At 34.2% G+C, this 57,671-nt stretch carries 59 protein-coding genes and 1 tRNA gene (1 of these 60 running past the window's edge); 46 read left to right on the top strand and 14 right to left on the bottom strand.

Translation table 11 applies throughout. The annotated features are described in order from the left end of the window. The 7 genes from J8281_RS14695 to J8281_RS14665 form a co-directional block, all read left to right on the top strand. Positions 1-323, top strand: the 3' end of a protein-coding gene (locus tag J8281_RS14695; RefSeq protein WP_210198401.1) for an NAD(P)/FAD-dependent oxidoreductase. The gene continues 973 nt to the left of window position 1, outside the view; the window shows 323 of its 1,296 coding nt (coding positions 974-1,296); the start codon falls outside the window, past its left edge; the stop codon is at positions 321-323. Positions 324-1,049: 726 nt separating this feature from the next. Continuing rightward, positions 1,050-3,173, top strand: coding sequence for a TonB-dependent receptor domain-containing protein (locus J8281_RS14690; protein ID WP_371812622.1), 2,124 nt, complete (start codon positions 1,050-1,052; stop codon positions 3,171-3,173). A 166-nt stretch (positions 3,174-3,339) separates the two neighbouring features. Further along, positions 3,340-3,963 (top strand): M48 family metallopeptidase, encoded by a 624-nt coding sequence (locus tag J8281_RS14685; RefSeq protein WP_210198399.1) that lies wholly within the window; start codon positions 3,340-3,342, stop codon positions 3,961-3,963. A gap of 14 nt (positions 3,964-3,977) precedes the next feature. After that, the gene (locus J8281_RS14680; protein WP_210198398.1) at positions 3,978-5,354 is read left to right on the top strand and encodes a 2TM domain-containing protein; all 1,377 of its coding nucleotides are present in this window, start codon (positions 3,978-3,980) and stop codon (positions 5,352-5,354) included. Between the two features lie 18 nt (positions 5,355-5,372). Beyond that, entirely contained in the window at positions 5,373-5,681 is a 309-nt protein-coding gene (locus tag J8281_RS14675; RefSeq protein ID WP_210198397.1) for a 2TM domain-containing protein, read from the top strand. 88 nt (positions 5,682-5,769) lie between these two features. Further along, the gene (locus tag J8281_RS14670) at positions 5,770-6,129 is read left to right on the top strand and encodes a four helix bundle protein (protein WP_210198396.1); all 360 of its coding nucleotides are present in this window, start codon (positions 5,770-5,772) and stop codon (positions 6,127-6,129) included. Between the two features lie 137 nt (positions 6,130-6,266). After that, positions 6,267-7,022: a LytTR family DNA-binding domain-containing protein gene (locus J8281_RS14665; RefSeq protein ID WP_210198395.1), complete on the top strand. Its 756-nt coding sequence runs from the start codon at positions 6,267-6,269 to the stop codon at positions 7,020-7,022. A 28-nt stretch (positions 7,023-7,050) separates the two neighbouring features. Here the strand turns inward: J8281_RS14665 and J8281_RS14660 are convergent, their stop codons facing one another. Then, positions 7,051-7,854: a 1-acyl-sn-glycerol-3-phosphate acyltransferase gene (locus J8281_RS14660; protein WP_210198394.1), complete on the bottom strand. Its 804-nt coding sequence runs from the start codon at positions 7,852-7,854 to the stop codon at positions 7,051-7,053. A 42-nt stretch (positions 7,855-7,896) separates the two neighbouring features. Further along, positions 7,897-8,541 (bottom strand): CoA pyrophosphatase, encoded by a 645-nt coding sequence (locus J8281_RS14655; RefSeq protein ID WP_210198393.1) that lies wholly within the window; start codon positions 8,539-8,541, stop codon positions 7,897-7,899. Between J8281_RS14655 and J8281_RS14650 the strand changes: the two genes are divergently transcribed. Then, positions 8,535-9,293: a peptidylprolyl isomerase gene (locus J8281_RS14650; RefSeq protein ID WP_210198392.1), complete on the top strand. Its 759-nt coding sequence runs from the start codon at positions 8,535-8,537 to the stop codon at positions 9,291-9,293. The two genes, J8281_RS14655 and J8281_RS14650, sit on opposite strands and share 7 nt — an antisense overlap. Before the next feature lie 513 nt (positions 9,294-9,806). Here J8281_RS14650 and J8281_RS14645 read toward each other — a convergent pair. After that, a complete protein-coding gene (locus tag J8281_RS14645) occupies positions 9,807-10,523 on the bottom strand; it encodes an RDD family protein (RefSeq protein ID WP_210198391.1) in 717 nt (238 codons plus the stop codon). Positions 10,524-10,559: 36 nt separating this feature from the next. Between J8281_RS14645 and J8281_RS14640 the strand changes: the two genes are divergently transcribed. From J8281_RS14640 to J8281_RS14600, 9 genes are all read left to right on the top strand, one after another. After that, a complete protein-coding gene (locus J8281_RS14640; protein WP_210198390.1) occupies positions 10,560-11,519 on the top strand; it encodes a stage II sporulation protein M in 960 nt (319 codons plus the stop codon). Next, complete coding sequence (locus J8281_RS14635; RefSeq protein WP_210198389.1) at positions 11,516-12,394, top strand: hypothetical protein; 879 nt, start codon at positions 11,516-11,518, stop codon at positions 12,392-12,394. The genes J8281_RS14640 and J8281_RS14635 overlap by 4 nt, the downstream gene beginning before the upstream one ends. A 33-nt stretch (positions 12,395-12,427) precedes the next feature. Further along, complete coding sequence (locus J8281_RS14630; protein ID WP_210198388.1) at positions 12,428-13,171, top strand: DUF4129 domain-containing protein; 744 nt, start codon at positions 12,428-12,430, stop codon at positions 13,169-13,171. 4 nt (positions 13,172-13,175) lie between these two features. Next, positions 13,176-14,387 carry a DUF4350 domain-containing protein gene (locus J8281_RS14625; RefSeq protein WP_210198387.1) on the top strand — a complete coding sequence of 404 codons (1,212 nt, stop codon included), beginning with the start codon at positions 13,176-13,178 and terminating at the stop codon, positions 14,385-14,387. Between the two features lie 50 nt (positions 14,388-14,437). Next, positions 14,438-15,451, top strand: coding sequence for a MoxR family ATPase (locus tag J8281_RS14620; protein WP_210198449.1), 1,014 nt, complete (start codon positions 14,438-14,440; stop codon positions 15,449-15,451). A 6-nt stretch (positions 15,452-15,457) separates the two neighbouring features. Continuing rightward, positions 15,458-16,789 carry a DUF58 domain-containing protein gene (locus J8281_RS14615; protein ID WP_210198448.1) on the top strand — a complete coding sequence of 444 codons (1,332 nt, stop codon included), beginning with the start codon at positions 15,458-15,460 and terminating at the stop codon, positions 16,787-16,789. Positions 16,790-17,655: 866 nt separating this feature from the next. After that, entirely contained in the window at positions 17,656-18,549 is an 894-nt protein-coding gene (locus J8281_RS14610; protein WP_210198386.1) for an outer membrane beta-barrel protein, read from the top strand. 199 nt (positions 18,550-18,748) lie between these two features. Then, positions 18,749-19,171 (top strand): DUF2141 domain-containing protein, encoded by a 423-nt coding sequence (locus J8281_RS14605; RefSeq protein WP_210198385.1) that lies wholly within the window; start codon positions 18,749-18,751, stop codon positions 19,169-19,171. A gap of 240 nt (positions 19,172-19,411) precedes the next feature. Next, positions 19,412-20,362 (top strand): LysR substrate-binding domain-containing protein, encoded by a 951-nt coding sequence (locus tag J8281_RS14600; RefSeq protein ID WP_210198384.1) that lies wholly within the window; start codon positions 19,412-19,414, stop codon positions 20,360-20,362. A 17-nt stretch (positions 20,363-20,379) separates the two neighbouring features. Here the strand turns inward: J8281_RS14600 and J8281_RS14595 are convergent, their stop codons facing one another. From J8281_RS14595 to J8281_RS14585, 3 genes are all read right to left on the bottom strand, one after another. Continuing rightward, a complete protein-coding gene (locus tag J8281_RS14595) occupies positions 20,380-20,577 on the bottom strand; it encodes a hypothetical protein (protein ID WP_210198383.1) in 198 nt (65 codons plus the stop codon). A 133-nt stretch (positions 20,578-20,710) separates the two neighbouring features. Beyond that, the gene (locus J8281_RS14590; protein ID WP_210198382.1) at positions 20,711-21,511 is read right to left on the bottom strand and encodes a TIGR00266 family protein; all 801 of its coding nucleotides are present in this window, start codon (positions 21,509-21,511) and stop codon (positions 20,711-20,713) included. Between the two features lie 91 nt (positions 21,512-21,602). Further along, the gene (locus tag J8281_RS14585; RefSeq protein WP_210198381.1) at positions 21,603-22,055 is read right to left on the bottom strand and encodes a DUF4442 domain-containing protein; all 453 of its coding nucleotides are present in this window, start codon (positions 22,053-22,055) and stop codon (positions 21,603-21,605) included. 156 nt (positions 22,056-22,211) lie between these two features. Between J8281_RS14585 and J8281_RS14580 the strand changes: the two genes are divergently transcribed. The 5 genes from J8281_RS14580 to J8281_RS14560 all read left to right on the top strand — a co-directional run bounded on the left by J8281_RS14580 (position 22,212) and on the right by J8281_RS14560 (position 26,764). After that, positions 22,212-22,664, top strand: coding sequence for a DUF4870 domain-containing protein (locus tag J8281_RS14580; RefSeq protein WP_210198380.1), 453 nt, complete (start codon positions 22,212-22,214; stop codon positions 22,662-22,664). 103 nt (positions 22,665-22,767) lie between these two features. Then, on the top strand, positions 22,768-23,103 hold the full coding sequence (locus J8281_RS14575) for a PadR family transcriptional regulator (RefSeq protein WP_210198379.1): 336 nt from the start codon (positions 22,768-22,770) through the stop codon (positions 23,101-23,103). 1 nt (position 23,104) lies between these two features. Then, positions 23,105-24,865: a PspC domain-containing protein gene (locus tag J8281_RS14570; protein WP_210198378.1), complete on the top strand. Its 1,761-nt coding sequence runs from the start codon at positions 23,105-23,107 to the stop codon at positions 24,863-24,865. 47 nt (positions 24,866-24,912) lie between these two features. After that, positions 24,913-25,632, top strand: a complete 720-nt coding sequence (locus J8281_RS14565; protein ID WP_210198377.1) for a head GIN domain-containing protein — start codon at positions 24,913-24,915, stop codon at positions 25,630-25,632. A 271-nt stretch (positions 25,633-25,903) separates the two neighbouring features. After that, positions 25,904-26,764, top strand: a complete 861-nt coding sequence (locus J8281_RS14560; protein WP_210198376.1) for a GIN domain-containing protein — start codon at positions 25,904-25,906, stop codon at positions 26,762-26,764. 106 nt (positions 26,765-26,870) lie between these two features. On the opposite strand, the gene trxB is transcribed toward J8281_RS14560, so the two are convergent. Then, positions 26,871-27,839 (bottom strand): thioredoxin-disulfide reductase, encoded by a 969-nt coding sequence (gene trxB, locus J8281_RS14555; protein ID WP_210198375.1) that lies wholly within the window; start codon positions 27,837-27,839, stop codon positions 26,871-26,873. Between the two features lie 152 nt (positions 27,840-27,991). Here trxB and J8281_RS14550 point away from each other — a divergent pair, with 152 nt between their 5' ends. Beyond that, complete coding sequence (locus J8281_RS14550) at positions 27,992-28,603, top strand: trimeric intracellular cation channel family protein (RefSeq protein ID WP_210198374.1); 612 nt, start codon at positions 27,992-27,994, stop codon at positions 28,601-28,603. Between the two features lie 159 nt (positions 28,604-28,762). On the opposite strand, the gene J8281_RS14545 is transcribed toward J8281_RS14550, so the two are convergent. Next, complete coding sequence (locus J8281_RS14545) at positions 28,763-29,284, bottom strand: fasciclin domain-containing protein (protein ID WP_210198373.1); 522 nt, start codon at positions 29,282-29,284, stop codon at positions 28,763-28,765. 121 nt (positions 29,285-29,405) lie between these two features. Between J8281_RS14545 and J8281_RS14540 the strand changes: the two genes are divergently transcribed. From J8281_RS14540 to J8281_RS14500, 9 genes are all read left to right on the top strand, one after another. Next, the gene (locus J8281_RS14540; RefSeq protein WP_210198372.1) at positions 29,406-29,960 is read left to right on the top strand and encodes an RNA polymerase sigma factor; all 555 of its coding nucleotides are present in this window, start codon (positions 29,406-29,408) and stop codon (positions 29,958-29,960) included. Beyond that, positions 29,933-30,745 carry an anti-sigma factor gene (locus J8281_RS14535; protein ID WP_210198371.1) on the top strand — a complete coding sequence of 271 codons (813 nt, stop codon included), beginning with the start codon at positions 29,933-29,935 and terminating at the stop codon, positions 30,743-30,745. The genes J8281_RS14540 and J8281_RS14535 overlap by 28 nt, the downstream gene beginning before the upstream one ends. Before the next feature lie 7 nt (positions 30,746-30,752). Next, complete coding sequence (locus J8281_RS14530; RefSeq protein WP_210198370.1) at positions 30,753-31,205, top strand: GNAT family N-acetyltransferase; 453 nt, start codon at positions 30,753-30,755, stop codon at positions 31,203-31,205. Positions 31,206-31,318: 113 nt separating this feature from the next. Then, the gene (locus J8281_RS14525) at positions 31,319-31,696 is read left to right on the top strand and encodes a hypothetical protein (protein WP_210198369.1); all 378 of its coding nucleotides are present in this window, start codon (positions 31,319-31,321) and stop codon (positions 31,694-31,696) included. Between the two features lie 842 nt (positions 31,697-32,538). Continuing rightward, positions 32,539-34,689, top strand: coding sequence for a TonB-dependent receptor domain-containing protein (locus J8281_RS14520; RefSeq protein WP_210198368.1), 2,151 nt, complete (start codon positions 32,539-32,541; stop codon positions 34,687-34,689). Between the two features lie 161 nt (positions 34,690-34,850). Continuing rightward, positions 34,851-36,113: a PepSY domain-containing protein gene (locus J8281_RS14515; protein WP_210198367.1), complete on the top strand. Its 1,263-nt coding sequence runs from the start codon at positions 34,851-34,853 to the stop codon at positions 36,111-36,113. Positions 36,114-36,233: 120 nt separating this feature from the next. Further along, entirely contained in the window at positions 36,234-38,612 is a 2,379-nt protein-coding gene (locus J8281_RS14510; RefSeq protein ID WP_210198366.1) for a TonB-dependent receptor, read from the top strand. 177 nt (positions 38,613-38,789) lie between these two features. Further along, entirely contained in the window at positions 38,790-39,212 is a 423-nt protein-coding gene (locus tag J8281_RS14505) for a hypothetical protein (protein WP_210198365.1), read from the top strand. A gap of 65 nt (positions 39,213-39,277) precedes the next feature. Further along, the gene (locus J8281_RS14500) at positions 39,278-40,102 is read left to right on the top strand and encodes an OmpA family protein (RefSeq protein WP_210198364.1); all 825 of its coding nucleotides are present in this window, start codon (positions 39,278-39,280) and stop codon (positions 40,100-40,102) included. A 173-nt stretch (positions 40,103-40,275) separates the two neighbouring features. On the opposite strand, the gene J8281_RS14495 is transcribed toward J8281_RS14500, so the two are convergent. Further along, on the bottom strand, positions 40,276-41,616 hold the full coding sequence (locus tag J8281_RS14495; protein ID WP_210198363.1) for a GntP family permease: 1,341 nt from the start codon (positions 41,614-41,616) through the stop codon (positions 40,276-40,278). 646 nt (positions 41,617-42,262) lie between these two features. Here J8281_RS14495 and J8281_RS14490 point away from each other — a divergent pair. From J8281_RS14490 to J8281_RS14480, 3 genes are all read left to right on the top strand, one after another. Further along, positions 42,263-43,717, top strand: a complete 1,455-nt coding sequence (locus J8281_RS14490; RefSeq protein ID WP_210198362.1) for a DASS family sodium-coupled anion symporter — start codon at positions 42,263-42,265, stop codon at positions 43,715-43,717. Between the two features lie 8 nt (positions 43,718-43,725). Further along, positions 43,726-44,850 carry a glycerate kinase gene (locus J8281_RS14485; RefSeq protein WP_210198361.1) on the top strand — a complete coding sequence of 375 codons (1,125 nt, stop codon included), beginning with the start codon at positions 43,726-43,728 and terminating at the stop codon, positions 44,848-44,850. A 222-nt stretch (positions 44,851-45,072) separates the two neighbouring features. Continuing rightward, the gene (locus J8281_RS14480; protein WP_210198360.1) at positions 45,073-45,381 is read left to right on the top strand and encodes a hypothetical protein; all 309 of its coding nucleotides are present in this window, start codon (positions 45,073-45,075) and stop codon (positions 45,379-45,381) included. A 693-nt stretch (positions 45,382-46,074) separates the two neighbouring features. On the opposite strand, the gene J8281_RS14475 is transcribed toward J8281_RS14480, so the two are convergent. From J8281_RS14475 to J8281_RS14455, 5 genes are all read right to left on the bottom strand, one after another. Further along, entirely contained in the window at positions 46,075-46,416 is a 342-nt protein-coding gene (locus tag J8281_RS14475; RefSeq protein WP_210198359.1) for a hypothetical protein, read from the bottom strand. Positions 46,417-46,573: 157 nt separating this feature from the next. Then, complete coding sequence (locus J8281_RS14470) at positions 46,574-48,223, bottom strand: RagB/SusD family nutrient uptake outer membrane protein (RefSeq protein ID WP_210198358.1); 1,650 nt, start codon at positions 48,221-48,223, stop codon at positions 46,574-46,576. A gap of 21 nt (positions 48,224-48,244) precedes the next feature. Next, positions 48,245-51,400, bottom strand: a complete 3,156-nt coding sequence (locus J8281_RS14465) for a TonB-dependent receptor (RefSeq protein ID WP_210198357.1) — start codon at positions 51,398-51,400, stop codon at positions 48,245-48,247. Positions 51,401-51,773: 373 nt separating this feature from the next. Further along, a tRNA-Pro gene (locus J8281_RS14460) sits at positions 51,774-51,848 on the bottom strand. 293 nt (positions 51,849-52,141) lie between these two features. Beyond that, positions 52,142-52,306: a class I lanthipeptide gene (locus tag J8281_RS14455; RefSeq protein ID WP_210198356.1), complete on the bottom strand. Its 165-nt coding sequence runs from the start codon at positions 52,304-52,306 to the stop codon at positions 52,142-52,144. 219 nt (positions 52,307-52,525) lie between these two features. Here J8281_RS14455 and J8281_RS14450 point away from each other — a divergent pair, with 219 nt between their 5' ends. From J8281_RS14450 to J8281_RS19980, 11 genes are all read left to right on the top strand, one after another. Continuing rightward, a complete protein-coding gene (locus J8281_RS14450; RefSeq protein WP_210198355.1) occupies positions 52,526-54,283 on the top strand; it encodes an AraC family transcriptional regulator in 1,758 nt (585 codons plus the stop codon). Between the two features lie 1,102 nt (positions 54,284-55,385). Beyond that, positions 55,386-55,553, top strand: a complete 168-nt coding sequence (locus J8281_RS14445) for a class I lanthipeptide (RefSeq protein WP_210198354.1) — start codon at positions 55,386-55,388, stop codon at positions 55,551-55,553. A gap of 95 nt (positions 55,554-55,648) precedes the next feature. Then, positions 55,649-55,828 (top strand): class I lanthipeptide, encoded by a 180-nt coding sequence (locus J8281_RS14440; protein ID WP_210198353.1) that lies wholly within the window; start codon positions 55,649-55,651, stop codon positions 55,826-55,828. Positions 55,829-55,911: 83 nt separating this feature from the next. After that, on the top strand, positions 55,912-56,082 hold the full coding sequence (locus J8281_RS14435) for a class I lanthipeptide (protein WP_210198352.1): 171 nt from the start codon (positions 55,912-55,914) through the stop codon (positions 56,080-56,082). Positions 56,083-56,144: 62 nt separating this feature from the next. After that, on the top strand, positions 56,145-56,306 hold the full coding sequence (locus J8281_RS14430; RefSeq protein WP_210198351.1) for a hypothetical protein: 162 nt from the start codon (positions 56,145-56,147) through the stop codon (positions 56,304-56,306). A gap of 133 nt (positions 56,307-56,439) precedes the next feature. Next, complete coding sequence (locus J8281_RS14425) at positions 56,440-56,613, top strand: class I lanthipeptide (RefSeq protein WP_210198350.1); 174 nt, start codon at positions 56,440-56,442, stop codon at positions 56,611-56,613. A 194-nt stretch (positions 56,614-56,807) separates the two neighbouring features. Beyond that, positions 56,808-56,972, top strand: a complete 165-nt coding sequence (locus tag J8281_RS14420) for a class I lanthipeptide (RefSeq protein WP_210198349.1) — start codon at positions 56,808-56,810, stop codon at positions 56,970-56,972. Between the two features lie 63 nt (positions 56,973-57,035). After that, complete coding sequence (locus J8281_RS14415) at positions 57,036-57,191, top strand: class IIb bacteriocin, lactobin A/cerein 7B family (protein ID WP_210198348.1); 156 nt, start codon at positions 57,036-57,038, stop codon at positions 57,189-57,191. Positions 57,192-57,218: 27 nt separating this feature from the next. Further along, positions 57,219-57,374 (top strand): class IIb bacteriocin, lactobin A/cerein 7B family, encoded by a 156-nt coding sequence (locus tag J8281_RS14410; protein WP_210198347.1) that lies wholly within the window; start codon positions 57,219-57,221, stop codon positions 57,372-57,374. Positions 57,375-57,402: 28 nt separating this feature from the next. Next, a complete protein-coding gene (locus tag J8281_RS14405; protein WP_246849128.1) occupies positions 57,403-57,567 on the top strand; it encodes a class IIb bacteriocin, lactobin A/cerein 7B family in 165 nt (54 codons plus the stop codon). After that, positions 57,507-57,671: class I lanthipeptide (locus tag J8281_RS19980; RefSeq protein ID WP_210198447.1), on the top strand; the 165-nt coding region annotated here is incomplete at its 3' end. The genes J8281_RS14405 and J8281_RS19980, both read left to right, overlap by 61 nt.

Below are 57,671 nucleotides of genomic sequence, written 5' to 3'. Positions count from 1 at the left end.
CAATACAGCAGGGACAGCATCTCGCAAAAAATTTAAAGCGACATTTAAACGGTAAAGCAATGATTCCGTTTTCATATTTTGATAAAGGTGCTATGGCTACTATTGGTCGAAATAAGGCTGTAGTTGACCTTGGGAAATTTAAATTTGGTGGTTTTTTCGCCTGGTTCATCTGGATGTCGATCCACCTTTGGTTTTTAGTAGGGTTTAGAAATCGTTTTGTCACCTTTTTTAACTGGGTATATAACTACATTAATTATGATAAAGCTGCACGTTTAATAGTTCGCCCATTTAAAAATGACAGTAGTGCCATAGAGAAAGTTTAACCTTAACTACGCCAATCTACAGAAAAAAAATACAGCATTTTAATGGTCTTCAAAAATTAATTTTTGAAGATGATACCATTAATTCTTCTCTCGAAATCTTTGCTGCCATTGGTAGGAAGTTGAATATCTGCTATATGAACTTTTTGACTTACGTGACGCTGCTATACAAGTAAAAATTACTTCGCCTAAGTATAAAACCTTTCGCAGTCGCACCATCAGGCACCTGTATTAAAGCGGGAAGTCCCAATATCTTTTCGAACTCTAATTGCTAGTTATCGTATTGATAAATTACGCTTTTATAGTAGAGTACTTTTTTAGAATCGCTTTACTACATAGATAACGATTAATTTTAATTGCGAAACACCATAATTTTCTAAGTTAAACCCGTTTTATGCATTAAAAAATCTATTACGGCTTTAAACTACTGCAAAACCAAGCACTACGTTGTATTTTAAGTTTCACCGTAGCGATGCTATGCTGAAACTTAGAAAACACTCTTCCAAAGCTACATCTCGCCCAAAGCAATGCTTTGTCGTGCATTTTCAAACCTCATAACGAAATTCTAATGCATAAACCGGGTTAAAATTAGCTGCAATGTTTACAACTGATCCATCAATTTTGACAGTTGAGTCATATTGAATTTAATTTCCCTTCTCAATCCTTCATTTTTGAACCATTAATTTAATTTTTATCACTATGAGATCTATATGTACTCTTCTTTTCATAATGCTTCAATCATCAATAATTGCTCAAACAGAAATTTCAGGTACCATTACGGATACTAAAGGTATTCCTATCATAGGTGCTAATATTTATTTGGATGGCACTTACGATGGAGGCACCTCTAATGATAATGGTAGCTTTACATTCTCAACTTCAGAAATAGGCGTGCAAACCTTGGTAATTTCATTTTTATCCTTCGAAACCTTGTATCTTTCAAAAGAAGTAGAGGCTATGACTCATCTAAAGATAGTTTTAAAAGAAGATGTAAATTCTTTGGATAGTGTTATTCTAAATGCAGGCACCTTTGCTGCCGGGGATAATAGCAAAGCGTCGGTACTCACACCTCTTGATATTGTGACTACGGCAGGATCTGCAGGTGACTATATTGCAGCTTTACAAACACTCCCCGGTACGTCTAACGTTTCTGAAGATGGTCGCCTTTTTGTACGCGGTGGCGATGCAAGTGAAACCAATGTGTATATCGATGGTCTACAGGTGTTTCAACCTTTTACAGCAAGAACGGATAACATTCCTACTCGCGGACGCTTTTCTTCGTTTCTCTTTGAAGGCACCAATTTTTCTACGGGTGGATACTCTGCAGAGTATGGCGATGCATTATCTAGTGTCTTACTTTTGAATACTATCGATGAACCCGACCAGGAAACAACAGACTTACAATTTATTAATGTAGGCTTAGGTGGCGGTCATACAAAGAAATGGGAAAATAATTCGTTAAGTGTTAATGCTTTTTACGTTAATGTAAAACCTTATCAAAACATTATTGAGCAACGTGTGGATTGGATCAAACCCTACGAATCTTTGGCTGGCGAAGCCGTATTTCGACAACAATTTGATAGTGGCCTATTAAAAGTTTACGGAGGACTAAACTATGCTGATTTTGAATTGGTTCAAGAAGATATCAATGTGCCAGATGGAATCAATTTTGGCCTCGCAAATCGAAATTTATACCTCAATGCATCCTATAAAGGTAGTTTAGGAAAAGATTGGGATATCACTACGGGTGCAAGTTTTGCTAATGATCATAACAAAATTAACATTGCAACTACTGATGTTGATAACGATGAGAACAGCGCTCACATAAAACTAAAACTTAGAAAACGATTTAGCAATAGATTTAAATTAAGTATCGGAGCGGAACAGTTTTTGGTCAATTTTAATGAAACAGCAGAAAGCCCCGATTTTGATACATTTAGATCCTCTTTCGATAACAATAGCACTGCAATATTTACAGAAGCCAATATCTTTTTTAGTAAAAAACTGGCATTACAGCTAGGTGTGAGAGGTGTTCAAAATACGTTGATAGAAGATACAAAGATATCCCCAAGAGCATCTCTGGCATACAAAACATCGTCAAAATCTCAAATTTCTATGGCGTATGGAGATTTTTATCAAGCTCCGCAACAAGAAGTTTTAAAGTATACTTCTATCCTAGAACCAGAAAAATCATCACATTACATTTTTAACTATCTCTATCAAAACAATGGTAGAACACTTAGAGCAGAAGGGTATTATAAAAAATATCATGACCTAATCAAGTTTGATACCGAAATGCCTCAATTTAACAGCGACTTTACTAATAACGGAAGTGGTTATGCTGCTGGTGTTGACCTATTCTGGAGAGATTCTAAATCTATCAAAAACCTAGATTACTGGGTAAGCTATTCGTATTTGGATACCGAAAGAGATTACAGAAATTTTCCAGATAGTGCGACACCCAATTTTGCCGCAACGCATACACTTTCTTTAGTAACCAAATATTGGGTCGAAGATTGGAAATCTTTACTTAGCGCTACCTATAATTTTGGTTCTGGCAGACCTTATAATGACCCTAATGAAAGTGTGTTTCAAAATCAAAAAACACGAACATTCAACTCTTTGAACTTGAGTTGGGCTTATCTTATCAGCCCTCAAAAGATACTATACTTTTCAGTAACCAATGTATTAGACTTTAATAATGTTTTTAATTATCAATATTCAAATACCCCAAATATGAATGGAGAATTTGCAAGACAAGCTATTCGACCCAATGTTGACCAATCTGTTATTTTAGGGTTCTTTTGGACCATTAGTGACAACAAAACAGACAATCAATTAAATGATTTATAGCCTATCATCTCAATAAAAACTAGATATGTCAAATTACTTACAACATACACTTACCGTTAGGTTTGTCAACTCATCCTTAAAATCATACAATTCAGTCAGAATGAATTGAACTAAAACTACTAGTGAACGATCTTTACAATATCAAATAATCACAAAATTTATTACAATGAAAACACTACTAATAATCGCAACATTTCTTGCAGGATTAATCGCAAGTTCACAATCAAACTATGAAAAGGGAATGACCAAAGCTTTTGAATTATGGGAAAATAAAAACCCTGATCAAGCCATCAATCTTTTTGAGCGTATCGCCCGAGCTGAAAAAGAAAACTGGATTCCATTTTATTATGCAGCCAGAGTACATATCAATACCGCATTTGACTCGAAAGATGCAGATGAAATTGAATCTCGATTAAAGAAAGCGCAAGAATATCTTAACGAAGCCAAAACATTTTCAAAAAATAATGCCGAAATTTCTATTATGGAAGCTATGCTGAATATGGCATACGTAGCTTATAATCCATCGGTATACGGTATGACTCATTCTGCTAAAGTTGAGGAGTTATACCTTCAAGCCAAAACTCTAGAGCCAGAAAACCCTAGAGCGACACTTTATCATGCCGAATGGAAGATGGGCGGAGCCAAATATTGGGGTAAAGATCCAAAAGCCTTTTGTCCTGAAATAGAAAAAGCTATCTTGTACTTTGAGAAACAGTCGAATCACGAAACTCCATTTTATCCAACATGGGGAAAAGATCAAATCGCTAGAGTACAACAAAATTGTAAATAGAAAATATAATCGTAATGGAGAATCAAAATTTTGCAAAAGGTAATCTTTTAAAAGTCATACGAATTAGTTTCATTATTGCCATAATTGTTGAATTATCTTTTCTGCTCTTCAAAATAGGTAGACCGATCTCCTGGGAAAAAGAATTCGAAAATTTATTAATTCACTTTATGTTTGCTTTTCCACTAACTATAGTAAACGGGTACTTTTTTGATATCATAGGAGAATACTACACCTGGGAAAAACATCCTCGAAAAAGATTATGGTTTGGTGCTATTGGTTCTGTATTGCTAACGATGATAACTTTGGCTGCGATTCGAACTGTTATGATGGTGGGGATATACGGAAAATCATTTTCAGAATTTCTTCGTGATGAAAAATTGAGCTTTTACATCACCGGATTCGTCATTACGATGTTTGCCTCTTTGTTTTTTCACGCTTTCTATTTCTATAAAGAACTTCAGAAACAAAAAATTACTGAGCAAAAAATTATCGCAGATACGGCCTCGGCCAAATTTACGGCGCTTAAAAATCAATTAGATCCGCATTTTCTTTTTAATAGTCTTAATGTACTAACTTCATTAATAGAAGAAAATCCGAAAATGGCTCAAAAATTTACCACTTCCCTTTCCAAAGTATATCGATATGTTTTGGAACAAAAGGATAAAGAATTGGTTACTGTAGATGAAGAATTGAAATTCGCAAAAACGTATATGACACTTATTCAGCTGCGTTTTGAGGATAGTATTGTCTATGAAATACCAGAAAAATCAATTGACCCCGAAGCCAAAGTAGTACCACTGTCATTACAGATTTTATTAGAAAATACAGTAAAGCACAACATCGTGATGCCAGAGAAACCCCTGCATGTCAAAATTTATGAAAAAGACGGATTTTTAATAGTAGAAAACAACCTTCAACCCAAAGAAGTAGTAAAACAAAGTAGTGGGGTTGGATTAGGTAATGTACAACAACGGTATGCGTTACTTACCAAAAGAAAGTTTTCTGTCTACAAAACAGCAGAGGCTTTTATAGCAGAGCTACCCATATTAACAAAAAAAGTACAACCTAACGCTACAGAGATGTCACAAGGTAATGAGGTATCAGCCTTGGCAACTGATTCTAGATACGAGAAAGCCAAAGAACAGGTTCAAAAGATTAAGGAGTTTTATGCCAATCTAATATCGTATTGTATTGTTATTCCTTTTCTTATTTTTTTGAATTATACGACGACTGGCTTTATGATTCCGTGGGTAATTATTCCAATTATTGGTTGGGGAATCGGGATTATATTTCACTACATGGAAACATTTAATTACCATCCCATATTCGGCAAAAATTGGGAAGAGAAAAAAATAAAAAAGTACGTAGAAGAATCTAAAAGAAAATATTAACATTAAAAACTTACAATTATGAAAACTTTTGAAGAACAAAAACGATACGAACGCGCAAGAGAACGAGTAGAAGAATTAAAGAAATTTTATAATAATGTAATATCCTATGTATTGGTTATTGGATTTTTAGCTGGATTAAATTATTATCAAAATGAGTGGTATTATCCATGGTTTTTATGGGCTGCTTTGGGTTGGGGTATTGGTTTGACGTTTCATGCCATCAAAGCGTATAGAATTAACCCTGTATTTAATAAAGACTGGGAAGAGCAAAAAATAAAAAAATACATGGCAGAAGACCAAAATAAAAACAAACAGTTGTGGGAGTGAATTTATTAATGAATTATTGATCTAATAGGTTAATGATCTAATAAGGTAATGAAATTTTATACGAAAATGATTGTAAGATGCATAATGTATGGAAAAAAGTGAATTCATAAAACAGTTTAAAAAAAGAACGAAAAAACTATCATTAGATATTATTTTGTTAATTAATACTCGAAAAAAAACTGAAGCTACAAAAATAATCAGTCATCAAATAATTAAAAGTGCCACGTCGACAGCTGCAAATTACAGAGCTGCATGCATAGCAAGATCGAAAAAGGAATTCTATTCAAAAATATCTATAACGATAGAAGAGGCAGATGAAACTGTTTTCTGGTTAGAATTATTACAGGAGTCTAATCTTGCATCGAATCAAAATATCGTTCCTTTATTAGAAGAAGCCAATACAATTGTCAAAGTTTTGTCCAAAGCAAGAAAAAACACTTCATTTTAAGTAGTTTTCGAAAAAATTAAAATATGTTTAACTGCATAGAAAAGTTTACTCAATTATGTACTCCACTGAATCATTGTATCATTAAATCATTGAATCAATAAAACATTATACCATTATACCATTAAAAACTATAACCTATGAACGTAATTATTATCGAAGATGAAAAACCAGCTGCTCGACGGTTAAGCAGGATGCTTGGTGATTTACAAATTGAAGTACACACGATGCTTCATTCTGTGCAAGAATCTATAGAATGGTTTAGCAACCACCAACATCCTGATCTTATCTTTTTGGATATTCAATTGAGTGATGGCTTATCTTTCGAGATTTTTGATAACCTCACCATAAAAAGTGCGATTATATTTACAACCGCCTACGATGAATATGCTCTCAAAGCTTTTAAACTCAATAGCATCGACTATCTTCTTAAACCGATAGATGATGAAGAATTAGAAAGAGCGGTTCAAAAATATAAAGAGCAATTACCCGAAAAACAACAGTTACAGGTCGATTTTGAAGACATTAAGAAATTGCTAGTAAACCCTATGGACCGAGTATACAAAGAAAGGTTTACTGCAAAGGTGGGACAACATCTCAAGCTATTTTCTGTAGATGATATAGAGTGTTTTTATTCTGAAAACAAAGGAACTTATCTTTATACAAATGAGAAGAGAAATTATTTAATTGACAATACTCTTGAAGCCCTAGAAGAAGAGCTGAATCCTAAACAATTCTTTAGGGTAAATCGCAAGTTTTTTATACACATAAATGCTATAAAAGATATTATATCGTATACAAATTCGAGGCTACAGGTAAAATTAAATCACTTTAATGAACATGAAATTATTGTAGCTCGCGAACGTGTCAAAGATTTTAAATTATGGTTAGAATGATCTACAGGACTCTATTAGAAAAATGCGATCAATACTCCCACTGCCGCTTCTTGTTCAGTTCTTCTGCTGCCTCTAATTCTTCTTGTGGGATTACCTTTAAAAAAGAAGGATGCTGTTCAATGGCATATTCTAGCTTTTCTACAATATCATCTATAGAATCATTATCATAATCGATATCAAGAGCAGGTTTAATGACCATGGATTGTAAGATCCCTTTTTTCTTGATAACAACTCCTTTTTTATCAAAAGACCTTCTAAATCCGTCAATAACAATCGGGATTACAATAGGTTTATATTGTCTTATAATATGAGCAGTACCTTTACGAATAGGTTTGAACGGTTTTGTAGTGCCCTGCGGAAACGTTATCACCCACCCATCTTCTAGCGCTCTTTTTATATTGGTAATATCACTCATTTTTACTTGTCTGTTGATATCCTGACCTTTTTCTCTCCAGGTGCGCTCTACGGTTATGGCACCGGCATAAGCCAATATTCTTGCAAGTAATCCCGCTTTCATAGTTTCTTTGGCAGCAACATAATACAAATTCAATTTTGGTTTCCAGAGATACCCTATATTTTTGATAGAATCAGTTCTTCCACTCAAACTTGCATTAAATACATGAAACATAGCCACCACATCAGCAAAATAGGTTTGATGGTTCGAAACGAAAAGTACACCTTGGTCGGGCAAATCTTTAAAAATTTCGCTTCCTTCTATTTGTAATTCATTAAAACCTCGGTAACGTCTATGTGTAATGGCTCCCATGATACGGATAAGCCAGGTTTTCAAAAATAATATATGACCAAATGGATTTCTTTTAAATAATCCCATACTCAAAAAACCGGTTGTATTTAGAAGGGCAAAGATACAAAATCATTGTTCTAGTAATGTCTTTATAAAAATTTTAAGCTCGCTTAACATCATCGCGGTAGCCCCCCAAACAATATAATCATTTAGTTTAAAGGAAGGTACCTTTACATTTTGAGCATAAGATGTAGATAAAATTTGTGTACTAACCGTATGATCACTTAATAATTCTAACAGTGGGACTTCGATAACCTTGGCTACTTCTTCTTTTTGTAATACGAAATCAGGTCTGCTTTTTGTCCAACCCAAAAACGGATGCACCCAAAAATTAGATGGAGGTATGTATACTTTTGTCAACGATTTTAGTACATCGACCGTAGTTGTCATAACACCTATCTCTTCTTGAGTCTCCCTAAGGGCAGTTGCTGTAAAACTTGAATCGTAGGTTTCGGCTTTTCCTCCCGGGAGCGCAATTTGTCCTGAATGTACTCCTTCATACTCTGGTCTCAAAATCAAGGCAATATGGGTTTGTTCATCTTTAGGGTATAAAAGCATCATTACGGCGGCGTGTCGTGGATTTCTTTCTTCAATTTTAATGGTATTGAGCTCCTGAGTCCTCATTTCAGGCACCATTATAAAGTGTGAAGACGCTCCAGGTACCGACATTTTCTTTATTTTTGGAATTAAATCTTTAAAAGTTTCAAATGTCATCTATTCGATTTGTTTTTTTCTTTTTCGCAATACTAATGCTATTCTGCAATTGTGAAGATACACATTCTAAAAAAAATAAGAAGAGCGCCACACCAGAAACAACTAATTTTTCTAAAGGTGACACCAGCATTACAAAAAACATCTTGAAACCCGATGCTGTAAAAAATTTAAATACTGAAACAAATACATCTACCAAAGCACCATTTAAGCTTACCAATGACAATTTGAGAGCGTTTATGCAGGAGTACGGCGAGAAAAATCCTGAAACTCTGGTGCGTATTACTACAAAATTTGGGAATATTGATATTCAGCTCTACAAAGAAACACCAATCCATAGAGCTAATTTCATATACTTAGTGAAGCAACGTTATTTTGACGAAACCTTTTTCTATCGCGTAGCCAAAGGATTTGTAATTCAAGGGGGAAATAGTGATCGGCAGCAAATGGCCAATAAGCGCTTCGAGTTAGGAGACTATACCATTCCGCAAGAACCTGTAAAAAACTTACAACACGTTCGTGGTGCTGTAGCACTTTCGAAGCAGTGGGTTGACAATCCGGCCAATCGTTCTACTCCTTATGAATTTTTTATAGTAGTTGCCAAAAACGGAGCCAAACATCTGGATGGTGAACATACTATTTTCGGTAAAGTGGTCAAAGGCATGCCAGTTGTAGATCAAATTTCGAATGTTCCTGTCGATGGTAGTGAATGGCCGTTAGAAAATATCTTTATCAAAGCAGACGTGGTACAATAGGTTTTAGGTGTTAGGTTGTAGGTTTTAGGTTTTAGGTTTTAGGTTTAAAATTTTACATTTTATATTTCTTTAGGTCTCGGGTTTCTGGTCTCAGAAATTAGGATTTGGTTTTTATATATTTTAAACTTCTAACTTTTACTTTAAACTTTTACATTTTACATTCATCATTAAAGATTGACCTAGATATGACCCAAAATGTATTCGAGCTTCACCCCGATAGATATATAAACACCTCTTCTGCGTGAACAAATAACCCCTCTAAATCCATAAAAAACTTCTCTTGGCTGGCTATGCAAATTGTTAAATTCAGGTAATAAAAACTTAGAAACAGAGCAACTAAGATTCTTTGAAACTCAAAAACTAACAGACTCAAAAACTCAGATTCTTTGAAACTCTGAAACTCAAAAACTCAAAAACTCAGATTCTTTGAAACTCTAAAACTATAAAACTCTGAAACTCTGAAACTCAAAAACTCAAAGACCAACAGACAAACAAACTCAACACCAAAAACCACTACAAACGTTGCGTATAATAATTATAATCTGCAATAACCCTGTCGATGAAGTACAATGGTTTTTCTTGCGGTGCTACTTTCATGATAGTACTTATTTTTTTTGAAAGTTCGAGGATCACATGATGAGCCCCATCTCTTTTCGCTTCGGTATATAGCGTTTTTATAGTTCGAATTTCAGCATCACTAAAAACGGTAACCTGAGGATACACTGGGGTATAATCTTCAGGAATATCTACCAGGATAGTTTGGTTAAATCGAACCTTTTGTCGCTCACTTATAACAGTAGTACCCGCAGCCATATCGCCTAGACGTTGCCCCTTGCCTGTGAGTAAAATAGTAACAATGGCGACACCACCTGATGCCAATGTGATGTCAAGTAACCTAAGCAACCATCGAATCAGATAATTAGAGAATGTAGGTCGTGAGCCATCTAATCGAACTACTTTAATTTTTAAAGCAGCTTTACCCGGTGTTCTACCGTTCCAGAACGTTTCCCATAACAAAAAATATAAAAAGATAGGAATCCCCAGAATCAACCATAGCACCCAGGAATCTTGAAGACCTGAAGTAATGACTCCCGTTATAAAAGCAGCAATCAAGAAATAGCTAACCAAAATTAATAAGTCGATGATATAAGCTAAGATACGCTCTCCTATCCCCGCAGCATTTTGCTGTATACTCACATTTTGAGCAGTTTCTATTTGAAAATTATCCATTAATTATGTTTCTTTGAGCTTCTTAATTTATACTACATGCGCGAGGCAGCTTTTGTGAAGCAAAATAAAGCTAAATGGTTAAAATTTGAAAGTGTTCTGGTGAATAATGCGATGATGGAACCAGATGATCTTGCTGACTTATACATAGAAATTACCGACCACCTTAGTTATGCGCAGACCTTTTATCCCAATAGCCAGACATTATTTTATTTAAATGGTCTCGCCTCGAGCGCGCATCAAAAAATTTACAAAACTAAAAAGGAAAAGAAGAACAGGCTATATTCTTTCTGGGTCAAAGAGTTTCCGCTAGAGTTTTATCAACATCAAAAATTACTGCTTATCACCTTTTTGGTCGCAATACTGTTTACAGCTATCGGGAGCTACTCTTCGGCTACAGATGGAGCTTTTGTAAGATCAATTTTAGGAGATCGCTATGTAAATATGACTCTAGATAATATTGAAAAAGGTGATCCTATGGCTGTTTATAAACAAATGGGAGAAACCGATATGTTTTTAGGTATTACTATCAATAATATACGTGTGGCCTTAAATTGTTTTATACTCGGTATATTGTTTGGGATAGGTACAGTTTATATGCTAATGCAAAACTTTATCATGTTAGGGTCTTTTCAATATTTCTTTTATGACAAAGGCTTACTATGGGAAAGTGTGCGTACCATCTGGATTCATGGTACTATAGAGATTTCTGTAATTATTATTGCAGGTTGTGCAGGTCTTGTAGTGGGTAATTCTATTTTATTTCCAAAAACATATACCCGACTCACTTCTTTTGTTCGAGGTGTTACATCGGGATTAAAGATTGTAATAAGTACGATACCGTTTTTTATCGTAGCCGGATTTTTAGAAGGTTTTGTAACTCGACATACCGAAATGCCTGATGTGTTGGCGATTTTTATTATTTTAGGATCTTTGAGCCTTATACTATTTTATTATGTAATCTATCCAAGGCAACTGTATAACAAATCAAAAAAATGAATACGAATACCAATTATATACTATTTAAAAAGAAGCGAGAGCTAGGCGAAATCTTAAGTGATACTTTTGCCTTTATAAGACAAGAAGGTAAATCGCTTTTTACAGTACTTATAAAAACCAGCGGATTGCCATTCGTGTTACTGTTAGCTGCATCTGCTTACTATACGTATACATCTACAGCCGTTTTCGACCCTGTTAGCTTAAGCAAAGGAGAATTAACGAACTCTGGTAGTTTTATGATTTCATTAGGATTGATGTTAATTCTGGCGGTGGTATGCTATGGTTTATTCTTCGGAAGTGTTCTTAACTACATAAAAGTTTATATTGAACATAAAGGAGCAGTAGATTCTAGTCTCGTTATACAAGGTGTCAAAAAAGATTTTGGTAATATTCTTGCACTTGGTTTAATTTCTGGACTTATCATGATGTTTGGGTTTGCACTTTGTATTTTACCAGGGATTTACTTATATGTACCTATGAGTCTGGTATTTGCCATCATGATTTTTCGAAATGTTAGCATCTCAGACTCAATAAGCGAAAGTTTTCAGTTGGTTAAAAATGAATGGTGGATCACCTTTGCAACGTTGTTTGTGATTGCCCTTCTTATCTGGGTTATCGGATTAATATTTTCTATTCCCGCTACAGTTTACGGCTTAACCAAAACCTTTACTGCTGCATCAGAAGGAAGTTTATCAGACCCATATGCCATGATCGACTGGGTTTTTATTGTATTGAGCACATTGGCATCAGCGGCTAAGTATGTTTTGTATACGGTTACTGTAATTTCTTCGGCTTTTATCTACTTTAATTTAAATGAAAGAAAATATGCTACAGGTGCATTAGAACAAATAGACAAACTAGGTACTCAATCCTGATGTTAACAAAAACAACTTAAATGTAACGCGCTTTTGAAAGTCTTTTATTGTTTATTCCTATTTTCAGCTTTTTTTGTAGCCGCACAGCCACAAGATAGTGTGCATAATGTACCCCAAGAAGTTGTATATGATCTTGATTCTTATCAAGAAATTCAGAAATTCGATGAAAAAGAGCTTGATGAATACCGCCAACAAAAGGATTTTCAGTACACAGAGTATCAAGAGGCAGACACTTGGTGGACACGGTTTAAAAGATGGATACATCAGCTTTTTAGAAGATTTTTTAAATGGATATTGGCTGGTGAAATCACAGGATTTTGGTTGTTTTTTTTAACGATCTTTCCATACTTGATCGTAGCCGCCGTATTGATATTGCTTGTTTGGTTGTTTTCAAAAGTAAACCCCTCAGAGATACTCCTTGAAAAACAACCCCCTGCACAAATACTACTTACCGAGGATGAAGATATTATACACAATCAAGACATTCAAGAACTTATTCAACAGGCATTACAAAACAATAATTATAGACTCGCTATTCGATATTACTATTTATTGGTGCTCAAAAAATTGTCTGAGGTTGATCTAATTCGATGGGAATCTCAAAAAACCAATGAAGAATATAGCAAAGAACTAAAAGATACTTCATTACAACAACAATTTCAACTAATTACCAAATTGTACGATTATATTTGGTACGGAAGTTTTGAGGTCAATAAACAATCATACTTAAAGGCCGAAAAAGAATTTCAGTCGATAACCCGCCATATACAAAATTGACACTATGAGTAAAATGGCTAAACTACTAATCGTACTTTTTGTAATCGCCGTGGGTGTAGTTACATTTCTAGAGGCCAACGAACCCGAACCCATTAACTGGTTTCCCAGCTATGCAAAAGTTGATAAAATTCCTCTGGGTACTTTTGTCGTCTATAACAGTATAAAAGAAGGTATTGATGATGATAATTTAAAAGAAATTAATAGTCCGCCCTACGAGTTTCTATTTGATAACGACACTGTTTCTGGAACGTATATTTTTGTTAATGAAACCATTACTTTTGGAGAGGACGAACTCTATAAATTATTGGCATGGGTAGCGAGAGGGAATACCTTATTCATATCGTCAAAAACTATGGAACCCAAACTCTTGGATACATTAAAATTGAATAGTGATTATTTGCTGTCTTTGGATCGTATGTCTACAAAACCTATGGTTGCGTTAAGTAACACTTCGCTTGCCGGTAAAACTCCATTTTTATACGATCGAGATATATCAAACTCGTATTTTAGTGCTGTTGATACCTGTTATACTAAGGCACTCGGAGTTGCGCAATTGTATAATGATACATTAAAAATAACGACACCTCATATCAATTACATCAAACAGGGATTTGGAACTGGTTATATTTTTTTACATATGTTTCCTGAAGCCTTTGGAAATTATTTTATGCTTAAAGATCAAAATTTTCAATATACTCAAAACGTTTTAGCCTATATTTTACCTTCAGAAAAAATACTTTGGGATAATTATTACAAAAACGGAAAAACATTTTACACCTCTCCCCTTTATCTCCTGTTAAACAACCGTTATTTAAAGTGGGCTTATTACGTGGTGCTTATTGGAGTTGTTTTATTTGTTCTTTTTGAAGGTAAAAGGAAACAACGCAGCATTCCGATACTTTCGCCCTTAAAAAATCAAACTTTAGCATTTACCAGAACGATAAGCGGAATGTATTTTGAAAAGCAAAAACATAAAGAAATAGCGACCAAGCAATATTTGTTATTTTTAGACTATGTACGCCAAACCCTACGTATCCCCACAGATAATCTAGACGAGAAAACGCTAATCGACATTGCTGCGAGAAGTAATAATGACCTAAGAACGACTAAGGCTTTATTTAAATATTTTAATGAACTCTACAAAAAACAAACTATAGAAAAAGAAGAGCTCATGAAACTATACCATCTCATTACCAATTTTAAAAATCGAGTATAATCTCATATGTATAAAAGATGACAATGGAAAACGAAGAAACTACAAATCCTATGAATCCTAAAGGTTTTTCTGAAAATACCCCCACAAATCAAAACCTGGATTTTAAAAATCGAATAGATTTAAGCGAGCTACAAGACATTACACAAAAACTTAAAACACAGCTAGCAAAAGTCATTGTAGGGCAACATGACTTTATCGAATTACTCATCGTATCCCTGTTGTCTAATGGTCATGTTTTGATCGAAGGTGTTCCCGGAATTGCAAAAACCATTACCGCCAAATTATTTGCAAAAACCCTGGATACAGAGTTTAATAGAATTCAATTTACACCAGACCTTATGCCAAGCGATGTATTAGGAACTTCGGTACTTCATATGAAAACAAATGATTTTGAATTTAAAAAAGGACCTATTTTTTCTAATATGGTACTTATAGACGAAATCAATCGTGCTCCTGCCAAAACTCAGGCAGCTTTATTTGAAGTTATGGAAGAGCGCCAGGTAACTATCGACGGTATTCGCTATCCAATGGATCAACCTTTTATGGTACTGGCTACACAAAACCCAATCGAACAAGAAGGGACCTATGCGCTACCCGAAGCTCAATTGGATAGGTTTCTGTTTAAAATTAAGGTAGGGTATCCAGAATTGGAAGACGAAGTGAATATTTTAAAAACACATCATGAGCGAAAAACACAAAAGCCGTTAGAAATTATTGACGCTGTGCTCACTCCTCAAAAACTGAAAGAATTTAAAGCAAAAACGCAAGAGGTACTAGTAGAAGAAAAAATCTTAGGATATATCGCAGAGATTGTTACCCAAACCCGAACACATCCTCATTTATACCTGGGTGGTTCCCCGAGAGCATCTATTGCTGTGATGAATGCATCAAAGGCTTTTGCTGCTATACAAGGTAGAGATTTTGTTACTCCAGAAGATATTAAAAAAGCACTGTTCCCGGTGCTGTGTCATCGTATCATTCTTTCTCCAGAACGCGAAATGGAAGGGATGACTGCCGAAAACGTTATTGAGATGATCCTTCAATCTGTTGAAATACCAAGATAAGTTTTGATCTCGTTTTTAAAATCTTTATATCTAAACTCTAGAGTATTTTATATACTTGCCAGTATTGCTGTATTATTTTTGCTTTCCTATTGGTTCACCCCATTGTACCCGATAACGTGGCTTTTGGTATGGGGTCTTATCATTATTTTCCTTTTTGACATTGTAATTTTATATACCTCTAAAAAGGGGATCCATGCTGGCAGAATTTTACCCGGTAAATTTTCAAATAGTGATAATAATGCAGTACCTGTGCGAATTAAAAATACCTACAACTTTACTACATACGTAGAGGTAATCGACGAAATCCCAGTACAGTTTCAAAAACGTGATTTTCTTAAAACGGGTAGCATTCGACCAAAGTCACTATTAGATTTTGAATATAAGTTGCGACCTGTACAGCGAGGAGAATACATTTTTGGAAACCTGAACATTTATGTAATGACCCGTATAGGTCTGGCAAAGCGTAGGTATAGTTTTGATAAATCTGCGATGGTGAAAGTGTATCCTTCCTTCATACAGATGAAAAAATACGATTTTTTAGCCATTGATAACAAATTGACCCAAATCGGACTCAAAAAAATACGCCGCATTGGTCACACTATGGAGTTTGAGCAAATTAAAGACTATGTATTCGGAGATGATGTACGCACTATAAACTGGAAAGCAACCGCCAAACATGGCAATTTGATGGTTAATCAATATCAAGATGAAAAATCACAACCTATTTATTCGATAATTGATGTGAGTAGAGTCATGAAAATGCCTTTTGATGAATTAAGTTTATTGGATTATGCTATAAACAGTACCCTGGCTTTTTCAAATATAGCATTAAAAAAGCATGATAAAGTAGGTATGCTTACGTTTTCAAATACCGTACGTGATTTTTTACCAGATAGTGGAAAAAAAACATATATCAATACTATTTCTGAAGTTTTGTATCATATAAAAACTCAATTTCTAGATGCTGATTTTGGCGTATTGTATGCCCAGGTGAAACGACAAATCACACATCGAAGTTTACTGCTTTTGTATACAAATTTCGAACACATCTCTTCGTTAAAACGCCAGTTACCTTACTTACAAGCGTTGGCTAAACAGCATCTTTTGGTAGTCATATTCTTTGAAAATACTGCGTTAAATAAGCTGATTCATCAAAAAGCCAGTACTCTAGAGACTATTTATGATCAAACGATTGCCAAACAGTTTGCCTATGACAAAAAAGTAATGGTCAAAGAACTTCAAAAACACGGTATTCAAACAGTACTTACAGCACCCAAAGATCTTACGGTAAACACAATTAATAAATATTTAGAGATTAAAGCGAGGGGGCTTCTTTGATGAATCAGGTTTTTTTGCGTATCTCTTAAAGTATCTCGAAGTTTAGTAATCGCATATTTATAGTTTAGCTCATGCTAAGTATGAAATAAATTGTATCTAAATCAGTCATATCTTTAGTAATTAAGATAAAAAAATGTTTAAAAACCAATTATTATCGCTATAGTGCTGCTTTAGTTAAGCAGTCAAAAGCAGTATGGTCAATTTATCATTTAAGAATAGAAACGTAGGTATTTTAAATGTTATTTTGTTTGCTAATGTTGAAATAAGTGTATTTTAGCCGTTACCAAAAAATAATCAAATCATGATTAAAATTTTAATTGTACAAAAGAAATGTGGTGATGTCTTGCAATAATAACAATACGTGCGTAATTTGAACTTACAAAATGGAATTGGTACATAAAACTTAGAAGTTATGTCTTTGAAATGTAAAATTATCATATCTAAGCAAAGTAGGTAAATTCATTATATTATCACTCAAACAAAATTATCACTATTCCTTAGTGTTTTTAATAAATCAAATGTTATGTTAAAGAAAATACTCTTACTAATAATTATTATCGTAAATCTAAAGGGTTATTCACAAATTACTTTTGAAAACGGATATTTTATCAATAATTCAAATGATAGAATTGATTGTCTGATTGCCAACCAAGACTGGCTTAATAATCCATCTAAATTTATTTACAAATTATCAGAAGACGAGAAAAAAAAGAAGGTACAATAACCGCTATTAAAGAATTTGGCATATTGGGTAAATTTAAATTTATAAGAGCTGAAGTGGATATAGACAAATCCAGTCGAAATATTGATGATTTAAGTGATATTAAAAACCAATTTTTAAAAGAGAAATACTTTTTCTTAAAGTTTTGATAGAAGGGGAAGCAAGTTTGTATAGTTATAAAGAAAGTGACATAACGAGATTTTTTTTCGAGAACAACGACTCTGTTTTGGAACAATTGGTCTATAAAAAGTACAACTTTTCTAATACCAAGATAGGTGCCAATGAACATTATAAACAGCAATTATGGACTAATTTCAAGTGCGACAATGTACCTCTAAGAACAATTAAAAATGTTAATTACACTAAAAGAGATTTATTACGTCTTTTTATTAAATATAACGAATGTAGGGATTCAAAATTTACTATTCCGAAAAATAAAATAAAAAGAGATGTATTCAATTTAACATTACGGCCAGGTTTTAGAAGTAATGCTTTAACTATTAAGAATGAAGAATCAGGAGTGGATATAGATTTCGGACAACAAAATAGTTTAAGTTTTGGTCTCGAATTTGAATTTATTATGCCTTTCAATAAAAGTAAATGGGCAATAGTAGTAGAACCTACATATCAACATTATGAATCAAAAGATATTTCTAGAACAATAAATCCAGTCAATTTGGTGATTCCTCAAACAATATCTTACAATGCAACATATAAATCAATAGAAGTACCTATTGGAGTCAGGCATTACTTTTTTCTGAATAAATTTTCTAAGCTTTATTTGAACGGATTTGCTGTTTTAGATTTTAAAATGGAAGATTCAAACGTTAATTTTTCTTTTTCTAATCAAACATCACGCCCTAACATTATACCGGTCAAGACAAGATTAAATGCTGCAGTGGGCTTGGGATACAAATTTAAAAATAGGTACAGTACTGAAATACGATATTTAATTAATAGAAACCTCTTTGTGAACAATACGCTTTGGCGATCCAATTATAATTCGTTATCATTTGTTGTAGGATATACACTATTTTGACTATCTACATTATTGATATTTTGATTCCCGTAAAGCAAAAATAATTATATTTGAAATTTTGTTTAAAACTACTACATTAATCAAAAATAATACAATTCAACCCTAATAATCTACAACTGGGTTGTAAAGTTTATTAAACGTATAGACTTTTATAGACATTTGAATCAACAAAATCAAATAACTATAAAACAAAGTACACATGAAAACTCTAGTATTATTAAGTAGCCTTTTAATCTCAACTCTTATTTCACAAGCCCAAGAAAAACCAGAAGGAATTACGATCACCGTAACCGTGCCTAACGTATCTAATTCTGAAGGGGCAGTTCATTTTGGTCTGTATAATGAAAGTACGTTTATGAAAGCCGCTCCTATACAAGGTACACATACCACAATCAAGGACGGAGTTGCAACTATTACCTTTAAAAATGTTCCTGAAGGTATCTTTGCTATCTCTTGCTATCATGATAAAAACGGAAACAATCGTATGGATTTTGAAGACAATGGCAGACCCATAGAAAGCTATGGAATATCAAACAATACGATGAGCTACGGACCACCAACCTGGGAAGCTGCAAAATTCGTAGTAGGTACAGAAGATTTAGACCTTTCTATTAGGATGTAATACTTTTTAAACATCCGTTTTTTGCCAAGAGATAAGCACTAGCGTGTTTGTCTCTTTTTGTATACCATTACTTTAACCCGCTTTATATAGTAGAAATCCCCGTCCGTCTTTTTATTTAGAAAAAGGCAGACGGAGATTTCTGATATATGAACCTAGCTCAATAGACAAAATAAATTTTTAATACAAAATTAATAAACAGTATCAATAGCTTTTCTATTTTTACGGCTCAAAAAATAAAAGATGACCATTACACAGTTAAAATACGTACTTGCAGTAGCTGAACATAAAAATTTCACCAAAGCGGCAGAAAAAACGTTTGTCACGCAGCCAACCTTAAGTATGCAAATTCAGAAATTGGAAGAAGAACTGGACATTCTAATCTTTGACCGCAGTAAAAAGCCAATTGCACTCACAGATGTTGGTACTCAATTAGTACAACAAGCTAGAAATATTGTAAATGAAAGTGAACGTATACAAGACATTGTAGATCAACAAAAAGGGTTTATAGGTGGTGAATTTAAGCTAGGGGTCATACCTACTGTTATGCCCACGCTGTTACCTATGTTTCTTAATAATTTTATTAAAAAGTATCCAAAAGTAAAGCTAAAAATAGAAGAATTAACTACAGAAGCCATTATAGAACGTTTGCATGATGGTCATCTGGATGCCGCCATTGCTGCTACCCCCCTAGAAAATGAAAGTATTAAAGAACGTGTACTCTACTATGAACCCTTTGTTGGATATATTCCTTCTACACATCGATTAAATCAAAAGAAAAAGATTACTATTGGTGATTTGGATATAGATGATATGTTATTGTTAGAGGATGGCCACTGTTTTAGAGATGGTATTATTAATTTGTGTAAAACCCAAAAAAGCTATGACGAAGATCATTTTCAGTTAGAAAGCGGTAGTTTTGAGACGTTAATCAAATTGGCCAATGAAGGATTAGGAATGACACTACTGCCCTATTTACATACGCTAGATATCAAAGAGCAAGAGAAAGAGAATCTTCATTATTTTACTGACCCCTCTCCTGCGAGAGAAGTAAGCCTAATCTTTAATAAAAGTGAATTGAAAATGCAGATTATTGAGGCGTTGCACAGTACTATAGCCGGTATTATCAAAGGTGCTATCGCCTTTCAAAACGTAAAAATTATAAGTCCGCTTACAAAAATAAAAAGCGACTAAAAAGTCGCTTTTATTTACTATGTTTTTAAATAAATTAAACAAACCTCTAATTCTGGTTGTTTAATGGTTAAGGATTGAATCCAAATTCTTAATTCTTCAATCTCGTGCGGAAGTAACCTGTTTAGTGCTTTAAGAACTTCCTTGGTAAAAAGATTAACATCAAAACTAACTTTTTTAAGTACCGTTTTAGTGTAATCAAACATTGCTCTTGCCATAAATTAATAAGGGTTTAGAATGTTAATTTTAACGAGTAATTTGTAGGAATAATCTTATAAATTTTAAAGTTGTTTATGCTAATATATGTAAATAAAACCAAAAAAAGAGTCTTTTGGCGCTTATTTAACACAGCTAAAAATTATTGTCGCCATCTATAAGATTTCCTAGACCGCCTAATACACTACCTTCACCTCTACTTTTTCCTCCTGCTCTTGGTGCCAATGCCAACACTCGATTTGCTAATCTACTAAAAGGTAGTGATTGTACATACACAACACCAGGTCCTGTTAGGGTTGCAAAGAACAAACCTTCGCCTCCAAAGATTGTATTCTTTATTCCGCCTACAAACTCAATATCATAATGAACACTTTGAGAAAAGCCTATGATACACCCCGTATCAATCTTTAACTTCTCGCCAGGTAGTAGTTCTTTTCGAGCGGTAGTACCACCGGCATGCACAAATGCCATTCCGTCTCCTTCAAGCTTTTGCATGATAAACCCTTCGCCTCCAAATAAACCTCGACCTAACTTTCTTGAAAATTCTATACCAATAGAAACTCCTTTCGCTGCGCATAAAAAAGCATCTTTCTGACAAATAAATTTACCGCTATAGTTCGTTAAATCTAAAGGAATGATTTTTCCAGGGTATGGAGACGCAAAACTAATTTTCTTTTTGCCTGAAACCTGATTGTAAAAAGCAGTCATAAAAAGACTTTCTCCCGTAAGTAGTCTTTTTCCAGCTCCAAAAATTTTACCTAAAACTCCTTTATCATTTGAAGAGCCGTCACCAAAGATGGTATCCATTTTAATACCATCATCCATCATCATAAAACTTCCGGCTTCTGCAATTACGCCTTCTTGTGGATCAAGCTCTATTTCTACATATTGCATTTCTTCTCCTATGATTTCGTAATCAATTTCGTGTGCTGTCATTTTTAGAATATTTGGCGGTTATTATTTTAATAGCATTAGATATGTATATGGGTTACTATTTTATGAGAAATGTTACACCTTTGATCGTAAACTATTTATTTTTCACTTTCAAAGTCCATTCAAAATTAAAGGTAGAAACTTCAACGTTATCGCTATTTGTACCTACTGCGGTCATCCAAACGGTTTGTCCTTCACCTGTCTTAATAGTTTTTTTTATAGCATCTTTAACCAATTGACCATCGTTACAAACAAAAGTAATTCGACCTGTTGCTTTTTTTGTGAATGTAGCATTATTAGTAGCTACCAACATCGAGATTCGTTTGCCGCTATCTCGAATATATTTAGTTACCAAAGCACCAGTAGTTAACTCTGCAGCCATTCCTTGTACCGCCCAAAACATAGAGTTAAAAGGATTTTGGTTAATCCATTTATGTTTTACTGTCACTGTACAACTCGTTTGATCAATCGATTTTACACGCACACCACACAACCAAGCTGATGGTAGTTTTACTAATAAAAAGGTATTCAGTTTTCCTGGAGTCATAGACTTACATTGATTTTATAAGAACAATATAAGTAAAACTAAGATGCCATAGCGTATCACAAAATCTTAAATTTATGTTAAATTATGGTACTATGTTTTGCATAATACCTTTTTTTAGACATATATTTGTATAAGAAACTATTATATACTTTAAATATGTCTGATAACAACCACAAAAATATCGCTACATTCATGCACTTAGGAATTTTTTCTCGCTATATTATTCCTTTTGGAAATTATATCATCCCGATTCTGCTATGGACAGTCAATAAAGATAAATCAGGATTTATCGATAGACATGGCAAAGAAGCCATCAATTTTCAACTCAGTATATTATTGTATACTATCATTTTAGGAACACTTTCTATTCCATTTTTTATTTTTAATCTTTTTGGAGATACCTCATTGCTTCACATCACACACTTAGATGACCTGCATATCGATTTTTCTCATCCTGGGGGATTTAGAACTTTAATTGGCGCCTCTTTTGTGGGTATCATTGCTTTAATTGGTTTTTTTATAGAGATCGTTTTCATTATATCGGCCGCCATGAAAGCAAATAAAGGAGAAGAATATAAGTATCCGTTAACGATACGATTTATAAAATAATAAACCGTAGTTAGAAATTAGAAATCATCAATCATTAATCATCAACCTGCCTTGTGGCAGATACATCAAAAAATGAACAGTTTAACTTTTAAAAATCAGTTTTATGAAGATCGAAAACACGAAAGCGCAGATGCGCAAAGGTGTTCTGGAATATTGCATACTTTCTATCCTCAAGGACGATGATGCTTATGTGGCAGAAATTTTGGAAACCCTTAAAGATGCAAAGATGCTCGTGGTAGAAGGTACTATTTACCCCTTACTTACCAGACTTAAAAATGCCGGATTGCTTAGCTATCGCTGGGAAGAATCTACCTCTGGCCCTCCACGTAAATATTACGGACTCACAGAAACCGGACAATTGTTTCTAAAAGAATTAAATACCACTTGGGACGAGCTAAGAAACGCTGTAAATGTGGTAACTAAACAAAAAAAGAAGTAACATGAACAAGACAGTCAATATAAATTTAGCAGGTGTATTTTTTCATATAGACGAAGATGCTTTTCTAAAGATGCAACGTTATCTGGATGCCATAAAACGTTCGTTTACCGATTCACAAGGAAGAGATGAAATTATTGCAGATATCGAAGCGCGAATTGCAGAATTGTTTAGCGAAAAGATAAAAGACGAAAGACAAGTCATCGGGATTAAAGAAGTAGAAGAAATTATAGCGATTATGGGGCAACCCGAAGATTATCGATTAGATGAAGAAATCTTTGAAGATGAACCCGAAACATCTCATCAAAAAGCGAAATCTACAAGACAACTTTTTAGAGATACCACCAATTCGTATGTAGGAGGTGTAAGTTCTGGATTGGGTCATAATATGGGTGTAGATCCTGTCTGGATACGTTTAGCTTGGATACTTCTTACTATTTTTTCAAGCGGCGCATTCGCGCTTATCTATATTGCCTTTTGGATTTTTGTACCCGAAGCAAAATCAACTGCCGATTTTCTGGCAATGAAAGGTGAAGCTGTTAACATTAGTACGATTGAAAAAAAAATAAAAGAAGGCCTTGATGGTGTTGCAGATACTGTTAAAAATGTAGACTACCAAAAGTACAGCGACAAAGTTAAAAGTAGTTCGACCACATTTTTTGAAGCCTTGGGAGATGTTTTATTGTTCTTACTAAAGATTTTTGTGAAATTTATAGGCGTTATTTTAATCATTATTGCTGGTGTTACTTTAATTAGCCTGTTTATAGGATTGTTTACAGTAGGTACTTTTGGATTTTTGGATATGCCATGGGTAGAATATTTCGAAGTAGGTAGCCATCCCGAAGTTCCTTTATGGCTGCTAACCCTTTTATCTTTTCTGGCTTCTGGTATTCCGTTTTTCTTCCTTTTTATCCTTGGATTAAAGATTTTGATTAGTAACCTGAAGTCTATCGGTACACCGGCCAAGTTAGGGTTACTAGCGGTATGGATTTTTGCCATTATTGGTTTAATGATTATTGGTGTACGGCAGGCAACCTTAGAGGCATTTGACGCCGAAGTTATTTCAGAAAACAAAGTGCTACCATTTTATAGTAAGGATACAATTCGTATTGAAATGCAAGGAAATACGAGATTTGCAAAATACCTTAGACATAGAGATGATTACAAAATTAAAAGAGATGAGCAGGGAAATAAAGTAATCGTAGTACGAGATATTCAATTATACTTAAAGACCTCAAAAAGAGATTCTGTCGCAAGTATGATTATAGAAAAGAAGGCCGAGGGTAAATCTTATGACGAAGCCTCAGATCGTGCTGAAAAACTAAAGTATGGGTACGAGATTGATGGCAAAACACTTCGATTAGATGGACATGCTGTTACAGATTATGCGAATAAATATCGAGATCAGGAAATTAGTGTGATCCTAACGCTGCCAGAAGGAATAACCATTCTGGCAGATGAAAATACGAGAAGCTTTAACAATTCCTGGAAATATGATGATTATGTAACCATTACTGGTAAAGAGGGAAAATACATTCAGGTGACAGACGGTAAATTACAATGTAAAAATTGTTTAGAAAATAATGCAAATGATGATGAATGGAAATATGAAGAGTGGCAAGATGATGATGATATCAATAGGACTAATAACACCGATAATAAAAATACTAACCTTAAAATCGATGAAGAGGGAGTGCTTCTTAAAAGTGAAGAAGTAGATATCAAAATCGATGAAGACGGTATAGAAATAAAAACCGAAAATTAGAACTCACAATCAAAACCGAATAGTTTAACACATTAAAACAAAAAATCATGACCACATTAGTTAAAATTTTAGTAACCCTTTGTTTCTCTGCAGCGTGCTGTTCTTGTAATCTCGCCTTCGACGGAATAAAAGGAGAAGGAGAAGTAACACGCAAAGAGAGTACCATCACAGAAAATTTTGAAGGCGTTAAAGCAAGTAGAGGATTAGATGTCATTTTGGTAAAAGATCAAGATGCCAAAGTTATCGTTGAAGCCAATCGCAATCTACATGACCATATAGAAGTTTATGTTAAAGAAAATATCCTGCACGTCACTTCAGATAAAAATATCTACTGGGCAGACGAAAAAAATGTATTTGTTGCCTACGATAAGCTTACTCAGCTAAAAGTAAATAGCGGTGCGAGCATAACTGCCCAAGAGCCTATAGTGCAAAAAGAAATTTCGCTTAGTGCTACCAGTGGTGCAGATATTAAATTAAATGTTAAAGCTGAAACTATTAACAGTTCGGTTACTAGCGGAGCTTTAATTAATTTGGAAGGAAAAGTAAATAATCACAAGGCAAGCGCGACTAGCGGAGCAGATATTAGAGCTAAAAATTTACTAAGTCTGGTATCTGAAGCAAAGGCTACGAGTGGTGCATCCATAAAAATTCATGCAAAAAAAGAATTTACCGGCAAAGCTACCAGTGGTGCAGATGTGGTATACTACGGCCAGCCCGAAAAGGTTTCTGAAGCAGATAACTCTGGCGGTAACGTTCGAAGACATTAACCTTAAACCCGATCCGATCTAAATTGCCAACCAAAACTGTCTGAAGAACGACTAACCAGTCAACAAAAACTTTCAGACAGTTTTTTATTTCATTTCATATCAATTCTAGTAATAGAACGAGCTCAAATCAAAAAATAACGTAAGCTAATGAATATCTTGTATGCTGCAACGTTATATCAAAAAATAGGTCTCTTATATTTGCTGATAATTTTATTTACAACTATACTTAACTTTAAAATAATCTGTTTACATACTATAAACTAAAAATACTATGAAAATATCTTTGCTAATACTATGCACAACTCTTTTTTTTGGAACGCTATACAGCCAAAAAGAAAAGGTTAAAGGTAATAAAATCGTTGCTACAGAAGAGTTAGATGTAGAAGGGTTTCATACCATTGAAGTTTATGATAATTTTGAGGTTTCTCTGGAAGAAAGTAGTGATCACCAAGTACGAATCAAAGCAGACAGTAATTTACAGGATTTTATACAAATAGTAGTACAAGACAGTGTATTAACGATAACTTCTGACAAAGATTTAAGGCGAGCCAAAGCGTTACATCTTGATATCTTTTATGCTTCTGAAGTAAAAAAAATTCGGATTTTTGATAAAGTCCAATTAAAATCGATATTACCTATTACTTCGGGTGAACTTAAAATTGAAAGCAACGATATTGCCGAAATATTCTTAACCACGGATACCAGAATGTTAGAATGTACTGTTAATGGAAAATCTACTGCCGAATTTCATGTAACCTCTAAAGAAATAGTGTACCAAGTGAATGACAATGCCGAGATTAAAGGTATCATAACTTCAGACAGTTTAAAAGTAGATGTATATCAAAAAGGGAGGGCAAAACTCGAAGGAGAAGTACAATCTATGTTAGTAAGAGCAGATAATGACAGTGATTTTTATGGCGAAAAACTGAATGCCGCAAAAACTAAAATTATTGCCGAAAGCAATAGTGACTGTTATATTTTGAGCAGCGAAGAGATTATCATTGATGCTCGAGATAATGCAGAAATTTTTCTATTAGGAGAACCTAAAATTCTTATTGAAGCTTTTCTAAACGAAGCAAGCTTATTTAAGAAAAACATAGACTATACGCCCAGTAAACTGAGGTTAAATTAAACCCGGTTTTATGCATTAGAAAATCTATTATATAAAACCGGGTTATAGGAAAAGAGGTTGTCTAAAAATCCAGACAACCTCTCTATTCTTTCAAAATAACGGTAAACTAAGCTGAAACCTCTTCACTACTTTCTACAGCAGCGAGATAACGCTCGGCGTCGAGAGCGGCCATACACCCTGTGCCTGCGGCCGTAATCGCTTGTCTATATTCTTTATCCTGAACATCTCCAGAAGCAAATACTCCAGGAATGTTTGTTTTTGTAGACTTTCCTTCAGTAATGATATACCCTGTATCGTCCATATCTATCTGTCCTTTAAAAATCTCAGTATTCGGAGTATGACCAATAGCAATAAACAACCCGGTAATTTCAATCTCAGTTTTTTCTCCTGTTTGATTATTAACCATACGTAGACCTTCGACCACTTGATCACCTAATACTTCATCAACTTCGGTATTATACATTACTTTAATATTTGCTGCGCTTTCTACGCGGTGCTGCATTGCTTTTGAAGCTTTCATATAATCCTTACGCACGAGCATGGTAACACTTTTACAAATATTGGCCAGATATGTAGCTTCTTCAGCAGCTGTATCCCCAGCTCCTACGATAGCGACATCCTGTCCTTTGTAGAAAAAGCCGTCACATACCGCACATGCCGAAACTCCGCCCCCACGTAATTTTTGTTCGCTGGGTAGCCCTAAATATTTTGCCGTGGCTCCGGTAGAAATTATTATGGTTTCGGCTTCGATCTCTTTAGCGTTATCAACGGTTACTTTATGTATCCCTCCCAATTCTTTACTAAAGTTGACATTGGTAACCATCCCAATACGAACCTCGGTTCCAAAGCGTTCTGCTTGTTGTTGTAATTGTACCATCATGGTTGGTCCATCGATACCTTCGGGATACCCGGGAAAATTATCCACTTCGGTAGTGGTCGTCAATTGCCCTCCTGGTTCCATTCCCGTATACATAACTGGTTTTAAATCAGCTCTAGAGGCATATATAGCAGCAGTGTACCCTGCAGGGCCTGAACCTATAATAAGACATTTTATTCTTTCTGTTGTATCAGACATAATCCTTTCGTTTTTATCTGTTGTAAAAGTAGCAATTTGGCGATAAACCTTACAGTAAAGTTATTAAGAATTATTATGGAATAATAAGACAGAATTATTGAAATTTTTTCTTCCTATTAGTTACATTTACACCACAGGTTACATGTATTGTTATGACATTTTTTTATGCATTAGATATTTTAGGCACTATCGCGTTTGCTATTTCTGGAGCTTTAAGTGCTATGAACCGAAGATTAGATCTTTTTGGTATTTTTATCATTGCTTTTGTAACCTCTATTGGAGGAGGCACGATTCGAGATGTTCTTATCGGGAATACTCCTGTATCCTGGATGCAAAATACAGTAAACATGTATTTAATTATTAGTGTTACTGCTTTCTCTATACTTTTTAGAAACAAGCTCGATTACCTTAAAAAATCGCTGTTCTTATTTGATACTATCGGATTAGGGATATTCACTATTATCGGCGTAGAAAGCGGAATTCGTGCAGGACTAGAGCCTATTGTTTCTATAGCGCTAGGTACTATGACAGGTTGTTTTGGAGGGGTAATTAGAGATACTTTGTGTAATGAAATTCCGGTAATTTTCAGAAAAGAAATTTATGCTACAGCTTCTATCGCTGGCGGAGTGTGTTTTATGATTTTATATACGTTACAAATCGATGAAAATATCATATATATATCAACTACCCTGCTAATTATTGCCATACGATTGTTGGTCGTTAAATACAAAGTTTCACTACCACAATTTATAGTGAATAAATGAATATTGGTTTTACCCGGATTAGGAAAGCAACCTTATGCTGGTTTCAGTTTTTTCAATAGGTATGCATAACATTAGCCCTAAATAATCTATGTCAATTATTTAGGACTAATTTGATGCATTTAATATAAGTAGAACCTCAATAAATTCTACTTATTAAAATTACTTAGGCATAACAACATCACTTATGACATGGATCACTCCATTTTTTGCCATTACATCTGTTTTTAATATCTCACTATACGTGCCGTTGTCATCCATCAGCCAAATTTTTCCATCTTTTTGTACGACACTTAATTTTGATCCTTGAAGTGTTGCTACTTGAATTTTTCCATTACCCTTTTTTAGAGCATTTACGACATCGCCAGCAGCAAGTTTGCCAGAAACCACATGATAGGTAAGTATTGCTGATAATTTTTCTTTATTAGCCGGTTCTAATAATGATTTCAATGTTTTGGCATCTATTTTACCAAAGGCATCGTTATTAGGTGCAAACACCGTAAATGGGCCATCGCCTTTTAAAGCACCAACCAAATCTGCCGCTTTTAATGCAGTAACTAAGGTAGAGAAATCATCTACAGATACAGCTACATCTACAATATCTTTGTTCTCTTTTTGAGCGAAAGTTACCTGTGTGAATAAAAATAAAACTAAGGTTGAGGCAATAAAAACTAACTTTTTCATACTATTTATTTTAATGATTAAACAATTTTAAACGCGTTTTACATATTCATATACACCTATTTTTTGTTTTTGGATGAGCTGCGCTATTTTTTTTCTTACATTTGAGTAATCCTAGCCAAAAATGCAAGACGATTTAGAGCTTATAAAGCGATTACAAAATAAAGACGATAGCGCTTTATCGGCTATATATGACAGGTATTCTGGTGCTTTATATGGGGTAATCCTCCGTATCTGTAAAAATGAAGAAACTGCTCAGGACATATTACAAGAAACTTTTCTGAAAATCTGGCAAAAATCGCATCAATATGATCCTGTGAAAGGTAAATTTTTTACTTGGTCTTATCGTATTGCACGAAACTTAACGTTAAATTCTTTAAGAATTCCTACTAAACTCATCCAAAATGAAGATATAAGTGTATATAAAGATATAGAAGTTAATGAACCCGAATTGGATATAGTACCACTCAACGGTTCACTTAAAACTTTAGACCCACATCATCAAAAGGCATTAGAATTGATTTATTTTAATGGGCTTACACATCGCGAAGCACATCAAGAAATGGATGTACCCTTGGGAACATTTAAATCTTATGTAAGGCAAGCATTGAAAAAATTGAGAGAAACATATCAAAAACAACTTGTTTTATTATGGATTCTCATAGAAAGGATGATATGATAGACAGAAAATCTATAAAGGAAAAAGGAATATTAGAGCAATATCTGCTTGGAGAATTATTGGATGATGAACAAGCTCAAGTTGATAAAATTCTTCGGGAAGACAAGAAATTATTTCAATATTATACCGAAATAGAGGAAGGATTTGAAAAATTAGCTTTTGAGAATGCGATCGATCCTCCAGTTAGCATAAAAGAATCGGTATTGAATGCTATTCGACCAATTACTTCTGATAAAAAAGAAAAAATGATTTATAGCGATCATAGCAATAAGCGTTTTATCTATTGGTCAATCGCAGCTAGTTTAGCCATACTTTTTATGTTGAGTTCGGGGTGGTTGTATGACCAATGGCAAAGCTCAAAAAATAAGTTACAAATTGTACAAAATGAGACTTTAAATTTACGAAATCGTATAGAAATATTAGAAAAGGATTTAAAAGAAACCAATGCCTGGTATACCAAGATAAATCATCCTAATACGCTAAAGTTGGTGCTTCGAGGTAATGAAATATCTCCTAATTCTACAGCTATTACGTATATCAATCACAAAACAGAAACTGTACTTTTACATTCAGAAGGACTGCAAAAATTAGCACGTAACAAGACCTATCAAATGTGGGCCGATGTAGATGGCGAAATGATTGATATGGGTGTTATACCAGCCGAACAACAAATGATTGCCATGAAATATATAGCAAACGCAGCCTCTATCAATATCACTATCGAACCTGCAGGAGGTAGCGATCACCCAACCGTTGAGCGATTAATTTCTAATGTATTGCTATAGTTGAGCCATGATTTTTAGAAAAGCAATTATAGAAGACCTTCCCGTACTCATCAAAATGATAGCCAACGACGATTTGGGGCAGACTCGAGAATACTATACGATTCCATTACCCGAAGAATATCGCATAGCTTTTGAAAATATTGATAAAGATCCTAATCAAGAATTAATAGTGATTGAAGATAAAAACTCAGAAATTATCGGTACACTACAGTTGTCTTTTATTCAATACTTAACGTATAAAGGAGGTATTAGGGCACAGATTGAGGCCGTTAGAATACGAGAGGATATGAGAGGAAAAAGAATCGGACAACAACTTTTTGATTGGGCAATACGACGTGCAAAAGAAAAAGGCGCACATCTATTGCAACTTACCACCGATAAAAAACGTCTTGATGCGATAGAATTTTATAAAAAATTGGGTTTTCAAAATTCTCACGAAGGCATGAAACTACATTTTTAAGAACCATACAGGGATTTCCTATCAAAATGCTTTTTTAACACTATGTTATTTGCATTTTACCTTAAAAAAAGTGGTAGAATTTGTAGTTTTGCACAAAAATTAATTCCGTGCATATGAGAATTATATTCTCGCTATTATTGTTCACAACATTTGCTATTCGTCCTGTTATGGAAATAAGCACGGTAATGTACTATCAACTCAATATAGATTATATCGTAGAAAAGTATTGCGTTAATAAAGAAAGACCAAAACTTAATTGTAATGGTAAGTGTTACTTGATGAACCAAATGAGAGGAAACAAATCACCCTCGACAAAAAAGTCTGAGAGTATCATCATTGCAGAAGCTTTTATTCCTCTTTTTTTTCAGGATAATTCCATCACTCTCAATACAAATAATCTCTTTGTTTCTACTACATCTCAGTATTGGAATGTAAGATCTCTTTACCCAAAAGAAATCACATACGAGATTGACCACCCACCAAAAGTTTAGATTTCACAAATTATTCAGTACACTTAAAAAGTAGACTCCCTCTGGTCATTATCCCCTTTGGAGATTCCAGTACATTAGGTAATCTATTATTTACCTGTCATACATGCTTACTTTGTATTGAATATAAATCTGATGTGAGAATATAACCATGTTTAAAAACAAGTCGTAAAAGCTGCCTTTGTTAGATTGGTATAATTAAGCTATTCGTTATAAAGCATAAACGTTATGTATTTACATACTGTTTCACTTTGCGTATTTTTAAAACAACCTGAGTTTGATTATTAATTTATTGAAAGTTAAACAATTAACACACCCTGTCTGGTCGAACCCTTTGTCAGAGCTCAGGACAGGCTCAGTCAAGACCTCGTTGTTTTACAAAAAATGACCTCTCAACTTCGCTCGAGGTGACAGAGGCAAATTGTAACTACGTGAAATCAATAGTTTAATTGTCGAACTAAGGTTAAAACAGAATTAATAGTCAAAATAATCTATCTAATTTTTCTTACACCGTAACTCACATCGTTTAACCCGGATTATGCATTATAAAATCTATTACGGCTTAAAATACCTTCAAAAACAAACGCTGCGCTGTATTTTTCAATATCACCGTAGCGGTGCTATGATGAAATTGAGAAAACACTTGTTTTTATTGGTATTTCAACCCTCATTACGAAATTCTAATACATAATCCGGGTTTAAAATATAGAACTGGAGTACACTTTTTTCCGTTTGCTGAAAAATATAACCCAGTTCGCAATCAAAAATCTTTTAAACAAAAAGACGCCATCTTCTTAACCATTTCTTGCAAGGTAGGAAGATGGTTAAAATAATTCATTACAACAATGAAATACATCCTCACATGCATCATAACGCTATCCTTGGCGACTTTTAATTACGCTCAAGAATCAGAGAAAAAAAATAATCAAAGTGTACCATCTGAAGAATTGTTGGAAGAAGTGCTAGTAACTTCGGCCAGTAGAGAGATACAAAAACGCTCTGAAGTTCCGGGGTCTATAGCAACCTTAAATGCTCAGAGCATAGAAGAAACTAAAGCCTTCGGAATTGACCAGCTGGTTAACCAAGTGCCTGGCGTATTTATGTCAACATCACGAGCAGCTAGCAATGAACAGCATTTTATGGCCGTGCGCTCACCAATTTCGACCAAAGCACTGTTTCTATATCTTGAAGACGGACTACAAATTCGACCTACTTCTGTTTTTAATCACAATGCACTTTTAGAAATGAATGATTTATCGTACGGTCGAATTGAAGTACTTAAAGGGCCGGCTTCCAGTATTTACGGAAGCGAATCTATAGGTGGCAGCTTTAATTTTATCACCAAGGCTCCGTCTCAAGATTTAAGTGGTAGTCTTAGCTTTCAAAGAAATGACCTGGGATTGACCCGATACGAATTTGAAATTTCAGATCAGCCCAGTAAAAAATTTGGATTTTATCTAGGGGGGCAATATGCTCAAAGGGAAGACGGTCCTGTTGCCCATAGCGATTATGAGAAAACTGCTATTACCTTCAAAACCGTGTATGATATTAATGCTACCTTAAAATGGACTACTGTCTTTGATATCATTGATTATAGATCTGATATGGCGGGATCATTGAGTGAAGCAGATTATACAGCGGGCAATTATGAAAGCGAGCAAACTTTTACAGAGAGAGAAGCTATCGCCTTTAGAGCCAGATCCACATTTGATAAATTATGGAATGCTAACAATAAAACGTCATTTAATTTCATCATCAGAAACAATCAAATGGATCAAAATCCGTCGTATAGAATTAGGCAGTTTAGAAACCAGGGACAACTCACCGGATTTGGTTCTGGAGAGGTAAACTCAAATCAATTTAGAAGTTATGTAGGTTTGATTCAACACAAACTCGATATGAATTTTGCTAACTCGAGCTTAATAGTGGGAGCTACTACAGATTACTCCCCTCAAAACTATCAGGCTGAGACTACCGATGTACTCGTTGATACCCAAACCGGCAGAAATATCAGTTTTACAACCAATACCGGTGATTTCATCCTAAATTACAAAGCAGACATTTTAAATTATGCAGGTTTTTTTCAATATGAAATCTCGCCAATAGCATCGTTAAAAATAACGGCTGCATTACGATATGATGCGTTCGAATATGATTATGATAATCAGGTAGATGGTATTGCAGGCGTAGATGATACTGTAGACACGTTTAATAATATAACACCAAAACTAGGCGCTAATTATAATTTTAATAGAAGTTTCGGTATATATGGGAATTATTCTCAAGGTTTTACACCACCTCAAGTATCTACGCTGTACCGTAACCGAAATGAACTTCGAGGCATACAACCAAGCCGATATCATAATTATGAAATCGGTGGGTATTTCACCTCGAGGTCCAAAATAACAATTGATGCTGCGCTCTACGTTCTAGAAGGTAGAAATACTTTGATTACACTTCGAGATGAAAACGATATTTTTTTTAATACCAACGCTGGTAGTACCCGATCTTATGGTATTGAATACGGAATTACATTTCGCCCCAATAAAAACATCTCGATCACTCATAATGGAAGTTATGCTCAACATCGATACATCGATTTTTTTGACAGAGGTACAGATTACTCCGATACCGATAGAGAAACTGCACCTAGTCTTTTAGGCACTTCGCTGATTACCTATCGAAAAGAATTGAATAAAAACACAAGATTTAGTATCACTGCAGAACATGAACTTGTAGGATCCTACAATACAAGTTTTGAAGGACAAATTCAAAATGATGATGGCACCACAGCAACAGCGACCTACGATGGACATAATGTATTTAACATAAGAGCAACTGTAACGTATAAAGCTTTTGAAATTTGGGGGCATGCTCTTAATATTTTTGATGAATTATATGCTGCCAGAGCTTCGTTTAACCGTTTCAGAAATGAAAATACATTTACCATCGGAAACCCACTAGCCTTTCATTTTGGAGCCCGATATAATTTTTAACCATTTGCTCGAAGATGAAAACATGAAACCAATAGTTATAAAATTTTAAAAATTTCTTCATCAAACAAAATGTTTAAAATCCTTAATGAGAAAGCGTAACAGTTACATACGTTCTCAATTTTTAGTTATTTCATTTTCAACAATTAAAAATAGTTAAAGGCATGAAAAAAAATAAAAATTTAAATAAATGGCTATGGAAATGGCACTTCATTGCTGGCCTAATTTCTTTGCCATTTGTTCTCATTATATCAATAACAGGAGGCATCTATCTTTTTAAGACCAACTATGAAACCCCCAGGCAAAAACACATTAAAAAAGTGGCTGTAGAGGGAACGCCCATATCTTTTCAAGAACAATGGCAAATTGCACGCAACAATACTAGTGAAAAATTGAATGCCATCGTACTATCAGCTAATGCCGATCAGGCTACTCAATTTGTGTCAGGACGATTTGGTAGAAAAAGTAGTGTTTATGTTAATCCCTACACTGGGAAAGTCTCTGGTACTATTGCAACCAAAGATACCGATATGTTCAAAGTTCGTAAACTACACGGGGAATTACTCATGGGAAAGTTTGGTACCAAAATTATAGAACTCATTGCCAGCTGGATGGTAGTTCTTATCATCACAGGGCTTTATGTATGGTGGCCAGCACGACAACAAATGTTGAAAGGTGTTTTTGTGCCAAGACTACGTCAAGGTAAAAGAATTATTTATAGAGACATTCATGCAATCTCAGGATTTTGGATGTCTGGATTGTTACTTTTAATTCTTGCAGGTGGTTTTCCATGGACAGATGTATTTGGCGATAATTTTAAACGCGTTCAAAAAGTGACCAATACAGGATATCCTTCTACCTGGGAAGGAAGGGAGTTCCGTTCTGAAATTAAAGTGCAACCTTTAACAATCGATCAAATGATAAATAAAGCAAAAGCTCTTCAACTACCGGGGATAGTTACTGTTCATCTTCCTAATGGACCTAGTAGTGTGTTTAGTGCTTCAAATTACAATCCGTCAAACCTGGAGTCTCAAAAGAAAGTACATTTTGATCAATATTCTGGTCATATCATAATGACCAATCATTGGAGTGACGTAGGTGTCTTAATGCGTGCTCGATTATGGGTTATGGCGTTTCATCAAGGCGAATTTGGAGCTTGGAACTGGTGGTTGATGTTATGTACAGCCATTGCATTGACAATACTAAGTCTATCTGCATTGTTTTCTTATGCGTTACGAAAACGTAATGGCACCTGGGGTGTCCCCAAAGTCCCAGTAGCCTTTAAAATCGGCTATGGTATAATTACAGTACTAGTCATACTTTCTCTGGTATTTCCTTTATTTGGCATAAGCGTACTTGCTATTCTCTGTATTGAATTTATTCTAAAATTAAATAAAAAACGAAGAATAACATTTCGTACCTCTTGATATGAAATAAGCCATAACAATAAAGATGATACCCATTAATATGATTAAATGGCGATTCCACTCACCTACCAGCCGCTAGGCAGGCAGGTCTGACAACTAAAAAACAAAAAAATTAAACGTATGAAACTTACATCATTATATTGTGTACTCATGATTTTACTATGTATACAAATAGGACATTCTCAAATCTATATTCAGGGAACGGTGAGAAATCAACAAAAACAAGGAATTGCCTATGCTTCATTAAAAGTATTAAACACTACCATGGGTACTTCTACAAATAAAAAAGGTGAGTACAAACTGCAATTACCGGCTCAAAACGCAATGATCGAAATTTCTGCACTAGGCTACGCCACTAAGGTTGTACAATTAAAAACCACAACTTTGAATATTGTACTTCAAAAAAGCACTGAAACTCTCGATGAAGTCGTAGTTGCCGCACAAAAAAGAGAAGAATTATTACGAGAAACTCCTGTAGCTGTCACTCATATAAATTCAAAAACAGTAGAAGCAACACGACTATGGGGATTATCCGGTCTCACTGCAATCGTTCCCAATTACCTTTATCAGGAACTAGGTGTCGGTTTTCAACAAGTACAAGCTATTCGTGGGATACAGGTTTTTAGTGAAAATCCAGCAGTAGCCACATATATAGATGATGTTAATAATCTAGATATACTAGCCAATGGATTTGCTCTTACAGATATTGAACGTATCGAAATTTTAAGAGGCCCTCAAGGCACACTTTTTGGTCGCAATGCTATGGGAGGTGTAGTAAATATAACAACTAAAAAACCTTCAAATACTACACAAGGTTTTGTTGAGCTCGGTTTTGGCAATCTAAATTTAAATCGTCATAGCGTAGCGATAAAAACCCCTGTTATAAAAGACAAATTATTTTTTGGATTTTCAGGGTTGTTTCAGGATAGAGAGGGATATTGGAAAAATGATGATGAGTTTGCTAACGTACCAGACGCCTCTTTAAACGGGCAAACTGTTGGTGATGAGCGTAATTTATATGGAAATGTGTTTTTAAAATGGCTGATTTCTGATCGATGGAGTGCTACTGTTAACGTCAAAGCCCAGAGAGATTGGTCAAATGCCTCAGGATTTTTTGTTTCTCAACCTAATAAAGAAGTTGCATTTCAAGATCCAGACAAAATTTATTTAAGTCGATTAGGAAATCATGAGCGTAATATCACCAACACCTCTCTAGTATTTAAATATAGTACACCCCAAATAGGAATCATTTCTATATCTACATATCAAAACATTGTTTTGGCTTTTGAGGATATAGACTTTCCAGGTTTTTTTCATTCATTTACCAATAATGAAATTGGTGAAGATCTTAATCCGCAAGAAGTTTGGACACAAGAATTTAGAATACATTCGAAACAAACAGATTCAAGAATCCAGTATACAGCTGGGGTTTTTGGTTTTTCACAAGTGCTGTATGAGCCATCAACCAACTTAGCTTTCGAATTAGACCAAGATACATTCTCAATTTTTAAAAACAAAGGGGAGAATTATGGATATGCAGCTTTTGGTGAACTCGAGTATTCTTTCACAACATCTTTAAAAGCTACAGTAGGTTTTCGTTACGATTTTGAAAACCGAAAAAATACCTTTAACGAGTTCAATGACTTGGTATTTGATGGCGAAGAACTTATTCAAAACTCTGCCGACATTTCCAAAGATGGAACTTACGAAGCTATTTCCCCAAAATTTGCATTCTCTTACCAATTAAATCCCAATTCAAACGTATACGCAAGCTACACTAGAGGTTTTAGAGCGGGAGGTATCAATGCACAAGGCCTCCCTACCGAAGATGCCCAAACCTTTGATCCAGAATTTTCGAACAATTTTGAAGTTGGATATAAGGCAAGCGCCTTGAATAACAAGCTAAATCTAGCTGTTGCTGCATATTTCATTTCATGGGAAGACCTTCAGTTTTTTAATCTGGTAACTCCCGTTGTAGCTACTAGAGAAAATGTTGGAGATGCACAGTCTGCTGGACTAGAGTTAGAAGCCACAGCCATACCTTTCAAAGGCTTGCAGTTAGAGGCAAATGTAGGAATAACAGATACCGAGTATAAAAATTTTGAATTAAGCCGCCTTGCTAATTTTGAAACCAGTGAAATTTCGATAACTCCAATTGGGGGAAATCGATTGTCTAACACCCCAACACATACGCTATTTACCGCCGCACAATATACCATTCCTGTTTCTAAGAATGCCCGAGCCAGTTTACGTGGAGAGATAAGAAATATTGGCAGCTATTATACCGATATTCAAAATCAACTAGAACAACCTTCATATACTATTATAAACGCTCAGGCTTCAATTCACATGGGTAAGTATCAAATATCAGCATGGGGGCAAAATATGACAGACCAAACCTATTTGGCATTTGGTAGTGCAGATACAAGTAGCGGAAATCGACAAGTAAGAACAGCAGCACCACGCACTTATGGTATATCGTTTAAAATTGATTTTTAAAGTTAAAATTTATAGATACCCGTTATCACGTCTAATAATAAATCCTGATCATGCATCATAAAATCTATTACGGCTTAAAATACATAACCCGGGTTCAAATAAAAGTGATAATCATTATATAAATAGTACATATAAAAACCAAGAAAATAATATCTTTACTCACAAAAATAGCAACTTATGAAATCATATTTTTTGTTTTACGCCTGTATATTACTAGCTTTTGTTTCCTGCAACAAATTATCTGAAGAAGAGCAAAAATTCGATGCGATTATGGAAGAAGTAATTAGTGTTCACGACGAGGTGATGCCCAAAATGGGAGAAATTAGCAGCCTTATAAAAGAACTTGAGCCTAAAACTGATACTACGACAGCAGCAACTCCTTATATCCAAGCACAACAAGATCTTAAAGACGCTTACGATTTTATGATGACCTGGATGAGTGATTTTAGTGAAAAGTTTCCGCATGACGAAGAAACAGATGCGAAAGAAATTTCATCCCAGATAGAATTATTAAAAGAAGAAAAAATTGAAGTTAATAAATTGAAAGATCAAATTAACTCAAGTATACGCAATGCGAAAAGGCTTTTAAACAAGTCATAAAAGTAAGAACTATTATAATTTATAAAAAAGTTTTACTTTAGCAACTGCAACAAATCGCTAAATCAATGAAAAGAATTATAGTATTCGGTATTTTATTAAGTATTTCAATTACCAACCTACATGCTCAAAAGAAGAAAGACCTTCTGGATGAAATAGATAAGCTTCGAAAAGAGCTTAAAACTACCAAAGGTAAGCTCAATGATGCCGAAAAGAAGACAAAGGCTACCTTAACTCAGGTAGAAACCATGGAAGCTCAGGTTAAAGATTTAAAAGAGACGAATAGCTCCCTCTTAAACAATATGGGTAGTTTTACTGAGTTATCTAAGAAAAAAGCACAAAATTTAGAAAAATCGCTCGAAAGTCTACAAGCAAAAGATAAGCAACTTAAATCTATTAATGACGCCATTAGTAAAGGAGATTCTATAAAGTTGGCTACGCTAACCGTATTTAAACAAGCGTTAGGCAATGACGCAAAAATAGGAGTGCAAAACGGTGTGGTACTTATTACACTTGCTAATACTGTTATATTTGGAGACGATGATAAGAGTGCTACTGTTCAAGATAAGGCCAAAAGCGTATTAGGAAAAGTAGCTAAAGCCTTAAATGCAAAACCAGACTTAAAAATAATAGTCGAAGGCAACAGTAATGCACTTAATTTCAAAGATAAAAATATAGTAGACAATTGGGATTTAAGTGCTAAACAAGCTGCAGCTGTCGTACGATCATTACAAAATGATCACAAGGTCGACCCTAAAAGAATGAGTGTTTTAGGAAAAAGTGAATACGGCTCTCAAAGTATTGAAACTGAAACAAGAATTATTGTTGATGCAAAGTTTGACGAGTTTTATGGAATGGTTAAAGAAAATATGAAGAATGCGTCCAAAAAATAAGTATAATGTTTTAAACCAGTTTGTTATACAAAGCTTAAAGAGGATGTCTAAAAAGTATTAAAAAACGTCATTACGAAAAATTTTAATTTTGAAGTAATCTGTTTATCAAAAACTTAAGTTCAACAGATTCCTTCGCTTCTCTCGGAATGACTACTTTTTAGACACCCTCTTTTTTATACAAATAAAATCCAAATCAATATAGAAAATAGCAATACCGAAATACCCTGAACGGCGGTAATAATTGTAAATGAGCGACTGGTTTGTTTGGCGCTCATACCGCTAAACTGAGAGACGACCCAAAAATAACTATCGTTAAAATGGGAAACCGTCATGGCTCCACCCCCTATTACTAATACAGCTAGTGCAAATTGCATAGCAGAATCCCATTCCAAAATCGGTAGTAAAGGCGCCAACAATGAGGATGTAATTACCATAGAGCTTGTAGACGAACCTTGTGCTGATTTTAAAACAGCGGCTATACTAAAAATTAGCAATAAAACCAGAATATCTCCTGATGCTCCGGCAGTCATCCACTCCCCCACATAACTCGACAAAGGGGTAGCCTTTAGAACACCTCCAAAAGCCCCACCTGCAGCCGTGATAATTAAAATCGGACCCGATACTTTTACAGCTTCAGTAAACCATGTATTCAGTTCTTCTGTTTTTTTGGGAGGTAAAAATAACATCGCACTTATAGCGCCTAAAAAAATAGCAATTACGGGATCACTCATAAAATTAATCCATTCATTTTGTATGTTAACTAATCTTGATATCGTTCCGAAGGCTATAAGTAGAATAGGAAATAACAAGGGTATCAATGCTTTTGTTAAAGTAGGCATTGTATCAGGAGCTGTTCTTTTTGTATTATGCCAATTCTGAATAGTGCTTGTATTAATATTTTTCCCTAATCTTTTTGAAAGTAATTGTGTAATTAATAAGGTTGGAACACTTATAAGCAGGCCTAACAAAATCATCGTTCCCAGGTAATTCGATGCTCCAATATTTCCGGCTGCAGCTATAGGACCTGGTGTAGGAGGAATTAAAGTATGTGTCGTATACAAGCCTGTTGCCAGGGATAAACTTAAACTTGCTTTCGTAGTGTTGCTTAATTTACTCAATTTATCAACCAATCCTGACAATAGAATAAAACCGCTATCGCAAAATACAGGAACGCTCACCACCGCCCCAATTAAAGAAATGGCAGGAATAGTTCTTTTTTCGCCGGTAAATTTGATGATACTTTGAGCTATTTTTAAAGCACCTCCAGATTTTTCAAGAAATACCCCTATCACACTTCCAAAAACTACAATCATCCCGATATAACTCATGATCCCTCCAAAACCTTTTTGCATTGATGCAATGATATCTCGTAATGGAATATTTACCGTAATCCCTAAAAAAAGCGAAGCTACAATAAGCGCTAAAAATGGATGAAGTTTAAATTTAGCAGTACAAAGAATGATTAGAAGTATTGATGCTAAAATTAGAAGTAATAATAATGGACCTGTGATCATAGGTACTAAAATATAAATAATTTTCTATTAGGTTGCCATACGCTTTACTTTCAAGATCAATTGAGCAGTTGTTATTGTTCATTACTTTTTTTTATAAGCGAAATGCTAGGTGGATTAACAGTTTAACAATCTAAGTTTAATAATTAACCTATTGATGGTCAAAAACTCAATTTTTTTCAATTGTCTCAGACGAGTTTAAAGGGTCATTTTTAGGTACATTAATTAGGTCCCGACTGAGCCTTTCCTGAGCTCTAACGAAGGGTTCGACCAGACAGACGAAAGTAAAGATATTTCAAACCATAATAGAATTTATAATGCATAATCCAGGTTAATATAACAAAATCCAAATATTTGCATTAACTTCACCTCATGTGTTTTAGATAGTAAAATGTTCTTATGTGATATGAATATCCGTAATTTAACCTAAACGGTTTGCGTCAAGCTGAACTCGTTTCAGCTTCTCATCTTAATTTACTGAAAATAAACTTAATGAGATCCTGAAATGAATTCAGGATGACTTCTCAGTTAAATTTTTGGTATAATAACTGACAATCAATTTATGTGATAAAGATTTGGGATTACTATCGGTTCAAGAGACAAAATACATTTTATGAACTAAAAATTTAATATTTAAAATTAATCACACATGAAGACAAAGTCAATCGGACTTATCGCTGGTCCTTTACTTTTTTTGCTTATCATATTCTTTTTTAAAAGTGACGAACTGTCAAGCGAAGGGGTTTCTACATTGGCTATAGCCGCCTGGATAGCTATTTGGTGGATTACTGAAGCTATTCCGATTTCAGTTACAGCACTACTGCCGTTTGTATTATTTCCGATCACGGGCGTAATGAGCGTTAAAGGAGTTTCAGGTGCCTTTGCCAATCAGATGATATTTCTATTTTTAGGAGGCTTCATTTTGGCGGTTGCTATTGAAAAAACGAATTTACATAAACGAATAGCCCTAACCATTATTGCTATTATAGGCAGCAACTGGAATAAGGTAATATTAGGTTTTATGTTGGCTACCGCATTTTTAAGCATGTGGATTTCGAATACAGCTACAGCAGTAATGATGTTGCCTATTGGATTAGCCGTTATTTCTCAAATACAGGCAGAAGATGAAACAAAAAAACGCATGGGACGATCGTTGATGTTGGCGATCGCGTATGGTTGTTCGGCCGGGGGTATAGCTACTATCATCGGCACACCTACTAATGTTATTTTTGTAGGTATCGTAGAAGAATTATACGGACAAACGATTTCATTTACGCAATGGATGGCTCTAGGACTACCCTTTTCAATACTAATGCTAGGTATAGGTTGGCTATATCTTACCAAAATAGTATTTCCCATTACGATAGAAGGTATTCCAGGAGGCAAAAAAGCGATCACCAGCCAGCTCAAAGGGCTAGGGAAAATAGCATATCAAGAAAAATGCGTATTTATCGTGTTTATCGTGGTCGCCCTGTGTTGGATAACCAGCTCTTTTGTTCTTAAGCACATGATTCCCGGTATTAATGATACACTCATCGCCATAGCAGGTGCTATTGCTCTTTTTATCATTCCTTCTCGAGACAGAAAAAAAATAGGTATTATAAATTGGCAAACGGCAGAAACTATTCCCTGGGGCATATTATTGCTTTTTGGTGGTGGTCTGGCTTTAGCCGAAGGTTTTAAAGTATCAGGACTGGCAAAATGGATAGGAAATCAATTAACACTCTTTGAAGCATTTCCTGCAATTCTTATGGCATTGGCAATTATTACAGTAGTAAATTTTTTAACAGAAATCACTTCGAATGTAGCTACTGCTGCTATGCTTATGCCCGTTTTGGCAGCCCTCGCGCTGTCTATAGATGTACATCCTTATTTTTTGATGGTTGCCGCTACCATCGCTGCTTCATGTGCATTCATGCTACCCGTAGCCACACCACCCAATGCTGTTGTTTTTGGCTCAGGTCTATTGACTATTCCTCAAATGATGAAAGCAGGTTTTTGGATGAATGTACTGTCTATACTGGTAGCGACTCTGTTGATCTATTTCATATTACCTATGGTATGGGATATTGACATTACTAGTTTTCCTGAGCTTTTTAAATAACAACTGCTATGAAAGTACTCATTGCTCCCGATAAATTTAAAGGTTCCCTTAGCGCCAATGAAGTATGTGAAGCTATTGCTTCAGGCATAAAAAAATTTGACTCTACTATACAATGTGTAATGCACCCTTTGGCAGACGGAGGTGATGGCTCCCTAGAAGTTATATCAGAACATCTTCAATTAGAAACTATTACTATTACTACTAAAGATCCTCTTTTTCGACCTATTCAAGCAAGCTATAAAAGAAGTGATCATACAGCATACATTGAAATGGCCGCTTCATCAGGGTTAGCACTCCTAAAACCCGAAGAGCAAAACTGTAAACACACTACAACTTACGGTACTGGACAGCTTATTAACGACGCTATGCAAAAAGGAGCACGTACTATCTATTTATTTATAGGCGGTTCTGCTACTTGCGATGCAGGAATTGGAATGGCTGCCTCGCTAGGGTATAAATTTTTAGATAAAAAAAATAAGCCATTACTCCCAACGGGCGACAATTTAATTCATATACAACAAATACTTGCTCCAGATCATTTAGAGCAGATAGAAGATGTCACCTTTGTAACCTTATGCGATGTAGATAATCCATTGTTTGGAAAACAAGGAGCAGCACAGGTTTTTGCAGCACAGAAAGGTGCAAATTCTGAAGATATCTTAACTTTAGATCAAGGATTATTTCATTTTTCTTCAATTGTAGCTCAAAGTTTTGATAAAGACGTGACTAACATACCAGGAGCAGGTGCGGCTGGTGGACTGGGTGCTGGCAGTATTATATTTCTTAATGCTACATTACAATCTGGAATTGATGCGCTGTTCGAAATCACTAAGTTTCCTGAAGCTTTAGCGAATACAGATCTAATTTTTACAGGTGAAGGAAAAATTGATCACCAAACGCTGAATGGCAAAGTAGTTTACGGAGTTTCAAAATTAGCAAAAGCTCAAAAAATTCCTGTATATGGTATTTCAGGTGTTTCTGAACTTTCTGCGTCAGAAATAGCATCATTAGGAATTTCACATCTTAAAACCGTATTATCTGAAGGTATCACAAAAGAAGAAGCTTTTACAGACACTAAAAGACTTGTTGAGAAATTAGCCAAGGATATGATTCGCTATCGAATGCGTGAGTAATATACTACCGCTTAACTTCTTATTCCTTTTCTTTGTGAATGATCTAGTTCGGCTTCCGTTCAAAATATAAGTATCCTGATTTACTTCATACACCAGAATTTCTAAAATATTAATTAAAACCTAAAATTGCAGATACGATCCTCGTTTTAAGTTTTTCTATTCAACTTTGTATACTTGAACTGCTGTTGAGGATTTTAGTTAATCGAGATTTAGACGAATACCATGAATAAAACCTATAGAACATGTCAAAACTGCGGAACCACAAATCTAAATAGAGATTTTTGCAAACAGTGTGGCGAAATCATCAATATTGAACTGAAACGGAAGCAGCAGCAGGAAAATCGTATTCAAAAAAAAAAGCAATTAGCAAAATCAGAAAAACGGAATGCCATAACGTTATTTTTTGAGAATGCCAGAGAGCATCCTAATTTTGTAGTACGATGGAGTGCAAAGTTTTTTTACTCGATTTGGGTCGTTGTGCTTGCCGTAGGTTCTTTTCTTGCCTTTCTATTGGGCTATATAGCAGCTTAAAGGATATCCTACTAAGATGATATGAGCTATACTTTTTACAACATACGATCCTATACAAAAAAATATTATTTTCCTGTATTTTTAACAGTAGGCACTCTTATTTATATGCTACAATATTTTGAAACCAAGCTTCCGGGAGTCATCAATAATTATACGAATGATTTTTTATGTATGCCAATTGTACTTTACTGTTGCCAGTTTGTACTACGCTATATTCGTAGCGATCAAAAGTTGAGCATTCCTTTATTTACCTCACTATGTGTTACTTTGATATTTTCTGTTTATTTTGAATGGTACCTTCCAAAAATCAATGAGAGATATACCCGGGATTTGTTAGATATACTATTGTATTATAGTGGAACCTTATTTTTTTATAAAGTGGAGCATATAACTAATACCAAATCTATCATAAAATAACACAAATCTCCTTGTTCATTCTCCCTCCTACTTCGTTGAAAAATAATTTCGTAGCTATGGCTATGCAATAATTTTACGGCTTCGAAGAAGAGAAAAGCAACTTCACATCTTTTATGCCATTTTATAGCAGATTTGGTATAAGAACCCATTTTGACTTTTTACAATTAGCTGAAAAATGATCTTTTGTTGCTGGAATCAAAAAAGTCAAGATAAGTTCTAAATAAAAAACGCATCAAAAAAATTTCGATGCGTCTTTTATTAGTCAATTTAAAATGCTTATTCAGATTTTTTAAGATCGATAAGGATAAGACGCTGTTTATATTCTTTAACCTGGGCCTTATCACTGGTACTTTTTGACTGTACCTCAATCTTTTCAATTTCATACGTTACGGTAAATGTTGAGCCAATGATTTTTTTATCGTTTAAATCATATTTTGAAACCGCTTCTTTACGCATAAAAGCAAACTTCATCGCCTTTCCGGTTTCTTTATTTGTAAAGTAATACGCATCATCAGATTGACCACTATAGGTTGCCTCAATACTTACGACTTCGTTAGTATCAATAGTAGTGAACGCAGATGTAGTAATCAAGGTAAATACTAAAAGAATAGTTTTCATAGTTTACTTATGTTATAAATTAATTTAGTTTTTTGCTAAGTGGCAAAATTAACATTTAAAATTTAGTAATACCTATCAAAAAGAGTTTTGTTTATCGAAAAAAAGCCGCCTTGCTATTAGTCAAGACGGCTTTTTACTATAAAATTGGCTACTCAAATTAATTTTGATCTGCTGGCGTAATATTTGGATTTGCATCAATCTCTGCCTGAGGAATTTTAAAAATCCAATCATCATTAATAGAAGGTCTTTCTATTTGATAAGACTGTTGATATAGTGTCTCAGAAGCACCAGATCCACCGTCTGCTGCGTGATCAATCCCTTCATCCCAGCGGATTTTATCTGTATATCCAAAACCTTCACCCCAAAGCTCTAGACGTCTTTGAAACTTAATATGTTCCAAAAGCGAATCTCGAGTATCAAAAATGTTCACATCATATGCGCTATCGCGTTCTCCACCTAAAGGCGCTAATGCTGCTCGTGCTCCTGCCAAATCATTCATCATAACCATAGCTTCAGCTTCAATTAAATACATTTCAGAAGATCGCATATAAATGATATCATCAGGATCAATTGATCCCGGATTTTCATTTTTTAACTTAAAATGCATATACGGATGCGTATTATGACCAGACACTAAGCCATATTCACTCTTAATAGCTGCTATAGCCTCGTTAAACTCTTCTTCTGTAGTGTACAATGGGTTGGTATTATCATCCCATCCGCCTTCACCATTAGCTGCAGATGAATTTGAATTTGGAGCGTCTGGAAGAAATGCTTTTCCTCTATAATCTGTGGCAGGGATGGCATCTACTAATCTACGATCGGCTATTTTAGGATTATTCCTAACCTGGCTACCATTAAAAGTATTACTAGCCAAATAAAAATAAGACCTAAAGAATGCCGTTTCTGTCTGTATTACGTGACTACCCCAAATTACTTCAGAAAGCGTAGTTGTATTAAAACCAGAAAGCCAGGCTGTCTCGTCCATTAATGGAAATCCTTCTCGAGCAGCAACTGCAGATTCTGCTGCTGTAACCCATTCACCTTTAGACAACGCCCAGCGTGCTTTTAGACCATGAGCTACATTAATATTCAATTGAGACTTAGCTACCGCACCACTCCCTATTCTTCCAGTACCTAATTCAAAAGCGTCAATCGCAGCATCAAGATCAGCTTCAATTTGTTGATATACCTGTTCAACTGTTGATCTAGGTTCACTTTCATAAGGAGGTTCTGTAGCAAATAAAATAGGAACACCAGGATCTGTGGTTGGATTACCAATCAAATAGCCTCTACCATAATGTTGAACTAAAGATAAATAGGCATACGCTCTGTACGTATAGGCTTGTCCTAAAATTTCATAAAGCTGTTCTGATTCTAGAAATTCACCCTCATTTATGCGATTGATTATAATATTTGCATGAACTATAATATTATAACGGTGATACCATAAAATTCTTGTGGTTAATGACGTTGGTAGCGTATGCTGATTCCATTGCATAGTAGATCTCCAACTCAAATTATTAGCATTGGCCGAGTGAATTAGATAACCTACAAGATTATCTCCCATTGGTACCCAGTAATGATTATTAGCTCGACCAGTATTACCTCCTGGAAACACATTTTGTGATTGTGTATATAATCCTCTATGTATTCCATTAAGGATAGCCTGTAAATTATCTAAACTAGATAAAGCTTCCGTATCATCAACTGCATCGGTGGGTACTCTATCTAAGAAGTCATCTTGACAAGACACTATTGGTATAACCAAAAGTATCAATAACAAATATTTTAATTTATATGACATAATAATTAATTTAATTTTTTATTAAAATGATACATTAAGTCCTAACGATATAATTCTTCCTGGTACAAAATCGTCACCAGGAGCAGTTCCTGCAAGACTATATTGAGGATCTAAACCATCTCTTTTACTTTTCAAATATAAGTTTTCGCCAGTAACTGAAATTCGAAGATTATCCAAACCTAGTCTTTCTACGTTTTCAGAGCTAAAATTATAGCCGATACTAGCATTTCGCAATGCCCAAAAAGATGCATCTGTTAAAAATCGATCGGTTTGCGTTGGAGCAAGACGAACATTCCCGTTCTCTAATCTGGGCACGTTTGTGATATCCCCTGGTTGTCTCCAGGCATTTAAGATATCCGGATGAAATGCATCACCGTATTCCCCTTCATGCATTAAATCAGCGTAGGCATTATCTAATATACTTCCACCTATTCCATACGTAATTAGAAAATCAAAATCGAATCCTTTATAACTTATGCTATTCGATATAGAACCTATAAAATCGGGTATAGTTGAATCACCAGTATAGGCTCTTTCTGTACGTCTCCAATCGCTTGTAGTTTGGTGATTCCCTTCATCATCTAATACTGGAACACTTTCGTTATTTTCATCAAATTCATATACGAAATACAATTGATCGCCATTTTCTGGATCTACTCCCGCAGTTCTTATTAAAAAGAAATCATATATAGAACGCCCAGTAGCCCATCTTTTTGATGTATCGGTTGTTGGAATAAATGGTGCAGGTAAATTAGTAATTTCATTTTCTAAGGTCGTACCCAAAAGTGTTAAACTCCATCTGAAATCATTCTTGTTAATGAAATTAGCTGTTAAACCAAGCTCCCAACCAGAGTTAACTAAATCACCTGCATTAACAGGGTAAACATTAATACCATTACTAGGAGCGATAGGAAGTTCGTAAAGAAGATCTGTCGAATTTCTGCGGTAGTATTCTACAGAACCTTCTAAGAAGTTATTAAATAATCCAAATTCTAAGGCTACATCATAACTTTCGGAAGTTTCCCACACTATATCAGCATTTCCCAAACTATTCAAAAGAAGTGCTGGTGTTGCAGCATTGGATGTAATTTGGTATCTCGCTTGAGATAAATAGAAGTTACTCAAATCATCCTGATCAGGGACCAAATTATCATTACCAATTTCTCCGTAAGAGCCTCTTAATTTCAATTGGTCAATCCATGATACATCTTTAATGAAATTTTCCTGATCGATACGCCAAGATGCTCCTACTGAATAAAAAGTACCCCATCTTTTATCTCTTTCAAAAACTGAAGAACCATCAGTTCTTATAGAACCACTTAAATAGTATTTATTGTCATAATTATAATTCGCTCTAAAAAAATATCCTTCCAGTGCTCTTTCAAAAGTAGCTCCATCAACACTTATGGGTCTGGCAAAATTAGAAAACTCAAAAATAGAATTAGTTACCTGAACAGTCTTAAATCCTTCTAAATCATTAATAGAAGTTTTAAAACTCTCATGTCCTGCAGTCAAATCAATATTATGACCTCCGAAATTTTTATTATAAGTCAAAATTTGATTGAAATTTTCTACATCCTGACGGGCTCTTTCTTGACTTAATCGACCATCTGGTTGAGCATCACCAATAATTGCGTTTTCATACTCGCTCTCAAAAAAATCGTTGATATCTCTACCATAATTTAGCTTTAGTTTAAGACCGCTTAAAATTTCGTATTCTGTAAACATTCTAAATCCATACGTATTATCCTGATCGAACTCATTATTTAGTGTCAGTTCTTGAATTGCATGACGCCCTTGATTTGTCGGTCTAGAGCCAATATTAAATTCAGAAAAACCCTCTCCGTTATCCCATACAGGATTACCAAACACATCAGTTACAATATTTCCTTGTCGATCGTTTACAAAAACTGGATAAATAGATCCTATATTTTGAGCAAAACTAAAAGGATTCACAATACTATTGGCACCTGCCGAACTTGGACCTCTTGCTTCAGTAAGAGCGATATTTGCACTACCACCAATTTTCAAACGTTCGTTTACCTGAAATTCTGCATTAAGTCTAGCGGTTAAACGTTCGAAACCTGATCGTATGACATAACTTTCATCATCTAAATAAGATGCTGAGAAGAATACTGAATGATCTTCGCCACCACCTGAGATATTCACATTATAATTGGTTCTTACTCCTGTGCGCTGCAGTGCATCGAACCAATCAAGACTTTGATAAACTAATTCTGCATCGGGATTTAATCGACCATCAATACCTACAATTTGATCATTAGGTACATTAAAAGGATTATACCCCAGTTGCCTGTATATATTTGCAGAGGCAAATGCAGGGTCTCCCCCACCTGCTCTCGAATTTTTAAGAGCCTCCCACATAACTTCGTAATATTGCCCGGGAGTTACCTGATCGTAAAACGGAACTCCTCGGGTAACGAAACCTGTTTGAGTAGATGCGTTAACTTTTATACCTCCAGCTTTACTTCCTTTTTTCGTAGTTATTATGACTACACCGTTAGCAGCTCGGGAGCCGTAGAGGGAAGTAGAAGCAGCATCTTTCAAAACTGTAAATGATTCAATATCCTCTTGATTTAATGTATTTAATGGACTATTATATTGAACTCCGTCCACGATGTATAAAGGATCTGTACTACCGTTTAATGTCCCTACCCCTCGAATAATAATACCAGGTGATTCCCCAGGTCCAGCAGGAGAAGTAAATTGTACCCCAGTCGCTCTACCTTCTATCGCAGCGATTGGAGACGTTACATTCCTTGTCTGTAATGCTTGTGAATTAATTACACTAGCGGAACCTGTAAAATCCTTTTTCGAGGTCTGACCATAAGCCACCACAATAACTTCTTCTAAAACGGCAGCATCTTCTTTCATGGTAACGTTGTATGTGTTCGAACCACCTACAATTACTTCTTGTGTCTCTAAACCTACGTAACTAAACACGAGAACATCAGAAACATTTGCTTCTAATTGATAGTTACCATCAAAATCGGTTTGAGCGCCCGTTTTAGTTCCTTTTACAATTACTGTTACACCAGGTAAGGGCAAACCTGATGCTTCTATCACGGTACCCGTGATAGTCTTGCTTTGCGCACTAACTAAACTAAAAGTTAAGACCGCAAGTAGGGTTAATAGGGTATTAATCTTTTTCTTCATAAGATTTATTTTAAATTAGCATGATAACAAATATCTTAATAAAAGTTAATTCTGCAATAAAAATTAGTTAAAATTCATTAAATAAATATAGTATTTATAAATTTTTAGCCATTTCATTGATAATCTTTTGACTAAGCATATTGAATCTGTACTCTAAATAGAAAACCGGATTAAAATTGTTGTTCATAATTTATAGAATTCACTTCTGTTACACAGCTAAAAAAAATGTAGTGCCACTTTAGTAATAATAAGAAGCACAAAACAAAGGGAATACTAATAGCTCAATGAACCTTTACTGCACCAAAAAAAATAGTGGTTTGGAGAAGACTATAGATATAACCAAAAAATCCACTTAGATAAAGTGGATTTTTTGTCGGGTAGAGAGGATTCGAACCTCCGATCTCTGGTCCCCCAGACCAGCACTTTAACCGGACTAAGCTACTACCCGAATTTTGGTGTGCAAATATAAGTTTTTATTCCAATTTTTTAGAATGGATGACCAGTAAAAATTTAGAGTATGAACAAATGGAATCTTCTGAATTACGATTCATATGGTTATTCCAATTTAAGAACCGACACTTAAAAAAAGACCCACAAAGTATATATATAAGGTCTATATCGAAAATTTGTATGCTCATGCAAAAGTTGACAAGGTATATTATCCAAAAACAAAAGAGCTAATTATTTAAACAATTAGCTCTTTTGTTAATACAATAAATCTGTGTTTCTATAGACAAATTATTATTGGTAGCACATAATAAGAAAGGATGCTAATGAACTTGGTCTATCTGGTGGTAAACTAATAATTTCACTTCTACCACCAACTACTTTAGATGATTCTTTGTCTGATAAAGAAGCAATAGTTAATTTTTCAAGTGACAACTTTTTTTTCTTTTGAGTCTTCATAATTTAAATGGGTTTTGTATGATTTAACACTCTAAAAGTATTTGTTTACTGGTAGGAATACAAACCCTTGATACCTATTTTTATAAAAACACGCTTTCTAAACATCAATTAAGTAACTGAAATTCAGTATTATAAAACTTGTATGAAATTTACAGAAAATTTGTACTTTTAAATTGAAATAAATGAATTTTGAATATCTTAAGAAAACTCAAACCTTTAATGCTTGTTATATCAAGCATCTTTGTTTTTAATACTATATACTCACAAGCCGGTCTATTAGACTCAATCAACAAGTATAAATATAACAATCCTAACAAGGGAAAAACATTTGCATACTCACTTTTAAAAGAAGGAGAGCTTCGCAATAATTATCAATTTATCGTTACATCCTTGTCATCTCTTGGTGAAATATATGATATATTATCTCAAAAAGACAGCGCCCGATATTTTTTTGATGAAGCTATTATAAAAGCGTATGATTCTAGTAATGAAGATTACGTTCTATTTTCTAAATTATCTAAAGCTAGTTTTTTATATAACAATTACTATTTAGACTTATCCTTACAAATTTACAATGAAGCACTAGAACTTGCTACCAAACTAAAATACAAACAAGTTCAAGATAATATAAATATCAAAATTGGTAGGATAAAATACGCAATTGATGAATACGAAGTGGCCTTAAAAATTTTTAAAGATAATTACAATAACTTTTCAAATCAAAAGTATGACATATCGTACTCTACAGATATTTACATTGCGAAGTGTTATGAAAAACTCAACAAAATTGACTCTGCCCTAGTTTATCTCCAAAAGGGTATCGAAAAAAGTCGAAAAGCCAATGACAAAGAATATGAGATACTTTTTTTGAATGAGTTTGCCATATATTACATACACCAAAAAGATCTCAAAAAAGTGGACTCTGTTATTGATCTTGCTATACAGAATTCTAATGAGCTAGGCGTACAAAAGTATAATCCTACCTTGTTGCACACCAAAGCTAGATCGAGGGTTAGCGTAGGGAACTACCAGGAATCGGTTAAAATCTTAACGAAAATTATAGAAGATAATGACAAAAAAATTGTTCCAGAAAATCTAAGCAAGTATTACAAACTACTTGCCGAAAGCTATAAGGAAATTGATAGTGTTCAAAAATCGAATGAGTACTATCAAAAATACGTTATCGAAGAAAATAAAAAGCACAATAGAAAATTCAATACATTAAGTGATCTTCATCAACTAGATTTAGCGAAGGTCAACAAGAAAAAAGATTCATATTTACAACAGAGGATTTATTTAACTGCAATAGTTTGTATATTATTACTATTGCTGTTAGTTTTTATGCTATATCAAAGAAAAAGAAATAAGGTAAATCAAGAACGCTTTATAGTTCTGATGGACAAGATTAAATCCTATGAAACCAAGAAAAAAATTACCGATAATAGCTTAAACACCAACAATAATAATGAATATATTGATAACGCTAATAACCACCAAAGTTATATCAACGAAGAAAACCTTGAAAAATTTATAAATAAAACTGAACCTAAGGTACCAGAAATAGATACTAGTAACGACACCCAGTTCATTATTAAGGATGAAAAGATTAATGAAATATTACTGAAACTAAAAAAATTAGAAGAAAAGCAATATTTTTTAAAACAAGACTTTACCTTACATAGTGCAGCAAAAAGATTAAAAACCAATACTGCATATCTGTCAAAAATTGTTAATAATGAACTTGGAAAAGGATTTAGCACATACGTAAATGAGCTAAGAATCAATTATGCACTTTTAGAACTGAAAAATAATTCGAAGCTAAGAGCATATTCAGTAAACTCTATTGCTCAAGAAATGGGATATAAAAGTGCAGATTCTTTCACCAAATATTTTAAAGTTGCAACCGGACTCACGCCCTCGGTTTACATCAAAAAAATGAATAATTTTGACAAAAATAATTCATCTGAATTAGTGTAATCTATTTCATGTTAAAAATACACAAACAACTGTTATTTAGGTATTTATATTAATAAAAATCCTCATACTTTTTATAAAATTAGGTATAAGATGTTTGGTTTATACTTTTATAATCTATTCCTTTGAACTGTTGATGCGAAATAAACAGAGCTTCAAAAAAAGTAATTATGTAGCGCATTAGCAATGGGTTTTAGGTAGTGAAAGCCAAAGTGTAAGTAGCTACCAAAAAACACAAAAAAATAAAACAGAGCGTGGAAGGCTCTGTTTTATATAAATGTTTACAAAACGTATTCCAACAAATTGAGAATTGGAAGTACATCTACAAAGATACTATTTTTTTTGAAATGTAAAGTTTCAACAATACTATCCCTACAGACTACTTCAAGTAAAAATCAGTTTAGTTAGAATATTAAAAAAATCAATCGATAATCTCATTAACAACTTGAGTGTTATTACGATGTTTCTCTATCGCCAATGCTAGAAAAGCTTCATATATCACGGTAGTTGTTAAATGATAACTAAACTAAAGTTATGAATGTTACAAAAGAAAATTCCAAAGCATTTTATTACGAATTGAATGACTTTCAGCAAAGGCTGATACGTGAAGATTTGCAGGAAGAATTCGAAGACGTTTTATCAGAGGATAATTTCTCACTTTTCTAAGCATATTTACAGTTTGTGCTATTCTATAGTATAGTATTTACCTAAATGGATTCAAGAAAAAAGAAAAATTCCATTCTTCACAAGCATGTTATTGTAGAGATAGAAGAAAACGTCGACAAAAATCTTTTAAAGCGTATTTGGCGGATAGTAGTACGTAAAGTACATAAGTTTTATCGAAATATGTAGCGAAACGACTCCTTTACACTTTAAAGGAAAATCGTAAAATACTACCATACGCGCGAAGTAAGAAATTGAATTATAACAACGAAAAATCAAAGTGAAGACTGATCCTTAAGATATAAAGCATTGTAAGCACAATTAAATCATATTATAATATTTCATACAATTGAATAAATGATGTATTAGGTAAGAAAGAAAAAGATTTCTCTCTCAAAAGAGAATTTATATACAATTATTAATAACATTAAATCTAAGTATTATGAAAACAAGCAACAAAAATGAGAAACTAAATTTTAGCAAATATGCTATCGCAGAATTAAATCCTAATGAAATGAAGAGTGTGAATGGAGGATCTACATCTCCGTTGGGTCCTTCTATTATCGTGGTTCTTACTCAAATGGATTTACCACAATCAGACAATAAATAATACACCTATTTTGAAAGTTGATAAAGAAAATAGTGCATAGCATCTATGACCCTTTTCTTCTTAGCATTATTACATATTCTAAAACTTTAAAGATCATGAAAAATCAAAAATTTACGAAAAGACTGAAGTTTGACAAAATTTCTGTTTCAGAATTAGATTCGTCCAAACTTGCCACAGTAAATGGTGGAACAGCTACAGCTACTATACATATTTCTGATATTACTTCTATAGTAAACATGTCAAAAAATACGATCTGTACCTCAGACGCGCGGTAAATCAATATAACAGCTAGAAATTTTTTATTGACCAAAGAAACGATTTTGTTGGTCAGTTAGATTAAACTCAAAACATAACGAAAATGAAAACACAAAACGTAGAAAATAAGTTGAAATTCAGTAAAAATTCGATATCAGAATTAAATCAGGATCAAATGATGAGCATTAATGGTGGCTCTACTATCATCGGAGGAGAAACTTGTTCTGGATGCGTATGCATGCCAACTATTAACACTATTACTGTTATAAAATAATAGTCAAGCTAATAAATATCATTTTAGTATTCAAAAATGTTAAACCAGATAAATTAAAAAAAATGAAAGATTATCAAATTAAGAAAGGTTTAGATTTTACGCGTAGTTCAATCTTAGAATTAAATCATACCGAGCTTGTTCGTATACAAGGCGGGTCAAACAGTATGTTAGGGCAACTCACAACTACTGGTAGCGTAGTTGGTGGTAATACTAGTGTAAAGTAAAAAATAGATTACGAAATAAATAAGCCATAACCATGAGGATAATACCACCGATATGATCATATGGCGATTCTACCCGCTTACCATCCGCTAGGCAGGCAAGTCTTACAATTAAAAAAATAAAAAATATAAACAGATGAAAACAAGTAATGTAAACAATGGATTGAAATTTAATCGGACTGTTATTTCAGAATTAAATTCGGATCAAATGAATGCAATCGTAGGAGGAACCAACGTACATGATCATGGCGGTGATGGTGGCTCAGGCTGTATTTGTAATCCAAGTATCCAGATAACCAAATTAGCTTAGACTACACTCTAGGATTATTTAAAACTTAGATTTTTGGGTCACATTGAACTACTAGAGTAATCAACTTTATTGATATTAGATAGTGAAGAGTAGGTTTATTTATGACCAAAAAAATCTTCTCGGTAATCTTTAAGAACCTTTAATCTTAAGGCGTTAACGTATAACGTATTATACGCAATATTTAAATACATATTATGAAATCACAAAAATTCGACAACAAACTCAAGTTCGACAAACATGCCGTAACAGAGTTAAATGATCAAAAATTACTTGACATTAACGGAGGTACATCTCCTCTTGCTATTAGTATCATTATGCTTAGTGTAAGCCTCGCCATCGACGCTTATAACGAAGAATAATTAGATATTCAATTCTTTTTAATCATTCATTATCAGTATTTATTAATTATAACATATCAAATTATGAAATCACAAAATGTAGTAAACCAATTAAGATTCGACAAGAATGCTTTAGTAGAATTAAACGACGAACAACTTACTGAAGTTAACGGGGGTACAACTCCGGTATGTGTAGGTGTAATTATAGGACTATCCATCTATACTGCAGTTAGAGACTAATCACTAATATTTTAATTAAATATCATTATGAAATCGCAAAACGTAAATAACCAATTAAGATTCGACAAAAATGCTTTGGTAGAGTTAAACGATGAACAACTTACTGAAGTTAACGGGGGTACAACTCCGGTATGTGTAGGTGTAATTATAGGACTATCCATCTATACTGCAGTTAGAGACTAATCACTAATTATTTTAATTAAACATCATTATGAAATCACAAAACGTAAATAACAAATTGAGATTCGACAAAAATGCTTTGGTAGAGTTAAACGATGAGCAACTTACTGAAGTTAACGGAGGTACAACTCCAGTATGTGTAGGTGTAATCATAGGGATTACTGCCAGTATAGTTATCGACAATTTAATGGACTAATTAATTCACTTTTAAATATAAATATTATGAAATCACAGAACGTAAATAACAAATTGAGATTTGACAAAAATGCTTTGGTTGAGTTAAATGATGAGCAACTTACT

This window comes from Aquimarina sp. U1-2, assembly GCF_017897595.1.
Taxonomy (GTDB): Bacteria; Bacteroidota; Bacteroidia; order Flavobacteriales; family Flavobacteriaceae; genus Aquimarina.
Note: the sequence above shows the minus strand (reverse complement) of the source record. Positions and strands in the feature narration are given on the sequence as shown.

Excerpts from the sequence above, each read along its gene's own strand:
- J8281_RS14690 (WP_371812622.1), top strand. The coding sequence starts at position 1,050 with ATGCTTCAATCATCAATAATTGCTCAAACAGAAATTTCAGGTACCATT.
- J8281_RS14685 (WP_210198399.1), top strand. The coding sequence starts at position 3,340 with ATGAAAACACTACTAATAATCGCAACATTTCTTGCAGGATTAATCGCA.
- J8281_RS14680 (WP_210198398.1), top strand. The coding sequence starts at position 3,978 with ATGGAGAATCAAAATTTTGCAAAAGGTAATCTTTTAAAAGTCATACGA.
- J8281_RS14675 (WP_210198397.1), top strand. The coding sequence starts at position 5,373 with ATGAAAACTTTTGAAGAACAAAAACGATACGAACGCGCAAGAGAACGA.
- J8281_RS14670 (WP_210198396.1), top strand. The coding sequence starts at position 5,770 with ATGGAAAAAAGTGAATTCATAAAACAGTTTAAAAAAAGAACGAAAAAA.
- J8281_RS14665 (WP_210198395.1), top strand. The coding sequence starts at position 6,267 with ATGAACGTAATTATTATCGAAGATGAAAAACCAGCTGCTCGACGGTTA.
- J8281_RS14660 (WP_210198394.1), bottom strand. The coding sequence starts at position 7,854 with ATGGGATTATTTAAAAGAAATCCATTTGGTCATATATTATTTTTGAAA.
- J8281_RS14650 (WP_210198392.1), top strand. The coding sequence starts at position 8,535 with ATGTCATCTATTCGATTTGTTTTTTTCTTTTTCGCAATACTAATGCTA.
- J8281_RS14655 (WP_210198393.1), bottom strand. The coding sequence starts at position 8,541 with ATGACATTTGAAACTTTTAAAGATTTAATTCCAAAAATAAAGAAAATG.
- J8281_RS14645 (WP_210198391.1), bottom strand. The coding sequence starts at position 10,523 with ATGGATAATTTTCAAATAGAAACTGCTCAAAATGTGAGTATACAGCAA.
- J8281_RS14640 (WP_210198390.1), top strand. The coding sequence starts at position 10,560 with ATGCGCGAGGCAGCTTTTGTGAAGCAAAATAAAGCTAAATGGTTAAAA.
- J8281_RS14635 (WP_210198389.1), top strand. The coding sequence starts at position 11,516 with ATGAATACGAATACCAATTATATACTATTTAAAAAGAAGCGAGAGCTA.
- J8281_RS14625 (WP_210198387.1), top strand. The coding sequence starts at position 13,176 with ATGAGTAAAATGGCTAAACTACTAATCGTACTTTTTGTAATCGCCGTG.
- J8281_RS14620 (WP_210198449.1), top strand. The coding sequence starts at position 14,438 with ATGAATCCTAAAGGTTTTTCTGAAAATACCCCCACAAATCAAAACCTG.
- J8281_RS14605 (WP_210198385.1), top strand. The coding sequence starts at position 18,749 with ATGAAAACTCTAGTATTATTAAGTAGCCTTTTAATCTCAACTCTTATT.
- J8281_RS14600 (WP_210198384.1), top strand. The coding sequence starts at position 19,412 with ATGACCATTACACAGTTAAAATACGTACTTGCAGTAGCTGAACATAAA.
- J8281_RS14595 (WP_210198383.1), bottom strand. The coding sequence starts at position 20,577 with ATGGCAAGAGCAATGTTTGATTACACTAAAACGGTACTTAAAAAAGTT.
- J8281_RS14590 (WP_210198382.1), bottom strand. The coding sequence starts at position 21,511 with ATGACAGCACACGAAATTGATTACGAAATCATAGGAGAAGAAATGCAA.
- J8281_RS14585 (WP_210198381.1), bottom strand. The coding sequence starts at position 22,055 with ATGACTCCAGGAAAACTGAATACCTTTTTATTAGTAAAACTACCATCA.
- J8281_RS14580 (WP_210198380.1), top strand. The coding sequence starts at position 22,212 with ATGTCTGATAACAACCACAAAAATATCGCTACATTCATGCACTTAGGA.
- J8281_RS14575 (WP_210198379.1), top strand. The coding sequence starts at position 22,768 with ATGAAGATCGAAAACACGAAAGCGCAGATGCGCAAAGGTGTTCTGGAA.
- J8281_RS14570 (WP_210198378.1), top strand. The coding sequence starts at position 23,105 with ATGAACAAGACAGTCAATATAAATTTAGCAGGTGTATTTTTTCATATA.
- J8281_RS14565 (WP_210198377.1), top strand. The coding sequence starts at position 24,913 with ATGACCACATTAGTTAAAATTTTAGTAACCCTTTGTTTCTCTGCAGCG.
- J8281_RS14560 (WP_210198376.1), top strand. The coding sequence starts at position 25,904 with ATGAAAATATCTTTGCTAATACTATGCACAACTCTTTTTTTTGGAACG.
- trxB (WP_210198375.1), bottom strand. The coding sequence starts at position 27,839 with ATGTCTGATACAACAGAAAGAATAAAATGTCTTATTATAGGTTCAGGC.
- J8281_RS14550 (WP_210198374.1), top strand. The coding sequence starts at position 27,992 with ATGACATTTTTTTATGCATTAGATATTTTAGGCACTATCGCGTTTGCT.
- J8281_RS14545 (WP_210198373.1), bottom strand. The coding sequence starts at position 29,284 with ATGAAAAAGTTAGTTTTTATTGCCTCAACCTTAGTTTTATTTTTATTC.
- J8281_RS14540 (WP_210198372.1), top strand. The coding sequence starts at position 29,406 with ATGCAAGACGATTTAGAGCTTATAAAGCGATTACAAAATAAAGACGAT.
- J8281_RS14535 (WP_210198371.1), top strand. The coding sequence starts at position 29,933 with ATGGATTCTCATAGAAAGGATGATATGATAGACAGAAAATCTATAAAG.
- J8281_RS14530 (WP_210198370.1), top strand. The coding sequence starts at position 30,753 with ATGATTTTTAGAAAAGCAATTATAGAAGACCTTCCCGTACTCATCAAA.
- J8281_RS14525 (WP_210198369.1), top strand. The coding sequence starts at position 31,319 with ATGAGAATTATATTCTCGCTATTATTGTTCACAACATTTGCTATTCGT.
- J8281_RS14520 (WP_210198368.1), top strand. The coding sequence starts at position 32,539 with ATGAAATACATCCTCACATGCATCATAACGCTATCCTTGGCGACTTTT.
- J8281_RS14515 (WP_210198367.1), top strand. The coding sequence starts at position 34,851 with ATGAAAAAAAATAAAAATTTAAATAAATGGCTATGGAAATGGCACTTC.
- J8281_RS14510 (WP_210198366.1), top strand. The coding sequence starts at position 36,234 with ATGAAACTTACATCATTATATTGTGTACTCATGATTTTACTATGTATA.
- J8281_RS14505 (WP_210198365.1), top strand. The coding sequence starts at position 38,790 with ATGAAATCATATTTTTTGTTTTACGCCTGTATATTACTAGCTTTTGTT.
- J8281_RS14500 (WP_210198364.1), top strand. The coding sequence starts at position 39,278 with ATGAAAAGAATTATAGTATTCGGTATTTTATTAAGTATTTCAATTACC.
- J8281_RS14495 (WP_210198363.1), bottom strand. The coding sequence starts at position 41,616 with ATGATCACAGGTCCATTATTATTACTTCTAATTTTAGCATCAATACTT.
- J8281_RS14490 (WP_210198362.1), top strand. The coding sequence starts at position 42,263 with ATGAAGACAAAGTCAATCGGACTTATCGCTGGTCCTTTACTTTTTTTG.
- J8281_RS14485 (WP_210198361.1), top strand. The coding sequence starts at position 43,726 with ATGAAAGTACTCATTGCTCCCGATAAATTTAAAGGTTCCCTTAGCGCC.
- J8281_RS14480 (WP_210198360.1), top strand. The coding sequence starts at position 45,073 with ATGAATAAAACCTATAGAACATGTCAAAACTGCGGAACCACAAATCTA.
- J8281_RS14475 (WP_210198359.1), bottom strand. The coding sequence starts at position 46,416 with ATGAAAACTATTCTTTTAGTATTTACCTTGATTACTACATCTGCGTTC.
- J8281_RS14470 (WP_210198358.1), bottom strand. The coding sequence starts at position 48,223 with ATGTCATATAAATTAAAATATTTGTTATTGATACTTTTGGTTATACCA.
- J8281_RS14465 (WP_210198357.1), bottom strand. The coding sequence starts at position 51,400 with ATGAAGAAAAAGATTAATACCCTATTAACCCTACTTGCGGTCTTAACT.
- J8281_RS14455 (WP_210198356.1), bottom strand. The coding sequence starts at position 52,306 with ATGAAGACTCAAAAGAAAAAAAAGTTGTCACTTGAAAAATTAACTATT.
- J8281_RS14450 (WP_210198355.1), top strand. The coding sequence starts at position 52,526 with ATGCTTGTTATATCAAGCATCTTTGTTTTTAATACTATATACTCACAA.
- J8281_RS14445 (WP_210198354.1), top strand. The coding sequence starts at position 55,386 with ATGAAAACAAGCAACAAAAATGAGAAACTAAATTTTAGCAAATATGCT.
- J8281_RS14440 (WP_210198353.1), top strand. The coding sequence starts at position 55,649 with ATGAAAAATCAAAAATTTACGAAAAGACTGAAGTTTGACAAAATTTCT.
- J8281_RS14435 (WP_210198352.1), top strand. The coding sequence starts at position 55,912 with ATGAAAACACAAAACGTAGAAAATAAGTTGAAATTCAGTAAAAATTCG.
- J8281_RS14430 (WP_210198351.1), top strand. The coding sequence starts at position 56,145 with ATGAAAGATTATCAAATTAAGAAAGGTTTAGATTTTACGCGTAGTTCA.
- J8281_RS14425 (WP_210198350.1), top strand. The coding sequence starts at position 56,440 with ATGAAAACAAGTAATGTAAACAATGGATTGAAATTTAATCGGACTGTT.
- J8281_RS14420 (WP_210198349.1), top strand. The coding sequence starts at position 56,808 with ATGAAATCACAAAAATTCGACAACAAACTCAAGTTCGACAAACATGCC.
- J8281_RS14415 (WP_210198348.1), top strand. The coding sequence starts at position 57,036 with ATGAAATCACAAAATGTAGTAAACCAATTAAGATTCGACAAGAATGCT.
- J8281_RS14410 (WP_210198347.1), top strand. The coding sequence starts at position 57,219 with ATGAAATCGCAAAACGTAAATAACCAATTAAGATTCGACAAAAATGCT.
- J8281_RS14405 (WP_246849128.1), top strand. The coding sequence starts at position 57,403 with ATGAAATCACAAAACGTAAATAACAAATTGAGATTCGACAAAAATGCT.